We start from the raw sequence: 57,671 nt of genomic DNA on the forward strand, positions 1-57,671 counted from the left end.
CCAAACTTCAAATCCACTAACAGTAACGAATTTGTATTTAAGTGGTCAAGATGATTTGAGATACGGCTATCGTATAGTTTACACGGTCGAACTAAAAGAAGCATATCAAGATGGTTTGTTCTATCCAGCCAATGGACGGACAACACTGACCGCTACGAATATTGCGGATCCACTTGATTTTGCGATTCCTTCTGTTCGGTATAAGCAATCCATCAACCTTCCCGTTGAAAAAATCTGGATTGACGACAATAACAGTTGGCAGACGAGACAAGACATTACCTTGCAATTGCAAAAACAAACGGGTGGGACATGGGTAGATGTTACAGGTCAATCATTTGCTATTGCAAAAACAGCTACCGGTAATGATTTAAAACATACTTTTAGTAATTTACCAGCCTATCAAAATGGGACGCCGATTCAGTATCGAATAGTTGAAACGCCTACACGAGTCAATGGCTACAAAAAAGCCGTCTACACACCGGCTTCGATTCAGGCGAACGTGGCGAATCCATCCTTGAAAGTCACGAATGAGTTGGCTGTACTGAAATTAGGTAAATTCACGAAAATCAATGCAGCCGGTGATGGCTTACAAGGTGTGAAATTTAAGTTATTCCGTGCAGATGGAACAACTCAAATTGGAACAGAAAAAACCTCGACTGCAAGTGGTGAAGTTGATTTTAGTGATCTCTCCTTACCAGTAGGGACCTATATTCTAAAAGAAACGACTACGTTACCAGGATATCAACCAATGGCCGATCGAACCCTTACGATTACGGATTCAGAGACGACGGAAGTCAATCTCGTTCTTTCGGGGATGGATGATCGACCAAATCAAAATGGCAACCAAATCGTCAACCAGTTGAAACCATTTGATTTAAAAGTAACGAAAGAAGATAGTCATGGGAATGCGTTAGAAGGAGCTGAATTTAGCCTGACGCCAGTAACAGAAGGCATGACTGCAACAGTTGACGACAACCTGTTCACTTTTGCAGGACTAAAACCAGGAACATACACGCTCACTGAAACGAAAGTGCCAAATGGTTATTTAGGCATTGAACCATTAACCCTGGTGATTGACTCGCAAGGAAAGGTTACGATTGACAATGTCCTGCATGCCGTGGAAACAGATGGTACACATAACGTGATTCGCTTGACGGTTAAGAACCGTGGAAAAGGGACCTTGCCTTCAACGGGTGGTCACGGCACACAGCAATACCTAGTCGCGACGATTGTTTTAGGCAGCTTACTCGGTTTGGTAGGCGCTTATTATCTCTACCGCAATCGAAAGGAGGCGAAGTAAGATGAAATTAAGGAAGCTTTTCATTAGTCTAGCCGCTGTCGCTCTTTTGATACCTTTAGGAAATCTGGGTCAAAAAGAAGTTCAGGCTGCGGAACAATCAGAAGAAGTCACTTTTATCTTACATAAGCGCGTCTTTCTTGATGCGAATCAGACGCTTTCTTTGAAACCAAATAGTGGCTTGGAAATAACCACCGGCGATTTAGCCGATCCAACGAAAACCTATGGACAAAATGGTGTCGTCTTTGAGGTCTATGATGCGACAGCTTATGTTTCTGATTTACTGTTGACGTATCGTTTGGAAGAAGTCATGCAAGCCATTTTAGATGCGGATCCAGTCGAATTAAGAAAAAACATAACGGCAGAAAACTTATTGGCCGAAGTCACAACCGCGCGAGTAGAAGATGAGAATGGCATCGCAATGGTGACACTCGATTTTCGTGAAGTTGAAACGGAAAATTCTGCCATTCTCTTTTTACAAAAAGAGAATACACCACCAGGGACGGTGATTCGAGAAGTATCTGCGCCCATGTTGGTAAGTTTGCCGATTGAAGATCCTTTCAACGAGAATGCGTTTTTATCAACAATTCACTTATATCCAAAAGGCGTGTTACGAGGGCGATTACCACAAACAGGAGGCGAAACCCCTACTCCGACACCAACACCAACACCAACGCCGAAACCATTACCGCAAACAGGTGGACGCTTACCACAAACGGGTGAAGCGAAGACCATGATGGGGTTGCTAGGCATTGTCATTGTTGGATCGGTCCTCATTTTTTGGAAAAAACGAGGATGGAAAGACGAAGCAAAGTAAAGAAAAATAGAGAAAATGGGAGGAAATAAAAATGCGTACAGGAAGAAAGATTTGGAAAATCATTGTTGCCTCGTTACTAATCGTTCCATTGTTTGTCGGAGGATTGAGTGCTTTTGCAGTTGATGAAGCACCAACAACAGCGGCTGTTACTGTCCATAAACGTGTCTTTCAAGATAAGATCCCTGAAGGTTATCCAAAACAAAATACGGGGTCAGAAATGAATGATTTTGGCGGGGATCCTTTGGCAGGAGCAGAGTTTACAGTCTATGACGTAACAACTAAATACCATGCGGCACTTGCTGTTCCAGGCGCGACACAAACAAGTGCAATGGATGCGGTGATTGCACAATATCCAGGAGCGCCAGGAACATTCACTCCTCTACAAGCACATGAAACAGTAGCTGGAACAGGGACAGCGGTTTTTGCTGGCTTGCCACTTAAGTCTGGTGGAAAAGATGCAGCATACTTATTCGTTGAAACGAAAACACCAGATAGTCCAACAATTATTCAAACTGCAGCACCATTTATTTTAGCAATGCCAATTTACACAGCGGCTGGGGCAGATGGTCAATTAAACACTGATATCCATGTTTATCCTAAGAACGTCAAAGCAGACAATAAAAAAGAAATGACCAATGTGGATGCTTTTGACTCTGTAACGGTAAATGGCGTAGCACATCCAAATGTCCAAATTGGGGATACCTTAAGTTATCAACTGACGATTCATATTCCGGCAGATATTGATAAAAAAGCAACTTTTGAGATTCTTGACCGACCAGGTGCAGGCATGGCAGTTGCAAATCCAGTGAATGTGGTTGTCACTGGGCTGACACTCGATGATGATTATGAGCTAGACATTTCTTCAGATAGAGACGCGCTTGACATCTCTTTGGATACGAGTAGCGAAGCAGTGAAGGCGCTTGCGGGTAAAACGTTGATCATCACTTATGACATGGTTTTAACTGCAGAAGCGATTCCTGATACGGTCATTGATAACCATGCGAGTATCAAAGTGAATGGTGAAACAACAATTGATATGACGCCCCCTCCAGGAGTTGTAACGGGCGGAAAACAATTCATCAAACGCGATGCGCATACAGAAAAGGCATTAGAGGGAGCGAAATTTAAAGTTTCGCAAGGAAGTAATTGGGCGAAATTCACGTTAAATTCGAAAGGGGAATATGCATTTAACGGTTGGGGAACGGAAGCCGAAGCGACTGAAATTACTTCAGCTACAACTACTGGTAGCATTAAAGTCATTGGTTTAACCCAAGGGAACTATCAATTGAAAGAAACGGTTGCTCCAAATGGTTATGTGTTACTCGCTGAACCCGTAGACTTTGAAGTTGTGTATGAACAATACGCAGATGAAGAATACATCGACATTGTCGGAAACGTGCCAAAAGGCTTGCTTCCTTCAACCGGTGGAACTGGGATTTATAGCTTCCTAATCATTGGCGCGATGATGATGGCGGGCGCATATATTTGGTTCAAACGTTCAAAAGAACAAGCAGAAGTCTAAAAACAATTGAATCAACGGATTGAGGTACAGCCCCTTGTACCTCAATTGTTTAAAAATTAACGGTGGGATGGAAGGTACTCTGTCTCACCGTTAATTTTTAAACTAAGAGCAAGGAATGGAGTGAGAAGCGATGCCCAACAAGCAAAACCAAAGCGAAAAATTAAAAAAAGAACGATTGAATCTCATGTTAAAGTTATTGATGTCGCTTCTATTTCTTACCGGTGCCATTGTCTTTTCCTATCCATTTGTCTCCGATGCAATCAACAATTACTACGATCAAAAGAATTTAGAAAAACTACAAATCGAGACAGAAAAACAAAACATTGAGCAATTAAAAAAACAAAAAGCAGCTTTAGAAAAAGAAAATCAAGCACTTTTGGCACAAGGGAAGTTAAACAATATTCCTGGCATGGGTTTGGTGGAAGACCCGTTTGACGCGGCAGTCGGTCAAGCGGAAGATCCAGGTGTGGCATATTTTGAGAAGTATACAGTAGGGGCGGTCTATATCCCGACGATTAATGTGAGCTTACCACTTTTTAGAGAAACAAATAATCAATTGTTAGAAAAAGGGGCAACTATTTTACAAGGGACTTCTTTTCCAATTGGCGGAGTGGATACGCATTCTGTGATTACCGGACATAGCGGGCTTCCTGATAAGAAGTTGTTTACGGATTTAGAGAAATTAAAGATGGGAGATCTCTTCTTTATTGATATTGCTGGGGAGAAGCTCGCCTATCAGGTGATGGCATTTGCGACGGTTTTACCGAATGAACTTGATGCGGTGAAAATCAAAGATGGGGAAGATCTGGTGACTTTATTGACCTGCACACCTTATATGATTAATACGCATCGTTTACTAGTCACTGGTGAAAGAGTTCCCTATCCTGAAGAAACAATCAAAAAAGAAATAAAAGATACCCAAACCTATCATAAACGTCGCTTTCAGCGCTATATGCTGGCGATTCCTCTTTTTTTTCTTAGTGTTTTTTATTGGATGTGGCGAAAGTTTGTCTATTATCAAAGCATTAAATATCGTTACAATTTGGCTTTTTATGTGTTTGAAAATGGCCAACCCCAAAAAGAGGTACCTTTTCGATTGATGGACAAAAAGGGGAAGGAGGCGATCGAGGTGTCAGGTCACCCGTTGATTGTTCGAAGTGACGATCAGGGGTGGGTTTGTTTCTCTCCAATCCCAGGTGGTCGATATACGGTCGTTTGCCAAGGAGGAAGAAAACAAAAAATTAGAGCGAAAATCTACTTTTTAAAAGCGGAGTATTTTCAACTGAAGGTTGGTTATCGACAACTAAAAAAACGACCGTCTGATGGTCGTTATATAATAGACGAGGTGAAAAACAATGGCGAGGAAAAAAACTAAAAATCAGGCCTTTGTGAAAGTTATGATGATTCTTTTGTTTTTAGTTGGGAGTTTGATTATGCTTTATCCATTTTACATTGATGCCTTGAACGACTTGATCGATCAAAGGAGGATGGAACACTATCAAAAAAAAGAGAAGGCAGAGTATGAAGCGCAACAACGCCAATTAATCGAAGCAAACGAAAAACTGGCAGCGACGGGGCTCTCTTTTGGGGCAGACCCTTTCGGAGAAGTTGCGAACAGTCAAATTTCGCAAAAAGAATACGAGGAGCATCTGATTGGGCAAGTGAATATACCTAAACTAGCGTTGGATATTCCCTTGTTTGATACAACGACGCCCAGTTTTTTAGAAGCAGGCGCAACCGTCATCAACGGGACTTCTTATCCAGTTGGTGGTGCGGGCACGCATGCGGTCATTTCTGCTCATCGAGGCCTACCAGAACGGGAGTTGTTTACCAATTTACCCAAGTTAGAAGCCGGTGATTTGTTTTTGCTAAAAGTTTTAGGCGAAACGCTTGCTTATGAAGTTCAACGAATCGAAGTCGTGGAACCAGATGAAACTTCTTCCTTGAAGATCGTGCCTGACGCCGATTTAGTAACACTAGTGACTTGTACGCCCTATATGATTAATTCACATCGCTTACTAGTGACTGGTCACCGCGTCCCCTATACGCCGGCTGTGGCGAAAGTGGCCGCTAAAGGCGATCGTTTTCGGAAATTCAAACAAATGGCGATTTTATTGGGGATGCTTGGACTTATTTTTGGCGGCTGTTTTATTTTGTTCCGTGTAATTCAACGAGAAAGACTCAAAAAAGTTCGTTTTGATTTGTCTTTAAACGTCCCAGAATTACGAAATCAGACATTACAATTGTCTGACTCAAAAGGCAAAACACCACTCCTTAGAAAGGGAAATCCCTTCATTATTCAAGTGGATAACCACGGCGAGGCTTGTTTTTCAAATATTCCTGGTGGGGTGTATCGAATATTGATTTTAGAACAAAAAAAACAATTTAAAGCGGGAATTAAAAGAAGCGGACAGCAACCAAAAGTTTATTCGAAAATCAAAAAAACGCGGACGACGTTCAGAAAAGAAAAAGTAGTTTTCGAATCCTAAAAGTGTAAAAGATACGGGGGATGTCTTTTCAGTGTGAAAAGAGGAAGGGGCTAAGACAATTCGCTTAGCTCCTGCCTCTTTTATTTCTTTGTTTTTTTCTCTTTTTGAATCGTCATGATTGTTAAGGGGATCGTAAGGACGAGATAGCCGATGATGCTTACAACGAGGTAAGTAAAAAATCTATTTTGAATCTGTAACAGATTTGTGAGTGGCATTGCAATGAGGATAGATAGAAAATAGAGCACAAATAATTGAACAAAACGTTTCATTGACATTTGACAACCTTCTTTTCATAAATAGTAACCTCATTGTAGCGAAGATTTCGAAAAAAGCAAAAAAAGATGATTTTTTCGATGTTCTTTTTTGAAACTTGATAGGTATCAAGTAAAGATTCGAAAATCCTCGTTATACTGAGTTCAGTTAAAAGAATAAAGGAGCGAAAGAAGATGCAAAAAATAATCTTACAATTAGAAGAACTGGTTTGTCCAACTTGTTTACAAAAAATTGAAACAGCCGTAGGGAATCTCTCAGGAGTAACAAACTTGAAAGTATTGTTTAATGCGAGTAAAGTAAAGGCAGAGATTGATCCTCAACAAACTTCTGTGGATGAAGTGGCCAAGGTGATTGAATCGGTTGGCTTTGAGGTATTAAGTAAAAAAGTCCGATAAGCAAAGGAGTGTTTTAATGGTAGAAGAACATTTATGTGTGACTTTAGTCCCCTTGTTTAATCATTTAGCGATTGAGGAACAGCGACTCATTAATCAATTGGCCCGTCATCGCAATTTTGAAAAGGGCGAGCAAATTATGGCGCCTCATAGTACAGAATATCTAGCAATCGTTGCTCGAGGCTCAATGAAAGTCTACCAACTTTCATCAAATGGCAAAGAACAGCTTTTGCGTGTGGTGGAACCTGGAGGCTATGAAGGAGAGAATACCATATTTGGAGCGAAAAATGAAAACTTATTTGCAGAGGCGCTACAAAAAACACAAATCTGTTTAATTCAAAAAAACGATTTTCAACAGCTCTTGCAGCAATTTCCAGAATTGAGTTTAAAATTATTAAAACTAACCGCGCAAAAAGTGATTCATTTAGAACAGCAGTCGCAGTTTTTAATGATGGAAAAAATTGAAGAGCGTTTAGCAAATTATTTGGTCGATTTGGCCAAGGCACAAGAAAGTCAATCAGTTGTGTTACCAATGAAAAAGAAAGAATTAGCGACCTTTTTAGGTACGACGCCAGAGACTCTCTCTCGAAAACTACGCTTATTAGAAGACAGCGGCTATATAAAAATGAATCGCAAGAAAATGGAACTCTTAGACATGGAAAGTTTAGTCGAAATCTAAACTTTTCATGTTTTTCTATTTTTTTTGTGTAAGATTCGTTACAATAGGGAAGATGAAGAAGAAAGGAAGAATTTTGATGGAAGCAATGAATCAAATGACATTTAAAGAACTCAAAGAAATGGTTGCAAAATTAGAAGAACAAAAAGTCGCTGATGAGACGAAAGTATTTTTGGATACCGGTTGGGATAGTATTCAAGAAATGCTTTCAGGCAGCCTTTTGGTTGAAGAGGCACAAGTTTTTGAGATTGAAGATGAACTAAATGGCGAAGTTTTTCAAGGGTATTGTCTTTTAGAAAAGTCTGAAAAAATGCAGGCAAGTGGACCCGCTGAAAAGGTTATTGTGTTAAAAAACCTTTATTAAATCATTAAGAGGAGGCAAAAAAGTGTCAGAGCTCATTCCTTTTCCAGAAAAAGCTGAACAATTAAGTGTCAGCGGTACTCGAAAAATGTTAGCACATGATTATCTTGCAGCGAAAAAAGACTTTCTACTACTCTATGAAATGTCTCCAGATTTCACAAACGTGCAAAAACTTGTAGAAGCTTTGCGGCTGCTAGGAAACTTCGAAGAGGCCGTTTTTTTTGCGAAAGAATACGAAGCAAATTATTTGTCAGAAGAAGACACGTTGAAAGACTATTTGCGTCTTTTGTTGCTGGATGGTCAATATTTAAAGGTTCATCAGCTGTTACAAATAAAGCCCGATGAAAGACTTCAAAAAGAATTGTTGCAATTAGAAGCAGCCCAGAACTTAATTGGTACCAATGAATATGACGAAAAGAAACGACAATTGGCCGCTTGGGATCAAAAAGGGTTGCCTGTCTTAGGGACCGTCTGGAGTGCGTGGTTAAAAAGACTCACTTTGGCTCAATTGATTCATTTAGCGAAAATCTATTTAGTGGGTGCGCAAAATCCTTTTTTACCACCAAAACTAATTGAGGAGCTTTTGACTTGTGGGGTCAAAGAAAAAATCTTAATGGGCACCTTGCTTCATAAAAAAAAACAAGTGGATATTTCCTGCTTGTCGACGCTTGAAAAAAGTCGGGAACTTCAGTTGTTGTTGCAACTAATCGCTGAAACTTGGGAAAATCAAGATCCGCAAATGGCCGAAGGAATTGCGTTAGAAGCGCAAGCGCATTTTGCTTTATTGTACCCTTTTTTACCACCATTAAAAGAGATTCCAGCATGGGCGGAGAGCTACCGGTTAGAATATCTGGGAATGTTTGGTGACGAAAAAGCACTGGAAACCTTGCAAAGTTATACCGAAATTCAAAAACGAAAACAAAAATTACGAGAAATCTATCAAGACTTGTCGTAAAAGAGAATTTTAGAGGAATCATGTTTACTTTTAGCACGGCTTGGTGTACTATTTAAAGGTATGCATAGAGTTATTTAATATGTAAATCAATTAGTTATTCGGAGGGAAACACATGACTGCAAAATGGGAAACAACTGCCACTAATGAAGGCGTACTAACATTTTCTGTTGAACAAAAAGAAATCCAAAAAGGCTTAACTACAGCTTTTAATCGTGTAAAGAAAAATCTAAACGTACCTGGCTTCCGTAAAGGAAAAGTAAGCCGTACGGTTTTTGATCGCATGTACGGAGAAGAATCATTATATGAAGATGCGTTAAATGCGGTATTACCTGCAATCTATGAAGCAGCAATTGCAGAAGCGGGCATTGATCCAGTCTCTCAACCTGAAATTGGTGTAGAAAGCATGAATAAAGGGGAAGATTGGGTCGTAACAGCAAAAGTAACGGTGAAACCTGAAGTAAAATTAGGTGAATACAAAAACTTAACCGTTGAAAAACAAGACCGTGAAGTGACAGAAGCAGACGTAGACGCGCGTTTAGAAGGATTACAAGCACAACACGCAGAATTAGTTGTGAAAGAAGACGAAGCGGTAAACGGCGACACCACAGTGATTGATTTTGAAGGATTTGTTGGTGAAGAAGCTTTTGAAGGTGGAAAAGGCGAGAACTATTCATTAGAATTAGGTTCCGGTTCATTCATTCCAGGTTTTGAAGAACAATTAGTTGGGAAAAAAGCGGGCGAAAGCTTAGATGTTACTGTGACTTTCCCAGAAGACTATCAAGCAGAAGACTTAGCTGGTAAAGAAGCAGTCTTTAAAGTAACAATTCACGAAGTAAAAGGCAAAGAGTTACCAGAGCTAGACGACGAGTTTGCAAAAGATGTCGATGATTCTGTAGAAACACTTGCGGAATTACGTGAAAAATTCTTAGCTGAAATCAAAGAAAACAAAGAAGCAGCAGCGAAAGATGCCGTTGAAGAAGCTGCCATCCGTATGGCAGTAGAAAATGCTGAAATTGTTGAATTACCACATGTAATGGTACATGATGAAGTTCATCGCGCAATGGAAGAATTCTTAAACAATATGCAACGTCAAGGCATCGCGCCAGAAATGTACTACCAATTAACGGGTTCAACGGAAGCTGACCTTCATAAACAATTTGAAGGTGAAGCGGATAACCGTGTGAAAACAAACTTAGTGATTGAAGCAATTGCGAAGGCAGAAGGCTTTGAAGCAACAACGGAAGAAATTGAAGCTGAAATCAAAGACTTGGCTGAAAACTACAATATGCCTGAAGCACAAGTACGTCGTGTCTTATCAGAAGATATGCTAAAACATGACATTACAATGAAAAAAGCAGTTGAAGCAATTACGTCAACAGCTGTGGAAGCAGAGTAATTTAAACAAACATCAAAGGACTGTGACGCGTGTCATGGTCCTCTTTGATTTAATTAGAAGAAAAGTCGTATCGTTCTTTAGATTTATTTAAGGCAATTGATTGAAAGTCTTTTGCTTTTAATTGAACTATGATAGAATGTGCAAAGATTGTTAAATTAAGCTTTTCTTTTCGATTGTTGATTGATTGAAAGAAAAACAAGGAGTGAACACCGTGTACGAAAATACAAAAGGAAATGATCCAGTACGTTGCTCTTTTTGTGGAAAAGCACAAGAAGAAGTACGAAAAATCGTCGCTGGTCCAGGTGTCTACATCTGTGATGAATGTATCGAATTATGTAAAGACATTATAGACGAAGAATTCTATGAATCAGAAGCCGTTTTTGATTTTATGGAGGTTCCAAAACCGAAAGAATTACTCGAAACCTTAGATCAATATGTGATTGGTCAAGAGCGTGCCAAACGTGCCTTGGCAGTTGCTGTCTACAACCACTATAAACGCGTCAATTCTGAGATGGAAGAAGACGAAGTGGAATTGCAAAAGAGTAATATTTGCTTAATCGGTCCGACTGGCTCAGGAAAAACATTCTTGGCGCAAACATTAGCACGTAGTTTAAACGTTCCTTTTGCTATTGCAGATGCGACAAGTTTAACGGAAGCAGGCTATGTGGGTGAAGACGTTGAGAACATTTTATTAAAACTACTACAATCAGCAGATTATGATGTCGCTCGCGCAGAAAAAGGCATTATTTATATTGATGAAATTGATAAGATTGCTCGAAAAGGCGAGAATGTTTCGATTACACGGGATGTTTCTGGTGAAGGCGTGCAACAAGCCTTACTAAAAATATTAGAAGGAACGGTTGCAGCGGTTCCGCCACAAGGAGGACGAAAACACCCACAACAAGAAATGATTCAAATTGATACGACGAATATTTTGTTTATTGTCGGCGGTGCTTTTGACGGGATTGAGACCATTGTCAAAAATCGAATGGGCGAAAAAACAATTGGTTTTGGCGCAAACAATCAAGCCATTGGGGATGAAGAAAGTATTATGAAATATATTATCCCTGAAGACTTATTAAAGTTCGGTTTAATCCCAGAATTTATTGGACGTTTACCGGTCATGTCTGCCTTAGACAAACTGACAGAAGACGATTTGGTTCGTATTTTAACGGAACCGAAAAACGCGTTGGTAAAACAATACCAAAAATTACTCGAATTAGACGACACCGTGCTTGAATTTGATGAAAAAGCCTTGCATGCCATTGCAGCGAAAGCAATTGAAAGAAATACAGGTGCCCGCGGCTTACGTTCAATTATTGAAGACATTATGATGGATGTCATGTTTGAGATTCCATCTCAAGAAGAAGTTCAAAAAGTGGTCATTACCGAAGCAGCTGCGAAGGAAGAAGGCCAACCAGAAATTTTCTATCAAGAGAAAAAAGTTGGATAAATCAATGATCGCTAGCCAGATTGCGTGTTTCACAATCTGGCTAATCATTTTGTAAAAAAAGGAGTGAAAAAGATGAATGTCCATTCTGCAGAAATCATTATTAGTGCAGTTTCTCCCGCACAATATCCAGAGACTCAATTGCCAGAAGTTGCTTTGGCAGGTCGCTCGAATGTCGGGAAATCTTCATTTATTAATACATTAATTAATCGAAAAAATTTGGCTCGAACCTCTTCTAAGCCTGGAAAAACGCAAACATTGAATTTTTATTTAATTGAAAATGCCTTACATTTTGTTGATGTGCCAGGATATGGTTATGCCAAAGTTTCAAAAACAGAACGAGAAAAATGGGGAACGATGATTGAAACCTATCTTACACAACGCAAGCAATTGCGAGCCGTTGTTTCTTTAGTGGATCTACGGCATACCCCGACGGATGAAGATATTCAAATGTATCAATTCCTAAAATACTATGACATTCCTGTGATTGTCGTCGCGACGAAAGCGGACAAAATTCCTAGAGGGAAATGGAATAAGCATGAAAGTATTGTGAAGAAGGCTTTGGAATTTGAGCCAACGGATGATTTCATCCTTTTTTCATCCGAAACAAAGATGGGGAAAGATGCTGCTTGGGCGGCAATTGAAAAACGTTTAGTCTAAAAAAAGAGCGAGTCGCATGGACTCGCTCTTTTTTTATTGATTCTTTTCTTTTTTACTTTCTTTTGGCTTTGGATTTAAGAAACGTTCGATGTCTTGTTGGCGTTTGTCTTCTCGTTTTTCCTTTTCTTCTGGTAAAACTGCAAATGCTTCGAACATTTTATCTAAAGAATCCTCTCGCTGAAACTTCAAGCCCATGCTTTCTTCCTCCTAGCGCCTCGCACTTACTGTAATAAGAACGAACGACGTGTTTTCTTCTCGACTCCAGTTAGCTTCTCTAATCGCTTATCAATTCGACGAATGATCCCTTCAGACGCTTCAAAAGCTGTAATGTTTTTTCTGGCTTTTAAAAGGAGTTCGCGTTCTTTTGATATCCGTTTTTTTCTTCGATAAAGGTTCGCTAAACGTTCGACATACTCGTAATGGGTATAGTCTGTTTGGCTAATGAGAAAGAGTAGTAAATCTTCCGCCTTTTCAAAGTCATTATTTGTATAATAGTTAATCGATTCGCGATAAAGTTTAATTTCCAGCTCGTTCAAGAGTTGCGCTTTTTCTTTATTCGCTTTCCACTCATTAATTGAGATTTTCCCTTTGATTTCACCATAATGATCATAAATAAAAATGACAGGGACATCGTTTGGATGGCAGGGTGTTTCTGAAATTTTTTTCATCGCATTCAACCTCTTTATCGCTTACTTAAGTTAACTATACTATATTCATAATAAAATTACTAGACTCGGTCACTTGGAAAGACAGGAAAAAAGGCTTTCTTAATTCTTTCCTTACTTTAATTTTCGTAACTGAAAATAGCCAATCATTTCCGATAGTCCCATAAAGAGTAGAACGCTTCCGACTAAGGTCATGATGCTTGTAATGGCGTTAAACATTAGAATAAGCCCAATGATCACCAGAATTCCTCCATAAATAATCCAAGGAAGGAAGGGTTGGTTCATTTGCTTAAAGCGAAAAGATTGTGAAATCCGCATGACGCCATTGATTAGAATCATCACACCAAGGAGAATGGTTGTGAGTGTTAATAAGGGTTTTGCTAAAACAAGTACTGCGAGAGCTGCAATCACGAATAAGAGTCCAAAATAAAATTCAAACCCCATTTGCTGACTTTGCTGCTTGTGTCTGAAGCCTGATAAGAGATTTAGGATGCCGAAAAAGGCAAGGTAGCCGGCGATTAAATAAATCACCCATTTGGTAAATTGTTGTGGATAGACCAAAGCTAGCAATCCTGTAATAAAATAAATCAGAGCCCTTAAAAAAGTATAGCGTTGAAATTGCCGTAATAAACGATTCATGTGATTTTCTCCCTTCTAAAAACCGTATTTCTTCTATCCTTATTTTACCAAAGAAAGCGAGACTTAGAAATCATTTTTACTTGTTCTTTAAAAAGAATGAATGGATTGAAGCATCGGCAAAAAAACTATGGTAAACTAGGAGAGAAGGAGTGGTGTCTGTGAGTATTTTTACAGGAGTGTTAGGCTTATTTACGATTATTTTATATACGTATTTTATCTTGCTCCGCCGTGAATTAATTTTTGTCAGTAAAAGACGCTCGAAAGTGATGATTCTTTTACCAGTTTTTGCAGCACTCTTTCTCTTTTTATCTTCTTTGTCCGTGACGAATTGGGATGGATGGCTACAAGGCCTTTTTTCGAGCCTGATTGTCTTAACTTACCTCTTTCATCATCGAGGTTTAGCCGAGAATCGTTTAGTCTTACATTCTTTAGATAATAAAGGAATCAGATATGAAGAAATTGATCGTGTCGTTATTTTACACGATGCAAAAAAACAAGAAATAAAAATTAATTTCTTTCGAAGAGGGTTACGTCTCCCTCTCTTTCAACTGAATCACTCGTTAGAAGAATTACTGCCTTTTTTAACCAAACGTTTAAAAAAGGGGACTACGATAGATATTATCTTCGATTAGGCCGAGTCAATCAGACTTGCTTTTTCTAATACGAAAGAAACCCTTGAAATCACTTTTGATTTTAAGGTTTTTTTCTTTCTTTTCATTCTGTTAAGAAGTAAAAAATCGAAGGAAAGATATGGTACACTAATCGAAGAAAGGGAAAGGAGGTTTTTATGTTTGGAGTATTTATGAAAAAATGGCTGCCTTGGGTTGTGGGTCTGCTGTGCTTTTTTCTTTTCTTTCGTTTCACGCTTCCAATGGTCGTCAAAGGAGACTCGATGGTTCCTAATCTATTTGAAAATCAACGTCTCTTAGTCGTTAAAAATACGCGGATTGCACGTTTTGATTTCATTATTTTTAATGATCCACAGACAAAGAAACCTTTAGTGAAACGAGTAATTGGTCTACCAGGGGAAACGATTGCCTATACATCTGATCAATTATTTGTTGAAGGAGAAAAACTTGCAGAGCCTTTTTTAGTAGCGCTTATGGAAGCACTCGCACAAGAGACTCAACTAACAGGCGACATCAAGGAACAAAAGATACCAGAAAACGCGTATTTCGTTTTGGGAGATAATCGGAAAATCTCCCGCGATAGTCGGATGTTCGGTGTTATTCAACAAGAAGAAATCATCGGGGAAGCCAAACTCTCTTTTTGGCCTCTGAATCAAATAGAATGGTTACCATAATCAAAAAGGAGGGAATCTCTTGTCATTACAATTTATAATCGGTGATGGACAAACGAATCACCACGAGGCAATTATCAATCAGGCGCTCGAATGGTTAGCGGTACCTGACCAGGAAGTTTTTTTCTTGGTTCCAAACTATAATAAGTTTGAACGAGAAATGGAACTTTTAAGTAGCTTAAAGGCCAAAAATCTATCGAATCATTTTAGTACGATTCGTAGCCAAGTTTATAGTTTTCATCGCTTAGCGTGGTATTTTCTGCAAAGGACTGGCCAATTGGGAAAAGAACCGATTACAGATGCAGGGGCATTATTATTGATGCGAAAAGTCCTGGATCGACTAGAGGATCAGCTTGTTTTGTATCGAAGTGAAGTTCGTCAAACAGGCTTTATTCGTCAATTATTGGATTTATACCAAGAATTCCAACTGGGAAATATTGCTGCAGGCAGTTCGCTTTTACCGATGAGTAGTGAGGCAACCTCTCATCGGGAACAAAATTTTCAACTGAAATTAAAAGAATTAGAAGTGATTTTTGCTGCGTATCAAGAAGAGTTAATCCAGAGGGAACTTCAAGTGGAGCAGCCCTTGCCATTATTAACCAATTATTTACAAAACTTGGACCCCACTGCACCAGAAACAGGTGTGCGGCTTGAAAAGACCCTCTTTGTCGTCAGTGGTTTTTCAAACTTTTCCGCTCAAGAACAAGCCTTGTTGCAGGTGTTAATGGAAAAATCCCATCTTTGCGTCGATTTATTCATCGATACGCCAAATGAAACCGACCATCACTTTGATTTATTTTATGAAGGGAAACAAACGTATCATGCCTTAAAAAATACGGCACAAGTGGCACAAGTTCCTGTTTTTTTTGATAAAAAAGGCGAGGAATTGACAAACGTCGCACCTGGGTACTTTCAAATTGAAAAACTTTGGCGTGAACATATCCAAGGACCGTCTTCGTCTGATGAATCGCTGGGCGCCTTTGTTGAAATTTGGCAAGGACAAACTCCAGAAGAAGAATTAAGACAAATTGCGGTGGAAATCAAAAAAATGGTGCAGGAAACGAAACATATAACGCAACCGCTCGCTTATCGTGATATCCAATTATTGACGCTGAACCCCCAAGTTTATTATCCTTTGATTCCAGCCATCTTTAGGGAGCTGGACTTGCCCTATTATCTCGATGAAAATAAAAAGATGGATCAACATCCACTTGTTGAATTGATTCAAGGTTTTTTCGCTTTAGTAAACTATCATTATCGTTTGAAAGATATTTTCCGTTTTTTACGTAGTGAGCTGTATCTGCCAAAAGACTGGCTAGAAAACGAAGAAGATTGGGAAATGGCGCGCAATGCTTTTCGTCATTCGGTTGATTTAACAGAAAATGTTGCGCTTGCCCATCAATTTCAAGGAAATGCTTGGGTCAAAGAAAAAGATTGGATGCTGATTGCCTATGACTTTGAAGCCAATCAGCTTGAAGATACGCAGCAATTAACAAAAGAAACCAATCAAGTACGGCAAGCTTTTCGACAAGACATTGTTGCTTTCGGCTTGCAATTAAAGCAAGCCCAAACGATGACGGAAGCGGTGACTTTTTTTTATGAATGGTTAATCGCAATCGGTGTTGAAGAACAATTGATCCATTGGAGAAATCAGGAAGTCGCACGCGGTCATTTAGAAATGGCTAGAAATCATGAACAAACTTGGGATGCCTTAATGGAATTATTGGATCAATTTGTTGCGATTTATGGAGACGATACTTTTGAATTGACCTTATTTGAAGAAATGTTAACAAGTGGTCTCGCGAATTTACAATTTGGGAAAATCCCAACGGCCATTGATCAAATTAAAATTAATCCTTTGGACCTCGCTCGACCACTACAAAGTAAAGTGACCTTTGCAATTGGATTAGATGAAGCGAATTTTCCAAGAAAAGTCGAAAATACGACCTTACTTTCAAGTGATGAACGGCTGTTTTTAAATACCTACTTATCAGAAGGGCAGTTTATTCGCGATCATAGTCAAGCGATTATTCAAAATGAACCGTTTGTTGCTTACAGTGTGTTCTTATCGGCGAGTCAAAAATTGTATCTGACTTATGCTAAGAATCAGGATGAAAAACAAAACATTCAACCTTCGCCTTACCTCAAACGACTGTTGCAATGGGGGGGTGTAAAAGAACAAGAACGGACAAGTTTAGATTTAGCTAGCCAAGTGAGCAATCATGTTGGATCCTATCGTGGACTGGTTCGACAACTCAATAACCTTCACCGCCAAGCGCAAGATGAAAAACAAGCCTTACCAAAAAATTGGCGAATTTTACAAGAAGCCCTGTTACAATCGAACCAAGGAAGGCTCGCCAAAAAAGTCTTGGCCAGTCAAGAAAAGAAAAATATTCCGCAGCGTTTTTCAAGTGCAACAGCGAAATCACTTTACGGACAGGACATCTACACTTCGGTTTCGCGGATGGAAACATTTTATGAGTGTGAATACAAATATTTTGCTCGTTTTGGTTTGCGCTTAAAGGAACGAGAAATTTATGGGTTAAACCCAATGGTGACAGGCGAATTTTTCCATGACGCGCTTGATCGGTTTTTGCGTTTGATTTTACAAGAAGGACAAAGTTTAGTTGGTTTAACACAAGAAGCCAAGCAGCAATTCGTCGATACGATCCTTCAAGAAATTTTTGGAATGCGCCAATACCACTTGTTGGATGCTTCGCCGAGGATGCAATTTATTCGTTATCAATTAGGCAAAACAATCCAACGAGTGACTTGGGCGCTGCAAAAACAGAGTGAATCGACACGTTTAAGTCCTGAACGTACCGAAGTGTTATTTGGTCAAGTTGGAAAGGAAAAGGGCATTCCAGGCTTGACCCTTGCATTGAACCCAGAAAGTAAGCTTTATGTTCGTGGGAAAATCGATCGGATCGATGTGGCAGAAGTCAATCAACAACGCTGGCTTTCTGTAATCGATTATAAATCCAGTAATCGTCAGTTCGATGTGACCGAAGCTTACTTTGGCTTAGCGATGCAGTTGATTACGTATTTGGATGTGGCCTTGCGCGATGCAGAGCAAGTGAATGCGAATCAACCGGTGAAGGCAGCCGGAGCCTATTATTTTCATGTGCACAATCCTTTTGTTGCACCAGATAAAGCCAGTGAGGAAGAACGCTTAAAAGCTTTCAAATATGATGGTTTATTTGTTGACGATGAGGAGGCTTTTGAAATCTATGATTATGGGATGGACGCCTCTAGCAGTTCACTCGTTTTTCCACTAAAGAAAAATAAAGATTCTGTCATTTCTAAGACGACTAAAACCGATCCGCGTTTTTATACCGAGCAAGAAATTGAATGGTTACGAAAACACAATGAGAAAAAACTAGTTCAAGGCGGTCAACGGATTTTATCGGGGGAAGTAGCACTCAATCCTTTCTATAAAGTTAAAGATAAGAAACGTGCGTGTGAGTATTGTCCTTTTCGAAGTGTTTGTCACTTTGATGTCATGTTAAAGGAAAATCAATACCATCGCATTGAAAACTTGAAGAAAACGGACATTATGGACCGTATAGGAGGAGAAATGAATGAATAAGATTCCTTTAAAACCACAAAATGAAACATTTACAGATACCCAATGGCAATCGATTTTTGATGAAGGAGATCATCTGTTAATTTCTGCTTCGGCTGGTTCAGGGAAAACGACTGTTTTGGTTCGACGAGTGATTGAAAAATTAAAAAGTGGCACGAATATTGACGAACTTTTAATTGTGACATTCACTGATGCAGCCGCTCAGGAAATGAAGGAACGTTTGCAAGTCGCTTTACAAGTAGCAGTTAATGCAGAAAGTGATCCGAAACAACGACAACATTATTCGAAACAGCTGACGTTATTGCCGATGGCTCATATTTCAACCTTGCATTCGTTTTGTTTAGCGGTGATTAGGCGCTACTATTATTTAATTGGCATTGATCCGGTGTTTCGCTTGATGACGGATGAGACAGAGCGGTTGTTGCTTAAAGAAGAAATTTGGGAAGAATTACGCGATGAACAATACGCAGCCCAATCAGAAATCTTTTATCGTTTGACCGAGAACTTTTCCAGTGATCGTTCAGATGAAGGGTTGACGGATGTTATCTTTTCCCTCCATCGCTTTGCACAAGCGAATCCTAATCCCGAAGAATGGCTACAAACATTAGCAAAACAATACCAAAGTGAGGGCGATTTAAGCCAAAATCCCTTATATAAAGAACGAATGAAGCCAACTTTTATCCAACAATTACAGCATGCTCGAAATCAATTGCAACAAGGATTGGATCAAGTGGGCGACCAAAAGGCTTTTGAAAAGCTTGCGGTGTTGTTAACTGACGAACAAACTCAAGTTATCCAATTGCTGCAATGCATCGAATCCGATGACTTAGATGGATTTTATGAGGAGTTGTCCCAGCTGTCTTTTGCTCGTTTTCCAACTTATCGTAAGGAAGAATTAAAAGAAGTCTCAGCACCAATCAAAGGCCAGCGTGATGCTATAAAAGCGATGCTGGTCGAGATACAAGAAGGGTTTCCTTTTCCTCCTGCTCAAATCTTAGAGCTGATGGCTGCTTCTAGACCGATTGTTGAAGAGATGGCGCAAGTCACACGGACCTTTATGGCAAATTTACAGCAACGAAAAATCGAAAAAGCAGTCTTAGAGTTTAATGATTTAGAACATTATGCCTTACAAATTTTACGTGGGGAAGAGCAAAATGGAAGCGAAGCCTCGACGTACTATCGCCAACAATTCAAAGAAGTCTTAGTTGATGAATATCAAGATGTGAATCGACTTCAAGAAGCAATTTTATCGTGGGTTCGAAGGAACGAGGAGAAAAATGGCAATCAATTTATGGTCGGAGATGTAAAGCAATCAATCTATGCTTTTCGTTTGGCTGATCCAACGTTATTCATTGAAAAATATATGGCTTATGAAAAGGAGTTGGGGGGACGCCGGATTATTTTAGCAGAAAATTTCCGCTCTCGACCAGAAGTCCTACACTTTACGAATTATATTTTCCAACAATTGATGGATGAATCGTTAGGCCAAATTCCTTATGATGAAGCAGCGAAACTTATTCCTGGTTTTCCCAACTTTCCCGAACGCGAAACATTTGCCCCAGAATTATTAATTTATGAAAAAGAAGGAGAAGAAACTTCGGAAGTTGATCCGGTTCTGGTCGAGTTTGACTTAGAGGATAAGACCGAAGGCGAGCTACATGTCGTAGCCCTAAAAATTCGTGAATTAATTGATTCGAAATTCTTAATTTATGACAAAAAGTTACAAGAGGAACGGCCAGTATCGTATCGTGACATCGTACTCTTAACACCAACACGGAAAAATAATTTAACGATTTTGGACATCTTTCAAAAATTTCAAATTCCACTAGAAATGAGCGATGCCCAAAATTATTTCCAAGCAACCGAAATTCAAACGATGATTGCTTTATTACAAATCATCGATAATCCCTATCAAGATATTCCGTTAGCAGCTGTACTTCGCTCGCCGATTGTTGGACTAAACGAAAACGAGCTCGTTGCGATTCGATTGGCGGATAAGAATTGTAGTTATTATGAGGCGTTTTTACTTGCTTTAGAGGAACAAAGCCCGCTGGGTCGGAAGCTACGCGATTTTTCCGCACAGCTTAACCGTTGGCGTGAGATGGCTCGTCGTCAGTCGATTGCTGATTTATTATGGCAAATTTATGAAGAAACAGCCTATCTGGATTATGTTGTTGGGTTGCCGTCAGGCCGTCAACGTTACGCGAATCTGATTGCTCTTGTCAATCGTGGAGAAGCCTATGAATCTAGTAGTTTCCGTGGATTGTATCAATTTATTCGTTTTATTGAGAAAATTCAAGAAAAAGAAAAGGACCTCGCGCAACCCATGGTTCACTCGGTGGAAGATGCAGTCAAACTCATGACGATTCATGGAAGTAAAGGCTTAGAATTTCCAGTTGTTTTCTTACTAGATATGAATAAACGCTTCAACAATCAAGATTTGAGTGGTCGTTTCGTCTTAGAGGAGTCGCTTGGTGCGGGGATTCAATATGTCGATAATGATCGGATTCGTTATGATACACTCCCTTATCAGGTCCTTCGTCGATTGCGAATGGAAAAATCATTATCGGAAGAAATGCGAAAATTATATGTTGCGCTTACCCGAGCAGAGCAAAAACTCTATCTCGTGGGCTCTTACAAAAACCAAGCCGATGCCTATAAAAAATGGAGCGCCGCGCTAGAGGAACGTGCTTTGCTTTTAGGTCAACCCTTGCGCTATACCCCAAGTGGCGATTTAATGAAGTGGGTAGGTATGAGTTTGATGCGTCATCCGCACATGGCTGCGTTTTTTGACGAACCACTCGAGCCTTTAAAAAGCATTCATGATCAAGAGACGACTTTTTCTGTCGATTGGTGGAATGAAGAACGGATTCAGACGTTAACACAAGCCTTAGCAGACGTTCCAACAACATCGACGGCTCCGATTTTAAACGAAACGGATGATTTAGCCTCTATTTTTGACTTATTAGAGTTCAAATATCCCTTCGAAAAATCAACGATGACCACGAGTTATCAAAGTGTATCTGAAATGAAAAGACTCTATAATGACCCTGACGAAAAAGAAATTTCCAAACTGGTTTGGGAAAGTACGCTTGAACAAAGTCAACGTGAACAATACCGTTATGTGAGTGAACGCCTTTCACAACCACGTTTTATGCAAGAAAAAAAGGTGGACGGTGCGGCAATTGGTAGTGCGACGCATACCTTGTTACAGCTTTTGCCATTGACAAAAAAGCCAACCTTAAACGACTTGCAAGAACGAGTAAAGATGCTTGTGGCCAATCATCAACTACCAAAAGAGTTGGCAGAAAGTATACCCTTGGAAAATATTCTTTGGTTCTTTGAGACCGATTTAGGTAAAGAGATTTTAACAAATTCAGCCAAAGTCAAACGCGAACAGCCTTTTTCGATGATCAAAGATGCACGTGACGTTTATCTTGATTTTGAAGAAAAAGGCGCGGAACTTCTTGTCCATGGAATGATTGATGGTTATTTGGAATATGACGATGGCATTCTCTTATATGACTTTAAAACGGATACGATAAAAGAGGATATATCCGCCTTTAAAGCTCGGTATCAAGGACAGTTGCGTCTTTATAAAGAAGCGCTAGAAGAAGCTTTAAATAAGCCGGTCAAACAAACCTTCTTAATTGCTTTACAGGCAAGAAAAATTCTACCAATGTTTGAGAAGGAACTTCCCTATTGATTTCTTAGGTTAAGTCTAGTACACTAGCAGTAATTCAATAGAAAAAAAGCCTCGATGGAAAAGAGTAGTTTGGTTGATTCTTGTTAGGGAGCTCTGTCATAGACTGAAAACAGAGTAAGAATTCGAAAAATGAAGTTCACTTCCGGAGCTTGCTTAGTCATAAGCCGGTTATTTCTAGTAATCGTTAAGAAAGAAAGTGCATAGTTTATTTGAACTGTGAATTAGGATGGTAACACGAGAATTCGTTCCTTGATATAAGGAGGCGGATTCTCGTTTTTTTATTCTCTTTTTTAAGACTTATTTTTCTATGACCATTTATTAAGGAGGAATTCCATGTCTTTACAAGCAAAATTAGAAGCATTAAAAGAGGAAACTTTAGCGAAAATTGAAGCAGTTAGTGATTTAGCGGCATTAAATCAAATTCGCGTGGAAACATTAGGGAAAAAGGGGCCAATCACGGAAGTGTTACGTGGGATGAAAGACCTTTCTGCGGAAGAACGTCCAAAAGTGGGAAGCTTTGCGAACGAAATTCGCGATTTATTATCAGAAAGTCTAGAAGCAAGAAAAACAACCTTAGAAGCAGCCGCACTGGATGCTGCATTGGCAAAAGAACGCATAGACGTGACCTTATCAGGCAAACAAATGCCTGTTGGAACACGTCACATTCTAACCCAAATTATGGAAGAAATTGAAGATATTTTTGTTGGGATGGGTTACCAAGTCATTGAAGGCTATGAAGTGGAAAAAGACCACTACAATTTCGAACGGATGAATTTACCAAAAGATCATCCAGCTCGGGATATGCAAGACACTTTCTATATTTCAGAAGAGATCTTATTGCGTACCCATACCTCACCTGTTCAAGCACGTACCATGGAGCAACATGATTTTTCAAAAGGCCCATTACGCATGGTTTCACCAGGGAAAGTTTTCCGTCGTGATACAGATGATGCGACACATAGTCATCAGTTCCACCAAATCGAGGGCTTAGTGATTGATAAAAATGTGACCATGGGTGATCTGAAAGGTACCTTAGAAGTGTTAATGCAAGAAATGTTTGGTGCCGAACGTGAAATCCGTTTACGTCCGAGTTACTTCCCCTTCACCGAACCTTCTGTGGAAGTGGACGTCAGCTGTTTTAAATGTGGTGGCGAAGGTTGTAACGTTTGTAAACAAACCGGCTGGATTGAGATTTTAGGCGCAGGCATGGTTCATCCAAACGTCCTCGAAATGTCAGGCATTGATTCAAGTATTTATTCTGGCTTTGCCTTTGGTTTAGGTCCGGACCGTATCGCAATGTTACGCTATGGTGTGAATGACATTCGTAACTTTTATCACAATGATATCCGCTTCATTCATCAATTTAAGGGGGAATAATAAAACATGTTAGTTTCATATAAATGGTTAAATGAGTATTTAGATTTATCAAAAATTTCTCCAAAGGAATTGGGAGATACGATGTCGATTACTGGAATCGAAGTCGAGGGGATTGAAGTACCCGCAGAAGGCTTAAAGAAAATCATCGTTGGGGAAGTCGTGGACTGTGTGGACCATCCAGATTCCGACCACTTACACATTTGTCAAGTAAACATCGGTGAAGAGGAATTGTCGCAAGTTGTTTGTGGCGCGCCAAATGTGAAAGCAGGGATTAAAGTGATTGTTGCTTTACCAGGGGCTCGCATTGTTGGCAATACGAAAATCAAAAAAGGCAAAATCCGTGGTCAAGTTTCAAACGGGATGATTTGTTCTTTAGAAGAAATTGGCTACAGTGACTCTGTGATTCCAAAAGAGTACGCGGAAGGGATTCAATACTTGCCAGAAGAAGCGGTTCCAGGGGAAGAAGTTTTCCCATATCTAGAAATGGACGATTCCATTATTGAATTATCGATTACACCAAACCGGGCCGATGCTTTAAGTATGCGCGGGGTGGCTTATGAAGTCGGAGCAATTTATCGTCAAGAACCAAAATTCAATGATGAAGCACTAATTGAAGTGTCACGTTTGGCAAAAGATAAAATAAAAGTCACTGTGGAAGATAAAAAAGACACACCGGCTTATCAGATCCGTGTGATTGAAAATGTGAAAGTGGCACCAAGTCCACAATGGTTGCAAAACCGTTTAATGAACGCCGGTATCCGTCCAATTAACAACGTAGTCGACGTAACGAACTACATCTTAATCTTATTCGGACAACCCTTACACGCTTTTGATTATGACCGTTTAGGCAGTCAGGAAATTGTCGTGCGTCGCGGGAAAGACAAAGAAGAATTTGTGACTTTGGATGGGGAAACACGTAGCGTAACACCAGAAAACACGGTGATTACAAACGGTCAAGTACCAATTGCTTTAGCCGGTGTCATGGGTGGACTGGATTCAGAAGTTATCGAAACAACGACAACGATTGCTCTAGAAGCAGCGATGTTTGATGCACTTTCTATTCGTCGGACATCCAAACAATTCAACTTACGTAGTGAAGCTTCTGCACGATTTGAAAAAGGTATCAACAAAGCAACGATTGGTCAAGCTTGTGACGTTGCAGCAGCAATGATTGCCAAGCTAGCTGGAGGGGAAGTCCTAACAGGTGCAGTTGTGGGGGCGGAAGTCACTGCTGAAGCGGTTGACGTTCAAATTACCTTAGAGCGTATCAACAACTACTTAGGAACAGATTTAACCGAGGCGATTGTAGATGAAATTTTTGCGACACTAGGTTTCACAGCGTCAATGAACAATGGGTTATATACCGTAACGATTCCGCCAAGACGTTGGGACATTCGGATTGAAGCAGACATCATTGAAGAAGTCGCTCGTATTTATGGTTACAACAACTTACCATCAACCTTGCCAAGTGGCGAAACTGTGGCAGGTGCCTTAACAAAGAGCCAACAAATGACTCGTAAAATACGTAGTTTGTTAGAAGGAATCGGCTTAAACGAAGCCATCAGTTACGCTTTAACAACGGAAGCCAAAGCCGCTGAATTTATGTTAGGTGAAAGCTTACCTACTCGTTTAGACTGGCCAATGACCGAAGACCGCAGCGTATTACGTATGAACTTAGTCAGCGGACTACTGGATGATGTGGCTTATAACGTGGCTCGTAAAAACCAACAAATTGCTTTTTACGAAATTGGCAATGTTTTCCATCAAGCAAGCGAAGAAAGAAACCAATTACCAGTGGAAGAAAATCATTTAGCCATTGCTTTATCTGGTGAGTGGACAAGAAAAGATTGGCAAGGAAAAGCAGAACGTGTCGATTACTTCCACTTGAAAGGGGCAGTGGATCACTTATTTGAAAGCTTATCATTAACTGATCAAATTACGTATCAAGCAACGACTGAGATGAAGGAAATGCACCCAGGAAGAACGGCAACGATTCATTTAGGTGAAGAATGTATTGGCTTCCTTGGACAAGTCCATCCAACAACAGCCAAAGCTTATGACATTCCAGAAACCTATGTCGCAGAGCTTAATTTAGAGACGATTCTTAACCAAGAGCGTCACTTTGTTTATGAACAAGTCAGCCGCTTCCCAAGTGTTTCTCGTGACATTGCCTTACTAGTCAAAGAAACAGTCACACACCAAGCAATTGTTGAAACAATTGAAGCATCAGCAGGGAAATATCTAAGAGACGTGACCATCTTTGACGTCTATCAAGGAGATAGCATTGAAGCTGGCTATCAATCCCTTGCTTACAGCTTAACCTTTGCGAATCCAGAAGCAACACTAACAGATGAAGAAATTAATCTGGCGATGGAAAAAATAACGAAACGATTAGTGGAAGATCTAGGTGCAGTAATAAGATAAAAAAGCAGATAGGAATACCTTAATTTGGGGTATTCCTTTTTTAGAAGCGAAAAAAATTCCCGTTTTTTCTAGTAATGACAATGACTTTTTGAGAAGGAAAAACGAAGCATAACGGACATATTTAGAATTTGATTAAATAAAAAGTTGTATTTTCATAAAATTCTTATCATTTTTTTATGTAGGTAATGTTAAACTAAGAGGTGAAATGAAGAAATTTATTTGGAGGGTTATTTAATGATTGATGTTATCGACTTAAATAAAGTTTTCGATAATGGCTTTGAGGCTTTAAAGGCAGTTAACTTTACCATTGAAAAAGGGGACCTCGTTTGTTTGCTTGGTCCAAGCGGTTGTGGGAAATCGACGATTTTGAACTTAATTGCTGGGCTGCTTGCGCCTACGGGAGGTGACATTCAGTTTCAAGGGGATTCAGTTGTTAAAACAGAACCCAAAGACCGAAACATTGGTTTCGTCTTTCAAAACTATGCGTTATATCCACATATGACTGTTATCGAAAACATTATGTTTCCGTTAACGGTTGGAAAAAATAAGATGGCAAAAGAGGAAGCAAAAAAAATTGCAGAAGAATATATGCAACTTACAAATATTGCCGATTTAAGTCAAAAGAAGCCAGGAACGCTTTCAGGTGGTCAACAGCAACGAGTAGCGATTACACGAGCACTTGTTCAAAAACCAGAAGTTCTTTTACTAGATGAACCCTTGAGTAACCTAGATGCACGTTTACGCTTGAAAATTCGAGAAGAAATCCGAAAATTAGTCAAAGAGGTCGGAATCACGACGATTTTTGTTACGCATGATCAAGAGGAAGCCCTTTCGATTAGCGATAAGATTATTTTGCTCAATGAAGGCGTCATCCAACAAAATGATGAGCCACAAAATCTGTATTTGGAGCCAGAAAATTTGTTTGTCGCACAGTTTATAGGAAACCCGATTATAAATTTGTTGCCTGTTGAAGTGAAAGAAGGAGCCGTCTGCTATGATTCCTGGAAAATTCCATTAGATTCCTTCGAAAAAAGCCGATTCCAATCCCTTTTAACTGACGGCAACTATTTCTTAGGCGTCCGTCCCGAAGATGTCTTGCCGGTTGCTGAAGCTTCGAGCTTATTCTCAACAAACATCCAAACCGTGGAACTGATCGGTCGAGAGCGTATTTTAAATTTTGATTTAGGGCGTGTTTCCATGAAATCAATCGTCAGCGTGGAGGAAGTGATTGAAGAACAGGATCTCTGTCACTTTGACTTCGCTCATCACAAATTGTTTATCTTTAAAGAAAATGGAGAAAGAGTCTACTAATGATGAAGAAAAATTATAATCCAGAGAATGAACGCAAAGCCTGGCTATTTCTGTTCCCATCTTTAGCGATTATTCTTGTATTCAGTATCTATCCTTTATTCCGTTCCTTTTATATGAGTTTCCAAACGGGAACGTTGATTCGGCAAGAGTTCGGCGGCTTAACGAACTATCAAAAGGTACTCTCAGATCCTTTGTTTTTTCGAGCGCTCAAAAACACAGCTCTTTTCGCATTTGGAACCGTACCGATTTCCTTAATCCTTTCTCTAGGGATTGCTTGGATCATCTTTGAAAAAGTCAAACATAAATCTTTTTTTGAAACAATTTTCTTTATGCCTTATGTAACAAGTACCATCGCGATTGGGATTGTCTTTCGTTACTTTTTTAACGGATCTTACGGAATTGTCAATTATCTCTTGGGATTGGTTGGTATCCCGGCAGTTAATTGGTTAGATTCTGTCGATATGAGTATGATTACACTGATTTTATTTGGGATTTGGACGAGTTTGGCTTTTAATATAATTATTTTACTTGCAGGGTTACGTAATATAGATGATGAGCATTTTAAAATTGCGAAAATGTTTGGTGCTACCGATTGGGAGGTTTTCCATCGAATTATTTTTCCGCAATTAATCCCAACCATCACTTTTTTATTAACTGTTAATTTAATTAGCGCTTTTAAAGTTTACACACAAGTGTATGCCTTATTTGGTGGCCAAGCAGGGATTGCCAATAGTGCCACGACCGCCGTTTATTATATTTATGATAAGTTCCATATTTCAGGTCGGCCAGGTATCGCCATGGCTGCGACGGTTGTGCTCTTCTTACTAATTTTAGTCGTTACTTTCTTGCAAAATAAACTTTTAAAGAAAGTAGGGAATTAAGATGAAAAAAATAATGACAAGCTTTTCGTTTCTCTTTTTAATATTTATGGCGATCCTCACGCTTTTTCCTTTTATTTACATGATTTTATCAGGATTAATGACTTATAGCGAAGCGACGAGTATTCCTCCAACAATGGTGCCAGAAAAATTCCAGTGGGAAAACTTTTTAACTGTCTTTACGAAAGCACCGTTTATTCGTTATTTCTTTAACACTGTTTTTGTTTCAACGGTGACAACGATTGCGACCGTTGTGACAGCTATTTTGGCCGCCTTTGCACTGACAAGCTTAGAATTCAAGCATAAAAACCTGATTTTGTTAGTAATGATTTCTTTATTAATGGTCCCTTATGAATCCATTATTTTTACGAACTATCACACGATTTTGAGGTTAGGGTTATTGAATTCTTATTCCGCTTTAATTATTCCTTTTTTAACCAGTATCTTTTATATTTATTATTTGTTTGGCTACTTAAAAAGCATTCCAGCAACGTATTATAGGGCAGCGAAAATTGATGGAGCGACGGATTTGGAATACATATGGCGTATTCTAATCCCGATGTCAAAACCCGCTTTAGTAACAGTAGGCATTTTGACATTTATTTCAAGTTGGAACTCTTTCTTATGGCCATTACTCGTAACAAATGATAAAAAGTATCGACTTTTGAATAACGGACTTTCAGCCTTTACAACAGAAGCCGGAAGTGACGTCCATCTACAAATGGCTGCAGCAACATTGACGGTCATCCCGATTTTAATTATTTATTTAGTCTTTAGAAAAGAAATTATTCGAGGAGTGGCAAAAAATGGCATTAAAGGATAAAACAACGATCACTTTTCACAGTGGTATTTTAACAATCGGTGGCACGGTGATTGAAGTGGCATATAAAGATGCGCATCTTTTTTTCGATTTCGGTACAGAATTTAGACCAGAGCTGGATTTACCTGATGATGACTTAGATACTTTATTAGCCAACCGTTTAGTTCCTGAATTAAAGGGGCTTTATGATCCACGTTTAGGTTATACCTATCAAGGAGAAGAGACAAAAGAGTATTCACATACAGCAGTCTTTTTATCTCACGTTCATTTAGACCATTCTAGAATGATTAACTATTTAGATCCCAACATTCCCTTGTACACGATGAAAGAATCAAAAGCCATTTTGAATACTTTAAACCAAACAGGGGACTTTTTAATCCCTTCCCCTTTTGAAGCGAAAGACTTTACGCGGGAGATGATTGGTTTACATGCACATGATGTGATTCAAGTCGGAGAAATCTCTGTTGAAATTGTGCCAGTCGATCATGATGCTTATGGTGCTGCTGCCTTACTGATTCGGACACCAGACCAGTTGATTACTTATACGGGAGATTTGCGCTTACATGGGCACAATGTGGAAGACTCGCTCGCTTTTTGTGCCTTAGCAAAAGAAACCGACGTCTTGATGATTGAAGGGGTTAGCGTAAGTTTTCCAGAGCGTGAGGGTGAAGTAGAGCAATTAAAGGTACTTAGCGAAGCGGATTTGGTGCAATATTTTGTCAAACTCGTGTCTGAAAATCCAGAGCGCTCATTAACGTTTAACGGCTATCCAGCGAATGTGAAACGTTTTGAAAAAATAATTGAGGCCTCCCCACGAACCGTTGTTCTTGAGGCTCAGATGGCTGCTTTGATTTTAGAAATTTTAGGTCAAGCAGTGCCTTATTATTATCTTGATCCATCACAACAAATAGCGTCATTAGATCCGGCACTTGAAGTTTCTTATGAAACATTATTGGCCGACCGCACGACTTATATTTGGCAAGTTGTGGATAAATATGAAGAGTTACCACAGGGTGGTCTTTATATCCATAGCGACGCCCAACCTTTAGGTGACTTTGACCCTAAGTATGCAATCTTTTTACAAGCGCTAGCAGACAACGAAATCGAATTCGTTCGGCTAGCATGTTCAGGACATGCATTTCCAGATGATTTAAATCGAATCATTGCATTGATTGAACCGAAATTATTGGTTCCTATCCATACCCTTCGACCGGAAAAGTTGGAGAATCCGTATGGTGAAAGAATATTGCCTGAACGAGGCGAACAAATTGTTTTATAAAAAAGGATATAAGGAGAGGGAAAAATGAAGTTCAAACGTTTTGCAACAACATCATTCGTTTTAGCATCTGCGTTCGCGCTAGGTGCGTGTGCAGGAGGAGACAAAGGATCAGGAACTGGGGATCAAGGGGCAAGTAAAGAGATTGTTACGGAAATTACCGAAGAAACAAGTATTACTTTTTGGCACGCGATGAATGGTGCACAAGAAGAAGAGCTAACGCGTTTAACTAATCTTTTTATGGAAGAAAACCCAAAAATTAAAGTGGAATTGCAAAATCAGTCTTCTTACCCAGACTTACAAGCAAAAATCAATTCAACATTACCTTCACCAAAAGATTTGCCAACATTAACTCAAGCTTATCCAGGTTGGTTAAGAGATGCTTCACTTGATGGCATGTTAGTCGATTTAGATACTTATATTGACGATGAAACCATTGGTTGGGGGGACCAAGAAGCGATTATTCCGTCATTAATGGACGGGGCGAAAATTGAAGGAAAACAAGTCGGAATACCATTTAATAAATCAACAGAAATGTTATTTTACAATGTCGATATGTTTGAAGAATATGATGTTGAGGTACCGACAAACTTTGAAGAGCTAAAAGAAGTATCGAAAACAATTTATGAAAAATCGAATGGGAAAGTTGTTGGTGCCGGTTTTGACTCGTTAAACAACTACTATGCAATCGGGATGAAAAACCGTGGCGTAGAGATCAGCCCTGAGATGGATTTGGCAAGTGATGAATCAAAAGAGTTAATTAATTATTACTTTGAAGGGGTCAAAGAAGGATATTTCCGCATCGCAGGTTCTGATAAATACTTGTCTGGACCATTTGCAAATGAACAATTAGCAATTTATATCGGTTCAACGGCCGGTGAAGGATATACTTCGAATGATACTGCAGGCAAATTTGAATACAATGCAGTGAATCGTCCAGAAGCAATTAACTTACAACAAGGAACTGATTTATACGTATTTGATAGCGCGACCGCAGAGCAACGCACGGCAGCCTATTTATTAATGAAATTCTTAGCAACACCGGAATCACAACTGAACTGGGCGATTGCGACAGGTTATATGCCAATTGTTGAATCCGTGGTTGAGAGTGAGGAATACAAAAATTCTGGTATGCGCGTGCCCCTGTCACTTGCAGAAGCAACGAAAGAATTATTCTCCATTCCAGTCATTGAAAATGGCGATGCGGCTTACAGTGAAATCCGCGTCATTATGGAAAACATTTTAGCAAACCCAACAAAAGATTTAGATACACTAATTGAAGAATCTGCACCCGTCTTAGAAAGTGCATTTAACCAATAATTTTGATAAAAAGGAGTAGGTGGGGAATTTTTCAACACTTGCTCCTTTTTCGTTAGGAGGAAGAAATGGAAATTAGTATTTTAGCGACTAGCGACTTGCATGGTTATCTTTTACCAACGAATTTTACCGAGCGGAAGATGGATCTCCCCTTTGGTGTCGCACGGATTGCAACAAAAATGAAAGAAATTGAGGCTGAAAAAAAAGGACCTGTCATTAAAATCGAGAATGGGGACTTTATTCAAGGCTCGCCCTTAAGTTACTACGTTCGAAAAAAAGAAGAATATGGAGCGAAAACAATCATTGACGTATTAAATCGCTTGAAATATGATGTGAGTGTCCTTGGGAATCACGAATTTAATTATGGTCTTGATTATTTGGAATCAGCCATCGCCAGTTATCAACATCCAGTCTTAGCAGCGAATATCTTAAATAAAGCAGGAGAAGTCGCTTTTGGGCAACCCTATACAATTTTGGAGAAAGCGGGGATAAAGATTGCTGTTTTAGGTTTAGTTACTTGTTATATTCCTCACTGGGAACAACCTGAAACCATTCGTGATTTAACTTTTGAAAGTATTGTCGAAACAGCTAAGACCTATGTCCCGCTACTTCGTGAAAAGGCCGATGTTGTACTTGTGGCTTATCACGGTGGGTTTGAACGAGATTTAATGACCGGTGAACCAACCGAAGCATTAACCGGTGAAAACGAAGCCTATGCGCTCTTACAAGAAGTACCGGGAATCGATGCATTGATTACTGGGCATCAACATCGAGAAATTGCAACGAAAATTCACGGCGTGCCCGTCATCCAACCTGGCTTTCGAGGAGCCTTTTTAGGAGAAATCCGTTTAACTTTGGAGAAATCAGCAAAGCAAGTAAAAGTCATAAAAAGTGAGGCGCTGCTTCATTCAATGGCGGAAGTTCCACTCGATAGGGCAGTGCTGGAACAAATGATGCCACTTAGTGAAGAAGTTGAGGAGTGGTTGGACCAAACTTTAGGAGAAGTGATTGGAGAGATGACGATTACTGATCCCAATGCGGCTCGCTTAGCAGAACATCCTTATATTGAGTTTATTAATCACGTACAAATGGCAGCAAGTGGTGCCGACATTTCGCTGACTTCTTTGTTTAATAATGATGGGCAAGGTTTTGCTGCGACAATTACGATGCGAGATGTCTTAACCAATTATATTTATCCGAATACGCTTTGTGTGCTGGAAATATCTGGAGCCGATTTAAAAGCGGCTCTTGAGCAAACAGCCACTTACTTTCTCATCGACAAGGATACGATTGTGTTTAATCCACAATACATTGAACCAAAACCGCAATACTATAATTACGATATGTACGAAGGAATTGATTATGTCATCGACTTGACACGCCCCTTTGGTGAGCGTGTGACACGACTGGAGTATCAAGGAAAAAAAGTTGCTCCAAATGATCGTCTTCAAGTAGTAATGAATCAGTACCGTGGAGTTGGGGGCGGCAATTATGCGATGTTTTCAGCAGAGAAAATCATAAAAGAAATCCCAATAGACATGACAGAGTTGATTTCTGATTACTTAAGGCAGCATCCAAAAATTTATGCAAAAGTGAATCACAATTTCGTCGTAGAGCCAAAAATGAACCCTCATACATGAGAAAAAAGAAAAAACTATCAGACAAGCAAAAAAGTCTGATAGTTTTTTTCCTTTAGCAAATAAATGGCTACTCAAGAAGTTTTGCGATAAGCGAAAAAGGGAGGATGAATCATATAAAGACCGTTTAAGGTAATCGGACGGGTATCATTTTTTTCGCTGCAGGAATCTCTAGCAGTTGACAAACGAGTGGTGCAACCATTAATTGTGGGAGAGAAGTACTGGAATGATCCCCTTTTTTTTAGAGTGTCAGAGATGACAAACAAAGGGACGTCACGTACAGTAGAAGTGGTACCTCCGTGATGCCCAAATTCATCCATTCCATGATCGGAAGTCAAGATGATCTCGTAACCTTCTTCGATTAGAAGTGGAAGATAAGTTGCGAAAATACTGTCCAACATTCCAATTTTTTCTCGATACTCTGCAGAATCGCCTGTAAACTTATGACCATATTCATCAACAGTCATTGGCAAAAGAAACAAAAAATCAGGTTGGTACTTTTTTGCTAAGTGTAAGCCATCTGAAAACAGACAATGATCTGGATAGACATCATCATAGTAGATCCCATGTTGGATATTTTGCTCTGAATCCGATTGAAAGCGATCTTGAACTAAATTAAAGTTTGGGTCATTATATAGTTGGCTAATCCAGTAATAGGCTGCGGCAGCTGATGTACCACCCGCCTGCTTTACTAGTTCAAAAATACTTTCTTCTTTCGATCGTCGAACAATGGCATTGCTTGTGATACCATTTTCATATGCTGGAGTTCCAGTCATCAAAACTTCATAACAAACTCTCGACACACTCGGTAATTCGCCTTGCACTTTATAAAGAGTCGCCTGTTTTTTTTCAACAAGATGCATCAGATAACCGAGGTTTTCGATTCCTAAATCATATCGGCAACCATCGAGTAGAATCATTGCTACTTTTTTCATCATAAATCCCCTTTACTCACAATTATATAAAGCGTTTTCTTTTAATAGTATACGCTATCGGACACCCCAAAAAAAGAGGTAATTACGAAAAAAGCTAAGAATCAAAATAGAAAAAGATTCTTAGCTTACCGTTCAATTTTTTCTTAAAAATACTGGATGCCCATCGCGCGTTTCACTTCTGCCAGTGTTTCAGCCGCTACTTTTTCTGCTTTGAGGCTACCTTGGCGTAAAATTTCCATAACCGCTGCCGGGTCTTTCGCAAATTCTTCACGACGAGCGCGGATTGGAGCGAATTGTGCTTCTAAAACATCAATTAAATACCGTTTGATTTTGACATCGCCCAAGCCACCACGGCGGTAGTGCGCTTTTAATTCTTCGATATATGCTTTGTCTGTTCCGAAAACATCTAAGTAGGTGAACACCATATTCCCCTCAACTTGACCTGGGTCATCGACACGAATATGATTTGGATCAGTATACATACTCATGACTTTCTTTTGCAAAACATCTGCCGGGTCAGCGAGGTAAATGCCATTTCCTAAAGATTTGCTCATCTTGCCGTTTCCATCAATCCCAGGTAAACGCCCAAGCCCTTTAGGAGGTAAGACAGCTTTTGGATTGACTAAAACATCTGTTTGATAGACGGAGTTAAAACTATGAACAATTTCTTGTGCTTGTTCAAGCATTGGTTTTTGGTCTTCGCCAACTGGAACTAGATTTGCTTTAAATGCGGTAATATCCGCAGCTTGCGAGACAGGATAGATGAAGAAGCCTGCTGGGACGCCTTCACCAAAGTTTTTTTGTTCAATCTCAGTCTTCACGGTCGGATTTCGACGAACGCGAGCGACGCTGACAAGATTTAAATAATACATGGTTAATTCCGCAAGTTGAGGAATTTGGGATTGGATAAACATTGTTGTTTTAGACGGATCTAATCCAACCGCTAAATAATCCAAAGCCACTTCTAAAATATTTGCTGCCACTTTTTCTGGATTCTTGGCATTATCTGTCAAAGCTTGCATATCGGCCACCATGACAAAAAGTTCATTGTTTGGATCGGCCTGCATCTCCACTCGTGTTTTTAAAGAACCTACATAATGCCCGAAGTGTAGTTGGCCAGTAGGGCGATCGCCAGTTAAAATTGTATTCAAAGAATTCACCTTTTCTTTTGTATTCTATGTATCATCTTACCTTTTTTAAAGGAAATAAACAATTGGTGTCGGAAAATTTATTTAAAATTTCCAAAAAAACGAAGAATAAAATCTATTTAAAGAATAAGCACTACCTCTTGAAAAAAAGTCAAAAAAAGGGGACAATAACAAGGTAGTGTGATGAAAGATAAAGGAAGTTTTTTATGAAAAATACACAACCAATTGGTTTTATTGATTCTGGGGTAGGTGGTCTTACCGTCATCAAGGAAGCCATGAAACAACTCCCGAATGAACAGATGATTTACCTTGGGGATACAGCTCGGTGTCCTTACGGGCCAAGACCCGTCGAACAAGTCATTGAATATACATGGCAAATGACGCGTTTTTTGTTGGAAAAAAAAATAAAAATGCTGGTGATTGCTTGTAACACTGCGACTGCTGTGGCATTAGACGAAATTAGCCGAACGCTTGATATCCCAGTTGTCGGTGTGATTTTGCCAGGAACGAGAGGGGCAATCAAGGCTTCGAAAAATCAGCGAATTGGAGTCATTGGTACAGTTGGCACGGTTAATAGTCGTTCATATGAAGAGGCTTTGAAAAGCCGAGTTGCAAGCGTTGAAGTTTTTAGTTTGGCTTGTCCAAAATTTGTTCCCTTGGTCGAAAGCAATCAATCGCAGTCGCCGATTGCAAAAAAAGTGGTTGCTGAAACACTTGGAGTGTTACAAAATAAAAAAATCGACACATTAATTTTAGGTTGTACACATTATCCTCTTTTACGACCGATTATTCAAAATGTGATGGGGTCACAGGTTTACTTGATTGATTCTGGGGCAGAAACCATTACCGAAGTGAGTATGTTACTTGATTATTTTGGCATTAGTAATTTATATGCCAAAGAAGTCGGACAGTTAACTTGCTACACAACAGGGTCAACAAAATTATTTGATGAAATTGCCAATGAATGGTTGGCAGGCCCTAACATCCAATCCAAACAAATTCAATTAGGAGACGAATAGATGAGACATGATGGTAGAAGTTCGCAACAATTAAGAGAGATTACAATCAATACCCATGTATACAAACAGCCTGAAGGATCCGTTGTGATTTCTTTTGGAGATACCGAAGTGATTTGTTCCGCAACGGTCGAAGCTTCGGTCCCGCCATTTTTAAAAGGTAGCGGAACGGGCTGGGTCACTGCAGAATATAGCATGTTACCTCGTGCCACCAATACTCGTAATCGTCGGGAGTCCAGTAAAGGGAAACTAAGTGGGCGGACGATGGAAATTCAACGCCTCATTGGACGTGCCTTGCGTTCTGTCGTTGATCTTGAATTACTAGGCGAAAAAAGCATTATTGTGGACTGTGATGTTGTACAAGCCGACGGAGGGACGCGGACAGCAAGTATTACAGGTGCGTTTGTCGCTTTACGTTTAGCAGTCGACAAATTATTGCAAAGCAATGAGCTAGCAGAAGATCCAATGAAAGAACACCTTGCAGCCATCAGCGTAGGAATTTTGGCGGATGGGACTTGTGTGGTTGACTTGGATTATGAAGAAGACAGTCAAGCAAATGTGGACATGAACCTCGTGATGACAGAAGCGGGACGTTTTGTTGAAATTCAAGGAACTGGTGAGGAAGCCACTTTTGATGGAGAAGAACTAAACCAAATGCTGCTCTTAGGAAAAACAGCGATTCAAGCATTGATTGTGAAACAAAAAGAAGCCTTATATACTCAAAAAACAGAACTTTCCCAACAAGATAAGATGATTATGATTGCTACAGGAAATTTAGGGAAAGCCAGAGAGTTTGAAGCGATGTTTGCAGAAGCGGGCTATCATATTAAAACGCTCAGAGATTATCCTGATTTACCAGATGTCAAAGAAACTGGAAAAACTTTTGAAGAAAATGCCCGTTTAAAAGCAGAAACAATTGCCAATCTTTTACAATGTCCGGTCTTGGCCGACGATTCGGGTCTCAAGGTGGATGCCTTGGGGGGATTACCAGGGATTTATTCTGCTCGTTTTGCTGGTGAAAGTAAAAGCGATGCTTCAAATAATGCCAAACTACTTTATGAATTGACGGATGTCCCTGACGAAAAACGTGGGGCACAATTTCATTGTACTTTAGTTTTTGCAGCACCAAAGAAAAAAAGTCTCGTTGTCGAAGATGAGTGGCACGGTCGAATTGGTCGTATTCCTCGTGGTGAGGGTGGTTTTGGTTATGATCCCTTGTTTATAGTGGACGGGTTAGAAAAAACGGCGGCAGAATTATCTAGTGAGCAAAAAAACAAAATCAGTCACCGTGGAAAAGCACTTGAAAAACTAAAAAATGAATGGCAAAATTGGCTAGAAAGTGGCGAATAAGATGAAATATTTAGTAGTCAGTGACAATCATGGCAATCGTGAAGTCTTAGAGGAGTTGTTTGCTCGTTATCGGGGGAAGGTCGATGAGATGATTCATTGTGGTGATTCGGAACTCCCTTCGGACGACCCCTTATGGGAAGGCGTTCAAAAAGTAACAGGCAACTGCGATTATGATTCTGGTTATCCGAGAACATTAATGATCGAAACACCCTTCGATCGTATTTTTGTCACACATGGACATTTGTATGATGTCCGTTTTGGTCTACATACGCTCAGTTTAAAGGCTGCAGAAGAAGAGGCAAACCTCGTTCTTTTTGGGCATACGCATCAAATTGCTTGCGAGCAAGTCGATCATTGTTTGTTTTTGAATCCAGGAAGTATTGAACAGCCAAGAGGTCAGATTCAAGAAAAAAGTTATTGCTTGATTGAAAGTACGGAAAAAACCTTTCATGTACAGTACTATCGGAAAAATTTCCAACCTATTCCGACCTTAGCTTTTACCTTTTCCAAGTAATCTGAAAGATGAAATGAAATCGGAGTGAATCAATTGATAGGAAAATATACCGAAGAATTACTAAAAGAAAACCAAGAGAATTTTATTGTCCCAGCTGAAAATGTTGCGACCTTACTTTATAACCATCCATTAGAGCACGCACTATTGATTTTATCAAAAGTTGGCTATGCCAAAATTCCTGTATTGGATTCGGAAGATCACTTAGTTGGCTTAATTGGACTGGCAGATATTGTAAACAAAATGATGGGATTAACGGGTTTTGAATACCACTTATTAGAAGGATTAACCGTAGCTGACGTGATGGAAGTGAATGTCCCGACAGTTACCGAAGCAAGTGATTTGGAAGACATTCTTCATTTGCTAGTGGATGGTTCTTTTTTACCAGTCGTCGATGAAAACAACATTTTCGAGGGGATTATTACGCGAAAAGAAATTTTGAAATCTGTCAACCACTTAGTCCATGAGTTAGAGCGTCGCTTTGTAGTGGAACCTAAAAATGTAGTCAATAAATAAAAACAGGGAAAAACGCGAGTATTTAGTCGCTTTTTCCCTGTTTTCTTTAGATAACCGTAATGGGTGTGTTTGGAATCGTATAGCCAGCAGCTGTTAGCAGCGAGATTGAACGGGTAAGCAGTTTTTGTTGAATTAAAGCTTGTTTACCGTTTTGTACGTAGAGCGTTGTTCGAATCGCATAGTTTCCGTTCCCTAAATCGACCATTCCAAAAATTTCAGGTGCAATTTTAATGAAATTCTCTTCTTCAGCTGAGATTTCTTCATTGGCCTGTGCAATTAACTTTTTAATTTCTTCAAGGTTTTCGGTTGGCACGATTCGCACATCAACGACGACTCGTCGGTCGCCTCGTGACGCATTACTAATCGTTGTGATACTTCGATTTGGGATAAAGTGAATCGTACCGTCAATTGACTGCATCTCCAAAATTCTTAAGCCAACCGCCGTCACCGTTCCTTCAATCCCTAAGTCTTTTAAGGTAATGTAATCTCCAACATCAATTTGTTGCTCAAAGATAATAAAAAAACCAGTAATTAAATCGTTCATAAAGCCTTGTGCCCCAAGACCAATCGCAATCCCAGCAATCCCAGCTCCAGCAATTAATGAGCCGATCGGGACGCCTAAAATAGCTAATAAAGCATAAAGATAGAAGAAGGCGAGGGTGTAGTGTGTAATGTTAAGGACCAAGGTTCGTAAAGTAGTTAAACGTACTTCTGAAAATTTATTGCTGCGGTATTTTTTAAACATTTGTTGAATAATAAAATTTGCTAGTCGATTTAAGAGAAAAAACAAGAATGAAATCAAAACAATCGCTAGGGCCTTTTGAATTAAAATACCAAGAATCTCTTCCCAATTGATGGTATTCCACCAGCGTTGAAGGGCATTTAATTGTCGAGCAGCAGGTTCGATGATATTTGTATCAGTGCTGTCGGTGGTTAGTAAATAAAGCATGATTTTCTCCTTCTTTTTTGTATTTATGCTTCATTGTAGCAAGGAAATCCCTCGACAGGCAATACTTGATTCAATAAAAGCGCTATCTATTAAAAAATGCTTACAAAAAAGGTCCAAGCGAATGCCTGGACCTTTTTTGTTTCACTGTCGATTTCTTTTTATCGGATTTCTAAACATGAAAGCTTCGAAAAAAGCTTTGATTGACAAAACGCTGCAATAAGAGAAAGCATTCCTTGGTTGAAGCTTTCGTCAACGCTTATGAAAGGTGAACCCCTTTATCGACGAAAATAATTTCACCAATAATTCCACTTGAAAGTGGGCTAATTAAGAAAGCACAAGCATTTCCAACTTCTTCAATTGTGACCCCGATATGATCAGGCGTCCGGTCTTCTGAAAGTTGGATTAGTTTTTGATAATCGTTGACGCCAGTTACAGCGAGTGTTTTGATTGCTCCCGCTGAAATACCGTTCACACGGATTTTCTGTGGAGATAACTCTGCAGCTAAGTAACGTACGGTAGACTCTAAGGCTGCTTTTGCAATGCCCATCATATTGTAGTTTGGAACGGCACGTTCCGCACCTAAGTACGTTAATGTGACCACACCACTATTTTCAGCTAAAATTGGTTTTGCTGCTTTTGTGACAGCAATTAGTGAATAGGCACTGATATCTTGTGCTAAAGCATAACCGTCACGCGAGATTTCAGTGACATCGCCTTGTAAATCTTCTTTATTCGCATATGCAATCGCGTGAACGACACCATGGATCTCTCCTGCATAGTCTTTGATGGCTTCAAATGCCGTAGCAATACTTTCGTCACTTGCCACGTCGCACTCGACTAAAAATTCATTACCTTCCAGTAAACGCTCCAATGATTTTTTCATTCGTTCGCTTTGGTAGGTGTAAATAACTTCCGCACCTTGTTGGGTTAAAGCTTGCGCACAACCCCACGCGATACTTCTTTTATTGGCAACACCCATGACGACGATTTTTTTTCCAGCTAAAAAGCTCATATCTTCACTCCTCATTAAAATGAATAAATAATTCCGTATGAAATAATTTCCATGAATTCATATCATGATTTCTTATTATTAGATAAAATCGTTTGATTGTCAAACTAAATTTACTTTTTTTAATCTAAAGTTGCCAAACGAGTCAAAATATGATACTTTGATAATCAAAGTAATGTATTCTTTTAATTTTTGAAAAGAGGGAATTTTGATGAAAAAATTGTTAACGGAAACTGAAGTAATGGATTTAATTCCAAACCGCTTTCCCATTATTTATATTGATTATGTTGATGAAATTGAATCAGGAAAAAAAATTATTGCTACAAAAAATGTCACAATTAACGAAGACTTTTTCCAAGGTCATTTTCCAGGAAATCCAGTTATGCCCGGTGCTCTAATTTTAGAAACATTAGCTCAAGCAGGCTCTATTTTGATTCTGAAATCAGAAGAATTTGCAGGACGGACCGCCTATATCGGTGCAATTAATCGAGCGAAATTTCGTCAAAAAGTTGTTCCAGGAGATACAATGAAACTTTCTTTTGAAATTATTAAGGTCAAAGGACCAGTAGGAACAGCCGATGCGATTGCGACCGTTGATGGGAAAGTCGTTGCAGAGTGTGAGTTTACTTTTATTGTCGGTGAGCAGAAACAGGCGAAGTAATAAATAGAGGTTGAGAAGAAGGTTTTAAACGTTGGTACAACGACGTTTAAAGCCTTTTTGTGATTGGAACAACGATGGACGGGATTTGTCCTTGTGATGGGAATAAAAATTCTTTTTTCTTTAAGAATAAAAAGAGCTAGCGAAATAAAAAGTGCGAACTGAAGCGACCCCCAAAAGTTCGATTTTCGATCTAACTTTTGGGGGCACTACAAATCCTTTTAAAGGTTCGTATTTTTTATTTCGCTTCTTGTAATACTTTTGTACTTTCAATTAAAACAGGTTCGACAGGGTCCGAGTTTTGCGCACCAGTGACTTCGGCTTCTGCGATTTTGTCAACGACAGCCATTCCTTCGATAACTTGACCAAAGACTGTGTAATCGCCATCGAGTGGTTCTGCGCCACCATTTTTATATTCTTCAATGATTTTTTCTGGCGTAAATTGAATCGCCAAGTTTTTTGATTGATCTTCTTTTCCTTGAACGATATAAAACTGACTCCCTTGACTATCAAGCGCTTGGGCCCGGGCCATCGCTAGTGCTCCTCGGATATGGTAAAGTTGATTTGAAATTTCGACTTCAAAACCTTCCCCCCAAATGCTTTCGCCACCTGTTCCATTCCCTTCAGGGTCGCCTCCTTGGATCATGAAGCCTTCAATTACGCGGTGGAAAGGGGTACCGTCGTAATAGTTGTCCTTTGCATGCGTCACAAAGTTTTCAACGGCCTTAGGTGCCAAGTCAGGGAAAAGTTTCACTGTAATTGCGCCAGCAGTTGTTTGGATTTCTACGACACTTTCATTTTCTTTTACTTCGGAGTCTAATTGCGGCAATTCGAGTGTATTTAAGTCGATCGATTCACTCGTTTGTGTTTCTTCTGATTTTGAAGTCTTCGTTTCACCTGTTGTACAAGCCGCTAACGCAAATGTGGTTAAAATAGAAGTTGAAAAAAGTATGAATTTTTTATAGGTCATCATAAATGTAAGTCCTTTCTTAGTTTGAATCCTTTTAATCATATCAAAAATGAGCAATCTTTAAAAGAAGAATCCTATTTTTTGTTAAGAGAGGTATAATTTAGAAAGACAAACGAAAGGAGTGACGAAAATTCATGCAGAAAATCATCGCAATTATTGGCCCTAGTGGGAGCGGAAAAACACATTTAGCAAAAGAATTGATCGAAAAAGGAATTCCTAAGTGTGTGACGGTTACAACGCGTGCGCCTCGAAAAGAAGAAGGGGAAAAAGACGGCAGAGATTATTATTTTGTGACCAAAGAAGTATTTCATAAAATGAATTTTATCGAAACAACGACTTATCATGGCAATCAGTATGGGCTTTCTGTCGCAGAAATCAAACGAAAGTTAAGAGAATCAACGATTATCCAAGTTGTGGTTGACCAAAATGGTGGACAAGCTTTAAAAACACAATTTCCAAATGAAACAAAAATTGTTTATTTACCGATTACAGAAGAAGAAATGCGAAAACGTATGAAACGGCGTGGAGACCAGCCAGCAATGATCGAACAGCGCATTGCTCACGCAAAAGTAAAAGGAGAGTTCACTCCACCGAGTGCGGTCGATTTTACTTATTATCCGGGAAAATTAGAAGAATTATTAGCCTTTATTTATCATTAAAATAAGCGAGAATATCTTTTGTTTAAAGTATTTTGCAATTGTTTTTTTAAAAGCGGATAAGCGCAAAAAGCTTTTATTTATCCGCTTTTGGAATTCATGAAAACCTTTCACTTAAGGATAGACCTCCTATCAATGTTTTGTTATACTTAAAGAGGTTTAGGGTTTTATTATAACTACATAGGGGGAATTAAAAAGATGGGGAAATTAGGAATTTCGATCTATCCGGAACGTTCGACATTTGAAAAGGACAAAGCTTATTTAGATTTAGCACATAAGTATGGTTTTACGCGCGTATTCACTAGTTTATTACAAATTACAGAGGACAAAGACAAGGTTTTAGCGGATTTTAAAAAAATGGTCGACTATGCCAATTCTTTAGGCATGGAAGTCATGGTAGATATTAATCCTGCGCTCTTTACACAATTAGGTATCTCTTATGATGATTTATCTTTCTTTGATGAAATGGGGGCATACGGTGTTCGTCTAGACTTAGGATTTACTGGGTCAGAAGAGGCGAGAATGACACGTAATCCATACAATATCAAAATTGAAATCAATATGAGTCAAGGGACAAGTTATGTTGATAATATTATGGCGTATTCACCAAATAAGGAAAACCTATTAGGCTCACATAACTTCTATCCACACCGTTACACAGGTTTGGAGTACAATCACTTTGTTGCCTGTTCAGAGAAATTTAGAAAATACAACTTAAATACAATGGCTTTTGTGAATTCACATGATGCGACATTTGGTCCGTGGCCAACGCAAGATGGCTTGTGCTCGTTAGAAGACCATCGTGATTTAGAAATTGCAACGCAAGTGAAACACTTGATGCTAACAGGATTAATTGATGACATCTCCGTTGGAAACGCTTATGCTTCAGAAGAAGAATTAAAAGCGATGTCAGAAGCTTTCCATTCGCCATATCCAACCATTAAAGTCGTTCCAGAAGCAGAAATCACAGAAAATGAGCGTATTTGCCTCTTTGATAATACTCATAGCTACCGTGGGGACCGCTCTGCTTACATGCTTCGTTCCACGATGACACGTGTGTACTATAAAGATAAGGAGTTCCCACCACATACAACAAGAGACATTGTTCGTGGAGATGTATTGATTGATAATGAAGGATACGGCCAATACAAAGGAGAAACACAGATTGCTTTGAAAGAAATGAAAAATGACGGTCGCGTAAACGTCGTCGGTCAAATTTCACCGGATGAGCTATTTTTATTAGATTTCTTAAAACCTTGGTCAAGCTTTAAAATGGTTGAAGTGAAGTAACGAAAGAGTAAAAAGAACGAGGGTGACTTCGTTCTTTTTCTTTTTAAACGACTTGTTAACTATGATTACATTATGTAAACCACATGAAGGTTTTTAAGAAAAAGTCATGCTTTCGTTATGAAATGATAGACAAATAGGTGTTTGGTAGGTACAATATATAAGACTTTTATGCTGGATAGTTAGTAGTAAATAGATAGGAGGACAAAAAATGTCCATGTTTTTAGATCAGGTAACAATTGATGTCAAAGCTGGGAGTGGTGGCGATGGAATGGTTGCCTTTCGTAGAGAAAAATATGTTCCCAATGGTGGACCGGCTGGTGGTGACGGAGGAAAAGGGGGTTCCGTTGTTTTAGTCGTGGATGAAGGGTTACGGACGTTAATGGATTTTCGTTTCAATCGTCATTTCCGCGCCGACCCAGGTGAACATGGAATGAGTAAAAGTATGCATGGCCGAGGGGCAATGGATACCTTTATTAAAGTGCCACAAGGGACAACCGTTCGAGATGCAGAAACGGGAGCTTTTTTAGGTGATTTAGTGGAACATGGTGATCGCTTGGTTATTGCTCAAGGAGGTCGTGGAGGCCGTGGGAATATCCGTTTTGCTTCACCGGCAAATCCAGCACCAGAATTAGCTGAAAACGGGGAACCAGGACAAGAACGCAAAATCGAATTAGAATTAAAAGTATTAGCAGACGTGGGCTTAGTCGGTTTCCCATCTGTTGGAAAATCGACCTTATTATCGGTTATTTCTTCCGCGAGGCCAAAAATTGGCGCGTATCATTTTACAACGCTCGTACCAAATCTAGGAATGGTTCATATTCCGGATGGACGTAGTTTTGTTGTCGCTGATTTACCAGGACTGATTGAAGGCGCCTCTCAAGGAGTTGGACTAGGTACACAGTTTTTACGTCATATTGAACGAACACGAGTAATTTTACATATGATCGATATGAGTGGGATGGAAGGTCGCGACCCTTACGAGGATTATTTAGCGATTAATCATGAATTAAAAACGCATAATCTACGCTTGATGGAACGGCCACAATTAATTGTAGCGAATAAAATGGATATGCCTGATGCTGAAGAAAACTTAAAGAAATTTAAAGAACAGTTAGCGAAAGACCAAGAAGATGAGTTTGCTGAACCAATTCCAGTGTTTCCGATTTCTGGTGTTTCAAGAAAAGGAATCGATGCTTTATTAAGTGCGACTGCAGATTGGTTAGAAGTAACACCAGAATTCCCACTTTATGAAGATGAAATTGAAGCAGATGTAGTGGAATACAATTTTGTTGAAGAAGATCCGGGCTTCACAATTCAAAGACAGCCTGATACGTCATGGGTGCTATTTGGTGACAAGCTTGAGAAACTCTTTAAGATGACGAATTTTGATCATGATGAAACAACCATGCGTTTTGCTCGTCAATTACGCTCAATGGGTGTGGATGAGGCTTTACGAGCTCGTGGAGCAAAAGATGGTGACATCGTTCGAATTGGTGAGTTTGAATTTGAGTTTGTTGAATAAGGGTAAATAATGAAAGACTGGGATAAACTCTCAGTCTTTTTTAGTCTAAAAATGAAGTAACCATGTTCTTTTTTGTGAATTCTTGGTAAGATGAAGAGAAAGAAATAAGAGGAGTGAGCCAAATGACAAAACGAGTGATTGTTGTAAATTTCGCAGTGAATTCGGAAGCGTATCAAGCTTTTTCAATGGTAAAAAAAGGGCATCTGGAGAAGCAAATTAAAGGAGAACAAATGGCTGTCGTGACTCATTCTGATGAAGGTGCTCACCATTTCAAGGTGGAGGATTTTATTGATTTTACGGGAAAGAATAAAACTTCTCGAGGAGGCATGATTGGTATGCTTTTGGGAGTCATTGGTGGTCCTTTAGCAATTATGCTTGGTTGGTTTGGTGGGAGTATGATTGGTGCCTCCCAAGATGCTCAAGAAGTTAAGCGAGCAAAAAATATATTTGAATTACTTAGTCGAGAAATCGGCGTCGACTCAACCGGTCTGATTTTAATTGCGGAAGAAGAAGATAATCGCATCTTAAACCAGTTGATGATGTATGAGTTGAGCGGCAACATTCATCGTTTTGATTATACAGAAGTCGCAGAAGAATTAGAAAAAGCACAAGTAGTGGAAGAAACGGCAAAAGAAAATACAAAGAAAATTTGGGATGACAATCATTCGAAATAAGTCACAGACAAGAAATTTGATAGAAAGTTAGGGTTATTTATGGAATTAGAATTTTTAGGTACAGGAGCAGGAGTACCTGCGAAACATCGGAATGTTAGCGGTATTGCTTTAAAGTTATTAGATGAACGAAATGCCGTCTGGCTCTTTGACTGCGGGGAGGGTACGCAGTTACAAATTCTAAGGACCGCGATTCGTCCTAGAAAAATTGAAAAGATTTTTATCACCCATCTACACGGAGATCATATTTTTGGGTTGCCTGGTTTGATTAGTAGTCGTTCTTTCCAAGGAGGTTCAGAGCCTTTGGAAATCTATGGGCCAAAGGGAATTCAAGAATGGATAAAGACGACCTTGCGCCTTTCCAAAACCCATTTGAGTTATCCAGTGAAATATATTGAAATCCAAGAGGACGGCTTGATTTTTGATGATAAGCAATTTAAAGTCTATTGTCGGAAATTAGATCACGGCATTGAAAGTTATGGTTATCGCGTCGTTGAAGCGGACCATGTTGGCGAATTACAAGTCGAAGAATTAAAAACACTCGGGGTAAAACCTGGGCCAATCTTTGGGAAAATCAAACAAGGACAGACCGTTACTTTAGAAGATGGTCGAGTCATTGATGGGAAAAGGTTTATTGGTGAATCGAAGAAAGGCCGCATTGTGACGATTTTAGGCGATACACGTAAAACAAAACAGTCCGTCGAGCTGGCACGAGACGCAGATGTCCTCGTCCACGAAAGTACGTTTAATAAAGAAGAAGCGAAACTTGCACGGGCCTATTTCCACTCAACGACTCATGAAGCGGCAGCAGTCGCGAAAGAAGCCAATGTGGAGAAATTAATTCTCACTCACATTAGTGCACGCTATCTAGGGAAAGACGTGGAAGGCTTACGGAATGAGGCGAAAGAGATTTTTGAAAATGTCTGGGTAGCAAAAGATTTTTATAGTGTCGATATTCCTTTAAAGAAGAAGGAGGAAAACTAAGTGAAACTGAAAGGCAAAATCGTATTAGTCACAGGTGGTTCGACGGGCTTAGGAGAAGCGATTTGTTATGAAGCGGCTAAACAAGGAGCGATCGTCGTAACGAGTGCGCGTCGTGTGGCACTACTCGAGCGCGTTAAGGAAAATTGTCAACGTTTGAGTCAAAACAAAGCCTATGCCTTTGCAGTTGATCTGGAAGATGCGGAAAGTATTCAAAAATTGATTCAGCAAGTGAAAACCGAAGTAGGAGTGGTCGATGTCTTAGTCAATAACGCAGGCTTTGGTATTTTTGAAGACTTTGTCACTTTTGATTTAAGCAAGGCACGGAAGATGTTTGAAGTCAATCTTTTTGGCATGATGTATCTCACTCAAGCGATGGCGATTGAGATGTTGCCTCTCACCAAAGGGCACATTATTAATATTGCCTCCATGGCCGGTAAGATGGCAACGCCAAAGTCTACGATTTATTCAGCAACGAAATTTGCTGTCATTGGTTTTTCAAATGCCTTACGTCTAGAACTGAAACCATTTAATATCCACGTGACAACCGTCAATCCAGGTCCGATTGAAACAAACTTCTTCAATTTAGCGGACCCTTCTGGGGCTTATTTATCGAGCATCGACCATTTTGTTTTAGATCCGGAGAAACTCGCGAAAGAAATCGTGAAAAATATGAGCGCCCCTAAGCGAGAAATTAATCGACCTTTCGTGATGTCAGCGGCGGCTCAATTTTATCAATTGTTCCCGCGGATAGGGGATTATTTAGCAGGTGGGATTTTTAATAGAAAATAGGAGGTGAAGAGCGTATGAAAAATCAGTGGCGGTTATACTTAGGCTTATTTTTTACCTTTGTTATTATCATCTTTGCAATTATGAACAATCGAAGAGTTTCCATTAGTTTTGGGTTCTTTTCATTTGCTGCACCCTTGGTTTTAGTAATTTTTGGTTCGGCGCTTTTAGGTGCTTTGATTGTTTCCTTGATGGTGACGGGGAGTTATTGGCGCCAAAAAAAAGAAATTAAGGGACTCAATGAACAGCTCGCGCAAATCGAAACAAGAATCAAGGAAGAAGTGGAAAGTCGAATCGTTCAGCGGCGATTGGAAGAAAAGGTGGAAATCTCTGAACAGGAGACAAAGGATCCTTTTTCGTATTGAAGGTGAGTATTGAGAGTCAGGCTTTTTGCCGAGACTCTTCTTTTTTGTTCGCGGCTTTGTTATAATTGATAAGTTAGGAGTGATGGAGTGAAAGCAGCGAGATTTGATTGGCAAATGCCGAAAGTAGAAGAACTTCCACAAACATATCTAACGATGTGTGAACAGTATCAATTATCACCTGTTTTAGCACAATTGCTATGGAATCGTGGCGTTCAAACAGATGAGGCGATGCGAAAATTTATGCAACCAGAAATTCATGACTTACATGATCCTTATTTATTTCATGGAATGGAAACAGCAGTGGAGAGGCTACATGAGGCGATTGTTTCGGATGAACGAATTTTAATTTATGGGGATTATGATGCGGATGGGATTACGAGTACGACGGTCTTGAAAGAGACGCTTGAACTGCTAGGTGCTCAGGTCGAAACCTATTTACCGAATCGTTTTACGGATGGATACGGACCAAATATTCACCGCTATCAAACGTTCATTGAATCCGGTGTTCAACTAATTTTAACGGTTGATAATGGTGTTTCTGGTCATGAAGCGATTGACTATGCCAATCGTCAAGGAGTCGATGTTATCGTTACTGACCATCATGAACTACCAGAAACGCTTCCTGCAGCTTATGCCATCATTCACCCGCGACATCCTTTGGGGGATTACCCCTTTAAAGATTTAGCCGGTGTCGGTGTGGCTTTTAAATTGGCCTGTGCGCTATTAGATGAGATTCCAGTAGAACTATTTGATTTAGTTGCAATTGGAACCATTGCAGATATGGTATCTTTAACAGACGAAAACCGAGCGCTAGTCATTTGGGGATTACAACAAATGAAGCAAGGGGAACGCTTAGGCCTAAATGAACTGCTCTTAATTAGTGGGGAGAAACTAAGTACCCTTGATGAGTCAACAATAGGTTTTTCAATCGCGCCACGCTTAAACGCGATTGGTCGCTTAGGAGATCCGAATCCAGCAATTGATTTATTAACAACTTTTGACGAGGATCACGCGAAAGTATTGGCGGAAGAATTTCATCGGATAAATCAAGAAAGAAAAGATTTGGTTGAAATGGCTACGAAAGAAGCGTTGACTCAAGTTGATCCAAAGCATGCGATTCACCTTTTAGTTGGTCAGGACTGGCACGAAGGAATTCTAGGGATTGTTGCAGGTCGTGTCATGCAAGAAACAGGCAAGCCGACCATCGCTTTAACGCGAAAAGAAGAGGGGTTGGTTAAAGGTTCCGGTCGTAGTGTAGAGGCCTTGAATATGTTTGCGATGTTACAACAAAATGAACAGTTGTTAACGACTTTTGGTGGACACCACGCAGCAGTTGGGCTAAGTTTTGCTTATGAAGATTTATCGGCATTACAAAATCGAATGAATCAGTATGTAATAGATGAAGCCATTGATTTAACGCGTGGCATCCCCCTTCAAATTGATGCCGATTTAGCGATTGAAAGTGTTGACTTAGCCTTCATTCGTTCGCTAAAGCAACTGGCTCCTTTTGGGATGCACAATCAAGTGCCGCAATTTCTATTTTCGAAAGTGAAAGTCCCAGAAAGTCGAAGTATTGGAGCGGAACAGAAGCATTTGAAGTTTGTCCTAGCAGATGATAAGGGGCATCAAATCGATGGGATTGGTTTTGGTTTCGGTCATGAACAGAGTGAATTTCGAACAGATTGTTTGAATGTAGTCGGTCAATTGACTATTAATGAATGGAACGGCCAAGCGCTTCCCCAACTGCGTTTACAAGATTATCAAATTACTGCGCTCCAAATTTTTGACTTTAGAGGGAAAAAGTATCAACAACAGTTAGATTTTCAAGAAAAAACTCTTTTTATCTCATTTAGTCAAAAGTTTTATAAAGCTTTTGAACAAAAAGGGAAGCAAACTGTCTATATTGAACAAATAGAACAATTTCAGAAGTATTGCCAAGCGGGGTTGGCTTGTTCTCAGATCGTTTTTATAGATTCACCCAAAAAGTTAGAATTAATAAAAGAAATTGTAGGATACAGTCAAATTTCACGTATTTATTTCCTAGGTTTGACCGCAGATGATGCGTACTTAGATGGGATTGGTTCCAGAGAGCAGTACGGGAAGTTATTCAAGTTATTGAAGAATCATTCGAGTCTAGATGTGCGTTATAAAGTACAGGCGATTTCGGACTATACAAGAATACCAAGTAAATTGTTAATTTTTATGATTCAAGTATTTGTCGAATTAGGTTTTGTGACGGTAGAAGATGGGGTACTAAGAACGATTGAAAACCCGGAAAAACGAGCATTAACCGAGAGTCGATTGTATCAAGAGCGACAGCAAAAAATTAAAAGCGAAGAATTTTTATTGTTGAGTGATTTAGAAAAGATTAAGGAATGGCTGGGTCATTCTTAGGAGGAAGAACATGAATTTAAAAGATTATATTGCAAGTATTCCAAACTATCCATCAGAAGGGATTACTTTCAGAGATATCTCACCTTTAATGGCAGACGGAGAAGCTTATCGTTATGCGACAAAACAAATTGTTGATTATGCAAAGGATAAAAAGATTGATATGGTAGTCGGACCTGAAGCACGTGGCTTTATCGTGGGTTGCCCAGTCGCTTATGAAGCTCGTGTCGGTTTTGCTCCCGTGCGTAAACCGGGGAAATTACCACGTGAAACGATTGAAGTTTCTTATGATTTAGAATACGGATCAGATACATTGACGTTACATGCCGATGCCATAAAGCCCGGACAGCGTGTGTTGTTGTGTGATGACTTATTAGCGACAGGTGGTACGGTAAAAGCGAGTATTGAATTAATTGAACGATTGGGTGGGATTGTTGTGGGCTGTGCCTTCTTAATTGAACTTGTTGATTTAAAAGGGCGCGAAAAAATTGATGGCTATGAAATTTTCACCTTAATGAAATATTAAAATGTAGGTTTTCTTGCGTAAAATAAGAAATGCAAGAAGCAATGATTTCGAGAGAAATTGTGGCTTCCTGCATTTTTTATTTAATTAATGAAAATCATCTGAGTAAAAGTATTCTGTTTCCATTTGATAACATTCTTGTTGATATCTTCTTTGACGTAGTCGTTTATCATCCCATAAAATAAGCCATAAAGTAAATAAAGGTCCTAAAATTAAAAAGGCGATTAATGAGCCAAAATTTCCAATAATGATACCAATCAGTAATACCCCAATTAAAAAACCAAAACGACGGACTGCTTTCATGTCGATCCACTCCTTATCTTATAGAACGTTTGTTCGTGCCTTTATTATACGAATGTTTGTTCGGTTTGTAAAGAGGAAATCGAAAAAAAATTCTTTTTCTAGATAGAAGCATGATTTTCCACGAAAAATTAGCCCTTTTTTTCCTCAGATTTTTTTGAAAAGAAAGGTGCCTATGTGGCTAGCGGTCGTTCGTAACGTCAAATGTTCACAAAAAAAAGAGCCGTGACTTTTGTCAATGCTCTTTTCGTTTAAAATGAATGAAAGTTCTTTAAGTAAGTGTTTGGTCTATACTCAAAATAGCCGACAGGTATTGATTTTTGTCAGAGTCAAAAATGACGATAGAGTCCAACAACCAGGCCTAATATTTTGATGTCTGGCAAGATGATTGGATCCAAAAAATCATTTTCTGGTTGAAGGCGCACGTAGTCTTTTTCCCGATAGAACCTTTTACAAGTCGCTTCGTTGTCATCTGTCATTGCAATCACAATATCACCGTTTCGTGCAATGTCTTGCTTACGAACGATGACTTGATCACCATCTAAAATGCCAGCATTAATCATACTTTCACCAGAAATCGTTAACATGAAATGCTGGTTTTCGCTATTGGCAAGTTGAGGCGGGATGGGAAAAAAATCAGAGGCTTCTTCAACTGCTAAAATTGGTTCGCCAGCTGTGACAATACCTAGTAAGGGAATGTTTTTTTGTTCACCACCGACTGTTTCTAAGCCAAGTGCAGTCAATTCGATTGCCCGTGGTTTGGTTGCATCTCGTTGAATGTAGCCGTTTTTTTCTAATCGAGATAAATGTCCGTGAACAGTCGAAGTTGAAGAAAGGTTGACGGCTTCTCCGATTTCTCGCACGGTTGGTGGGTAGCCTTTTTCTAATACGCGTTTATGAATAAAGCGCAAGACTTCAATTTGTCGGCTTTCGGTTTTTTTTGCCAAGAGTTGCACCTTCTTTCCTAATAATTAGTTTTATTTTAACATATGAACGAAAACAAATCAAACAGATGTTCGCTCCTTGTGGCTTCTTATTGTGTTTTTTCTCAAATTTGTATAAGATAATGAGGATGAGAGGAGTGGGAATATGTTATCAGAAAAAAAATTAAATCGCATCAATGAATTAGCCCGCAAAAAAAAGAGTACAGGTTTGACACCTACGGAAGAAAAAGAGCAAAAAATCTTAAGAGAAGAGTATTTAAGTGCTTTTCGTGGCGGCATGAAACATCATATTGAAGGCATGAAAGTCGTCGATCCATTAGGCAACGATGTGACTCCGGATAAATTAAAAGCAATTCAAAAAGAAAAAGGATTGCATAATCGTAAATAGGAACAATCTTTCTTGAAAAGGTTGTAAAAGAAGCCAATATCTTTTATAATGGAAAATGAATAAAGGTAAAAAAAACCTAAACTAATAGGAGGCGCTTCATTTGTTTGATAAGATTGATGAATTAGGAGTTAACACGTTACGTACATTAAGTATTGATATGGTTCAAAAAGCCAATTCTGGTCACCCAGGATTACCAATGGGTGCTGCTCCAATGGCCTATGCATTATGGACAAAACATTTAAAAGTAAATCCAAAAACATCAAGAAATTGGGTTGATCGTGATCGTTTTGTTTTATCTGCTGGTCATGGTTCGGCATTGCTTTATAGTCTCTTACACTGTTCAGGCTACGATGTACAAACGGAAGATTTGAAGAATTTCCGTCAATGGGGCAGTCGTACGCCAGGACACCCAGAAGTCCACGATACCGATGGTGTAGAAGCGACAACAGGTCCGTTAGGTCAAGGAATTGCCATGGCTGTAGGAATGGCAATGTCTGAAGCACACTTAGCAGCAACTTACAATCAAGAGGGGTTCCCTGTGGTTGACCACTATACGTATGCACTTTGTGGTGATGGTGACTTAATGGAAGGCATCTCTCATGAAGCGTCATCGATGGCCGGTCATATGAAGTTAAATAAATTGATCGTTTTATATGATTCCAATGACATTTCATTGGACGGACCAACTTCGAAATCATTCACCGAAAATGTTGGAGAAAGATATGAGGCCTATGGTTGGCAACACCTTCTAGTGAAAGATGGTCGTGATTTAAATGAGATCTCGGCAGCAATTGAAGCAGCGAAAAAAGAAACAAACAAACCAACCTTAATCGAAATTAAAACTGTGATTGGTTTTGGCGCACCAAACGAAGGAACTTCGTCTGTTCATGGTGCACCATTAGGAATCGAAGGTATCCAAGCAGCGAAAAAAGTTTATGGTTGGGATTATCCAGAGTTTACGGTTCCAGAAGAAGTAGCGGCACGTTTTAAAGAAACAATGATTGACGAAGGACAAAAAGCAGAAGAGGCCTGGAATCAATTGTTCGCTGAATATGAAGGGGCACATCCAGAGTTAGCTGCTCAATTTAGACAAGCCTTTGCCGATGAGCTACCAGAAGATTGGGATGCAGATCTGCCAACGTATGAAGTAGGATCCAACCAAGCGAGTCGGGTTTCAAGCAAAGACATGATTCAAGCATTATCACAAGCCGTTCCTTCTTTATGGGGAGGTTCAGCCGACTTATCTGGTTCAAACAATACGATGGTAGCAGCTGAAAAAGATTTTGAGCCTGGGCAATATGAAGGGCGAAATATTTGGTTTGGCGTGCGTGAATTTGCGATGGCTGCAGCAATGAATGGTATTCAATTACATGGTGGTACCCGTGTGTATGGCGGAACGTTCTTTGTCTTTGTTGATTATTTACGCCCAGCTGTTCGTCTCGCAGCGATTCAAAAAACACCAGTCACTTATGTTTTAACACATGATTCTGTGGCGGTTGGTGAAGATGGTCCAACACATGAGCCGATTGAACAACTTTCAAGCTTACGAAGCATTCCGAATTTACATGTTATTCGTCCTGCTGATGGGAATGAAACACGTGCAGCTTGGAAAATTGCGATGACTTCAAAAGAAACACCGACAGTTTTAGTTTTAAGTCGTCAAAACTTACCTGTGATTGAAGGAACGCTCGAGTTAGCGGATGAATTTGTCGCAAAAGGTGCTTATGTTGTTTCTCCTCAAAAAGGAGAGACACCGGAAGGAATTTTATTAGCGACTGGTTCAGAAGTCTATTTAGCAACACAAGCGCAGCAAGCATTGGCTGCAGAAGGAATCGATGTTTCGGTTGTTTCTATGCCAAGTATGGATTTATTTGAAGCACAATCGGCTGAATATAAAGAGTCTGTCTTACCAAAAGCAGTGAAAAAACGTGTGGCAATTGAAGCCGGTGCATCTTTTGGTTGGGAACGCTATACGAAATGTCGAGGAACCATTTTAGCGATTGATCATTTTGGTGCATCTGCGCCTGGCGATCGCGTCTTAGCGGAATTTGGCTTCACAACTGAAAATGTAGTCAATACCTTTAAATCGTTATAGGCGACTAAGAAAGATGGATCAATTTCCGACTCTGGAAATTTATCCGTCTTTTTTGCTAGATAAATTCGTGGAGTCATAGTATGATAATGAGAGAGAATAAACAAAAGGAGGGAAAAGTAATGGCGACATTTGATGATGCTTTAACCTATTTAAAAGGGGAAAATATCCGCATTACCCCTCAAAGAATTGCCATCTTGGAATTCCTGACAGAAGCTCACAGTCATCCGACAGCAGAAGAAGTCTATCGTGCCATTGAAGAAAAGTTCCCTGGAATGAGTGTTGCGACAGTCTATAATAATTTAAAATTATTTACAGAAATTGGCTTTTTAAAAGAAATGAATTACGGTAGTTCATCCAGCCGTTACGATTTTGCCATTAACCCTCATTATCATGTGATTTGTCAAAAGTGTGGGAAAGTTGCGGACTTCTTTTATCCAAGATTAGACGATGTAGAAATGGCGGCTGACCGTTTAACTGATTATCAAATTCAAAGTCATCGACTTGAAATTTATGGACTCTGTCCAGAATGTAAAAATATAGAAGAGTAGGGAGTTTTTTTTATGTCAATTATTCAAACAAACCAAGCACCTAAAGCCATCGGACCTTATGTTCAAGGACGTGTTGCAAATGGATTTTTATTTGCGTCAGGTCAAGTACCTTTAGACCCTGTGTCCGGTGAAGTTGTCGGTACAACGATTGAAGAACAAACCGAACAAGTCGTTAAAAATATTGCAGCAGTGTTAGAAGCTGCTGGAATTACTTCAGATGAAATCGTAAAGACGACTTGTTTTTTAAAAAACATGGATGATTTTGTTGTATTTAATGGGGTGTATGGTACCTTGTTTAAGGAGTTATTACCTGCTCGCTCTGCAGTAGAGGTCGCTCGCTTACCAAAAGATGTCTTAGTTGAAATCGAAATTATTGCTGACGTTTCAAAAAAATAGGTAAAGAGTCAAAGGAGAGAGAAGCAACGCTCTCTTTTTTTCATTATTGTAATCGCTAGAGGGGAAGACAGATGCTTGCATTAGAAGAATTTTTAAAAAATGGTCAAACGACCATTTCAAACTTAATCTTGGAAAATTATCGTAAAATTGGTCTCTCAAATGAGGAGTTTTTGTTGTGGTTACAACTCCATCGCTATGCAGAAAAAAATATTTTTTTTCCTGATTTAACCGAGATTGCCAAGAACATGAATGTTAATCAACAGGAGATTTATTATTTATTAAACCAACTGGTTCAAAAACAGTTCATTCAAATCACCTCTAAGAAAGACGCACAAGGGATGGTACAAGATGCTTATGACCTCAGCCTAATCTATCAAAAACTCCACCTTTTACTTGCTCAAAAAGAAGAGGAAAATAAAGAAATGGTGCGAGAAGAAAAAGTTAGTCAATTGTATCAATCTTTTGAAGCAGAATTTGGACGCCCCTTATCTCCTATGGAGTATCAACGCATTGGTCAATGGTTAGAAGAGGATCAGTATCAAGTCGAGTTAATTCAACTGGCCTTGAGAGAAGCCGTCTTAAATCAAGCGTATAGTCTAAATTATATCGACCGTGTCTTGTTATCTTGGGAACGAAAAAACATCCGAACTTCAGAACAAGTTGCTGGAGAACAACAAAGAAGAAAACGACAAATGATGCAAAAAGAAGAAGGAACGTCCAAAGCGTTGCCTAAAGTATCTTTACATAATTGGTTAGAAGAGGAATAGAGAAAAATGATAAGTATTGAAAAAACCAGACTGGCCTTGGAAGAAATGTATCGCATGTTTCCTGACGCTGTAGGGGAATTAGATCATGAAACACCTTTTCAATTGCTAATCGCAGTGATTCTAAGTGCACAAGCGACGGATGTTTCGGTAAATAAGGTGACGCCCGGTCTATTTGCTGCCTACCCAACCCAAGAAGCTTTAGCCGAAGCGCCTGTCGAAGAAATTATGGAAACAATCAAGACAATTGGCCTGTATCGAACCAAGGCGAAGAATATTAAACGTTGTGCCCAGCAATTGCTTGAAGAACATGGCGGCGCAATCCCGAAAACAAGAGAGGAATTGATGCGCCTTGCTGGAGTTGGACGTAAGACAGCCAATGTCGTTTTAGGCGATGCCTTTGATATCCCAGCGATTGCGGTAGATACACATGTGGAGAGAGTTTCCAAGCGCTTAAGAATTTGCCGATTGAATGCGACTGTCTTAGAAGTGGAAGAAACGCTGATGCGAAAAGTACCGAAGGAAGATTGGGTTAAGATGCACCATACAATGATTTTATTTGGGCGTTATCACTGTACCGCTCGAGCACCGAAATGCGAAGTGTGTCCTTTACTGGAAATGTGTCAAGATGGTAAGGTCCGCATGCGTGAAAAGTTAAAAAAGAAAAAGTAATGGGAAAAGAAAAATCATAGAAAAAAAGAAGGAATGGGGACTTTTTTAGTCGATCTTCCTTCTTTTTTTGATTGATTGTTTTACGGTGTA

At 39.5% G+C, this 57,671-nt stretch carries 56 protein-coding genes (2 of these 56 running past the window's edge); 44 read left to right on the plus strand and 12 right to left on the minus strand.

The window, feature by feature from the left end; translation table 11 throughout:
* From ACYSNO_RS00765 to ACYSNO_RS00785, 5 genes are all read left to right on the plus strand, one after another.
* Window positions 1-1,300, plus strand: the final stretch of a protein-coding gene (locus ACYSNO_RS00765; protein ID WP_461729152.1) for a SpaA isopeptide-forming pilin-related protein. The gene continues 2,228 nt to the left of window position 1, outside the view; only the last 1,300 of its 3,528 coding nucleotides appear in the window; its start codon lies off the left edge, out of view; the stop codon is at window positions 1,298-1,300.
* Between the two features lies 1 nt (window position 1,301).
* Window positions 1,302-2,114, plus strand: a complete 813-nt coding sequence (locus ACYSNO_RS00770; protein ID WP_461729153.1) for a pilin N-terminal domain-containing protein — start codon at window positions 1,302-1,304, stop codon at window positions 2,112-2,114.
* Between the two features lie 31 nt (window positions 2,115-2,145).
* Window positions 2,146-3,636 carry a SpaH/EbpB family LPXTG-anchored major pilin gene (locus tag ACYSNO_RS00775; RefSeq protein WP_461729154.1) on the plus strand — a complete coding sequence of 497 codons (1,491 nt, stop codon included), beginning with the start codon at window positions 2,146-2,148 and terminating at the stop codon, window positions 3,634-3,636.
* Window positions 3,637-3,766: 130 nt separating this feature from the next.
* Window positions 3,767-5,011, plus strand: coding sequence for a class C sortase (locus ACYSNO_RS00780; protein ID WP_461729155.1), 1,245 nt, complete (start codon window positions 3,767-3,769; stop codon window positions 5,009-5,011).
* On the plus strand, window positions 4,992-6,125 hold the full coding sequence (locus ACYSNO_RS00785) for a class C sortase (protein ID WP_461729156.1): 1,134 nt from the start codon (window positions 4,992-4,994) through the stop codon (window positions 6,123-6,125). Before ACYSNO_RS00780 ends, ACYSNO_RS00785 begins: the two co-directional genes overlap by 20 nt.
* A gap of 80 nt (window positions 6,126-6,205) precedes the next feature.
* Here the strand turns inward: ACYSNO_RS00785 and ACYSNO_RS00790 are convergent, their stop codons facing one another.
* A complete protein-coding gene (locus ACYSNO_RS00790; protein WP_461729157.1) occupies window positions 6,206-6,400 on the minus strand; it encodes a hypothetical protein in 195 nt (64 codons plus the stop codon).
* A gap of 171 nt (window positions 6,401-6,571) precedes the next feature.
* On the opposite strand from ACYSNO_RS00790, the gene ACYSNO_RS00795 reads away from it, so the two are divergent.
* From ACYSNO_RS00795 to yihA, 7 genes are all read left to right on the plus strand, one after another.
* Window positions 6,572-6,793, plus strand: coding sequence for a heavy-metal-associated domain-containing protein (locus ACYSNO_RS00795; protein WP_461729158.1), 222 nt, complete (start codon window positions 6,572-6,574; stop codon window positions 6,791-6,793).
* 16 nt (window positions 6,794-6,809) lie between these two features.
* Window positions 6,810-7,469: a Crp/Fnr family transcriptional regulator gene (locus tag ACYSNO_RS00800; RefSeq protein WP_461729159.1), complete on the plus strand. Its 660-nt coding sequence runs from the start codon at window positions 6,810-6,812 to the stop codon at window positions 7,467-7,469.
* A gap of 76 nt (window positions 7,470-7,545) precedes the next feature.
* Window positions 7,546-7,830, plus strand: a complete 285-nt coding sequence (locus tag ACYSNO_RS00805) for a hypothetical protein (RefSeq protein WP_461729160.1) — start codon at window positions 7,546-7,548, stop codon at window positions 7,828-7,830.
* A 22-nt stretch (window positions 7,831-7,852) separates the two neighbouring features.
* Window positions 7,853-8,782, plus strand: coding sequence for a hypothetical protein (locus tag ACYSNO_RS00810; RefSeq protein WP_461729161.1), 930 nt, complete (start codon window positions 7,853-7,855; stop codon window positions 8,780-8,782).
* A 112-nt stretch (window positions 8,783-8,894) separates the two neighbouring features.
* Window positions 8,895-10,178: a trigger factor gene (tig, locus tag ACYSNO_RS00815; RefSeq protein WP_461729162.1), complete on the plus strand. Its 1,284-nt coding sequence runs from the start codon at window positions 8,895-8,897 to the stop codon at window positions 10,176-10,178.
* Window positions 10,179-10,389: 211 nt separating this feature from the next.
* Window positions 10,390-11,631, plus strand: coding sequence for an ATP-dependent Clp protease ATP-binding subunit ClpX (clpX, locus tag ACYSNO_RS00820; protein WP_461729163.1), 1,242 nt, complete (start codon window positions 10,390-10,392; stop codon window positions 11,629-11,631).
* A gap of 72 nt (window positions 11,632-11,703) precedes the next feature.
* Window positions 11,704-12,288: a ribosome biogenesis GTP-binding protein YihA/YsxC gene (gene yihA, locus ACYSNO_RS00825; protein WP_461729164.1), complete on the plus strand. Its 585-nt coding sequence runs from the start codon at window positions 11,704-11,706 to the stop codon at window positions 12,286-12,288.
* 33 nt (window positions 12,289-12,321) lie between these two features.
* On the opposite strand, the gene ACYSNO_RS00830 is transcribed toward yihA, so the two are convergent.
* From ACYSNO_RS00830 to ACYSNO_RS00840, 3 genes are all read right to left on the minus strand, one after another.
* Entirely contained in the window at window positions 12,322-12,483 is a 162-nt protein-coding gene (locus ACYSNO_RS00830) for an SPJ_0845 family protein (RefSeq protein ID WP_461729165.1), read from the minus strand.
* A 26-nt stretch (window positions 12,484-12,509) separates the two neighbouring features.
* Complete coding sequence (locus tag ACYSNO_RS00835) at window positions 12,510-12,956, minus strand: hypothetical protein (RefSeq protein WP_461729166.1); 447 nt, start codon at window positions 12,954-12,956, stop codon at window positions 12,510-12,512.
* 111 nt (window positions 12,957-13,067) lie between these two features.
* On the minus strand, window positions 13,068-13,592 hold the full coding sequence (locus tag ACYSNO_RS00840) for an HdeD family acid-resistance protein (RefSeq protein WP_461729167.1): 525 nt from the start codon (window positions 13,590-13,592) through the stop codon (window positions 13,068-13,070).
* Between the two features lie 158 nt (window positions 13,593-13,750).
* Between ACYSNO_RS00840 and ACYSNO_RS00845 the strand changes: the two genes are divergently transcribed.
* The 12 genes from ACYSNO_RS00845 to ACYSNO_RS00900 all read left to right on the plus strand — a co-directional run bounded on the left by ACYSNO_RS00845 (window position 13,751) and on the right by ACYSNO_RS00900 (window position 33,227).
* Entirely contained in the window at window positions 13,751-14,224 is a 474-nt protein-coding gene (locus ACYSNO_RS00845; protein WP_461729168.1) for a hypothetical protein, read from the plus strand.
* 155 nt (window positions 14,225-14,379) lie between these two features.
* Window positions 14,380-14,895: a signal peptidase I gene (gene lepB / locus ACYSNO_RS00850; protein WP_461729169.1), complete on the plus strand. Its 516-nt coding sequence runs from the start codon at window positions 14,380-14,382 to the stop codon at window positions 14,893-14,895.
* 19 nt (window positions 14,896-14,914) lie between these two features.
* Window positions 14,915-18,481, plus strand: coding sequence for a PD-(D/E)XK nuclease family protein (locus ACYSNO_RS00855; protein WP_461729170.1), 3,567 nt, complete (start codon window positions 14,915-14,917; stop codon window positions 18,479-18,481).
* Window positions 18,474-22,184, plus strand: a complete 3,711-nt coding sequence (gene addA / locus ACYSNO_RS00860; protein ID WP_461729171.1) for a helicase-exonuclease AddAB subunit AddA — start codon at window positions 18,474-18,476, stop codon at window positions 22,182-22,184. The genes ACYSNO_RS00855 and addA overlap by 8 nt, the downstream gene beginning before the upstream one ends.
* A 333-nt stretch (window positions 22,185-22,517) precedes the next feature.
* Window positions 22,518-23,561: a phenylalanine--tRNA ligase subunit alpha gene (pheS, locus tag ACYSNO_RS00865; protein WP_461729172.1), complete on the plus strand. Its 1,044-nt coding sequence runs from the start codon at window positions 22,518-22,520 to the stop codon at window positions 23,559-23,561.
* Window positions 23,562-23,567: 6 nt separating this feature from the next.
* The gene (gene pheT, locus ACYSNO_RS00870) at window positions 23,568-25,985 is read left to right on the plus strand and encodes a phenylalanine--tRNA ligase subunit beta (RefSeq protein ID WP_461729173.1); all 2,418 of its coding nucleotides are present in this window, start codon (window positions 23,568-23,570) and stop codon (window positions 25,983-25,985) included.
* A gap of 234 nt (window positions 25,986-26,219) precedes the next feature.
* Window positions 26,220-27,296, plus strand: coding sequence for an ABC transporter ATP-binding protein (locus ACYSNO_RS00875; RefSeq protein WP_461729174.1), 1,077 nt, complete (start codon window positions 26,220-26,222; stop codon window positions 27,294-27,296).
* Window positions 27,296-28,177: a carbohydrate ABC transporter permease gene (locus ACYSNO_RS00880; protein WP_461729175.1), complete on the plus strand. Its 882-nt coding sequence runs from the start codon at window positions 27,296-27,298 to the stop codon at window positions 28,175-28,177. The genes ACYSNO_RS00875 and ACYSNO_RS00880 overlap by 1 nt, the downstream gene beginning before the upstream one ends.
* Window position 28,178: 1 nt before the next feature.
* Entirely contained in the window at window positions 28,179-28,997 is an 819-nt protein-coding gene (locus tag ACYSNO_RS00885) for a carbohydrate ABC transporter permease (protein WP_461729176.1), read from the plus strand.
* Entirely contained in the window at window positions 28,981-30,273 is a 1,293-nt protein-coding gene (locus ACYSNO_RS00890) for an MBL fold metallo-hydrolase (protein WP_461729177.1), read from the plus strand. The genes ACYSNO_RS00885 and ACYSNO_RS00890 overlap by 17 nt, the downstream gene beginning before the upstream one ends.
* Before the next feature lie 24 nt (window positions 30,274-30,297).
* The gene (locus ACYSNO_RS00895) at window positions 30,298-31,590 is read left to right on the plus strand and encodes an extracellular solute-binding protein (RefSeq protein ID WP_461729178.1); all 1,293 of its coding nucleotides are present in this window, start codon (window positions 30,298-30,300) and stop codon (window positions 31,588-31,590) included.
* Window positions 31,591-31,655: 65 nt separating this feature from the next.
* Window positions 31,656-33,227 carry a bifunctional metallophosphatase/5'-nucleotidase gene (locus tag ACYSNO_RS00900; RefSeq protein WP_461729179.1) on the plus strand — a complete coding sequence of 524 codons (1,572 nt, stop codon included), beginning with the start codon at window positions 31,656-31,658 and terminating at the stop codon, window positions 33,225-33,227.
* Window positions 33,228-33,298: 71 nt separating this feature from the next.
* Here ACYSNO_RS00900 and ACYSNO_RS00905 read toward each other — a convergent pair whose 3' ends face one another.
* Window positions 33,299-34,159, minus strand: a complete 861-nt coding sequence (locus ACYSNO_RS00905) for an alkaline phosphatase family protein (RefSeq protein WP_461729180.1) — start codon at window positions 34,157-34,159, stop codon at window positions 33,299-33,301.
* Window positions 34,160-34,302: 143 nt separating this feature from the next.
* Window positions 34,303-35,310, minus strand: a complete 1,008-nt coding sequence (gene trpS / locus ACYSNO_RS00910) for a tryptophan--tRNA ligase (protein WP_461729181.1) — start codon at window positions 35,308-35,310, stop codon at window positions 34,303-34,305.
* Window positions 35,311-35,513: 203 nt separating this feature from the next.
* Here trpS and racE point away from each other — a divergent pair, with 203 nt between their 5' ends.
* The 4 genes from racE to cbpB are packed head-to-tail and all read left to right on the plus strand — an operon-like array spanning window position 35,514 to window position 38,700.
* A complete protein-coding gene (gene racE, locus ACYSNO_RS00915) occupies window positions 35,514-36,326 on the plus strand; it encodes a glutamate racemase (RefSeq protein WP_461729182.1) in 813 nt (270 codons plus the stop codon).
* The gene (rph, locus tag ACYSNO_RS00920) at window positions 36,327-37,673 is read left to right on the plus strand and encodes a ribonuclease PH (RefSeq protein WP_461729183.1); all 1,347 of its coding nucleotides are present in this window, start codon (window positions 36,327-36,329) and stop codon (window positions 37,671-37,673) included. It begins immediately after the preceding gene.
* 1 nt (window position 37,674) lies between these two features.
* Window positions 37,675-38,187, plus strand: a complete 513-nt coding sequence (locus tag ACYSNO_RS00925) for a metallophosphoesterase (RefSeq protein WP_461729184.1) — start codon at window positions 37,675-37,677, stop codon at window positions 38,185-38,187.
* Window positions 38,188-38,220: 33 nt separating this feature from the next.
* The gene (cbpB, locus tag ACYSNO_RS00930) at window positions 38,221-38,700 is read left to right on the plus strand and encodes a cyclic-di-AMP-binding protein CbpB (protein WP_461729185.1); all 480 of its coding nucleotides are present in this window, start codon (window positions 38,221-38,223) and stop codon (window positions 38,698-38,700) included.
* A gap of 46 nt (window positions 38,701-38,746) precedes the next feature.
* Here the strand turns inward: cbpB and ACYSNO_RS00935 are convergent, their stop codons facing one another.
* Window positions 38,747-39,649: a mechanosensitive ion channel family protein gene (locus tag ACYSNO_RS00935; protein WP_461729186.1), complete on the minus strand. Its 903-nt coding sequence runs from the start codon at window positions 39,647-39,649 to the stop codon at window positions 38,747-38,749.
* Between the two features lie 256 nt (window positions 39,650-39,905).
* Entirely contained in the window at window positions 39,906-40,661 is a 756-nt protein-coding gene (gene fabI, locus ACYSNO_RS00940) for an enoyl-ACP reductase FabI (protein ID WP_461729187.1), read from the minus strand.
* 208 nt (window positions 40,662-40,869) lie between these two features.
* Between fabI and fabZ the strand changes: the two genes are divergently transcribed.
* A complete protein-coding gene (fabZ, locus tag ACYSNO_RS00945; protein ID WP_461729188.1) occupies window positions 40,870-41,319 on the plus strand; it encodes a 3-hydroxyacyl-ACP dehydratase FabZ in 450 nt (149 codons plus the stop codon).
* Between the two features lie 235 nt (window positions 41,320-41,554).
* Here fabZ and ACYSNO_RS00950 read toward each other — a convergent pair whose 3' ends face one another.
* A complete protein-coding gene (locus tag ACYSNO_RS00950; RefSeq protein WP_461729696.1) occupies window positions 41,555-42,286 on the minus strand; it encodes a peptidylprolyl isomerase in 732 nt (243 codons plus the stop codon).
* A 134-nt stretch (window positions 42,287-42,420) separates the two neighbouring features.
* Between ACYSNO_RS00950 and ACYSNO_RS00955 the strand changes: the two genes are divergently transcribed.
* The 9 genes from ACYSNO_RS00955 to ACYSNO_RS00995 all read left to right on the plus strand — a co-directional run bounded on the left by ACYSNO_RS00955 (window position 42,421) and on the right by ACYSNO_RS00995 (window position 51,477).
* Entirely contained in the window at window positions 42,421-42,945 is a 525-nt protein-coding gene (locus ACYSNO_RS00955; protein ID WP_461729189.1) for a guanylate kinase, read from the plus strand.
* A 195-nt stretch (window positions 42,946-43,140) separates the two neighbouring features.
* The gene (locus tag ACYSNO_RS00960) at window positions 43,141-44,232 is read left to right on the plus strand and encodes a DUF871 domain-containing protein (RefSeq protein WP_461729190.1); all 1,092 of its coding nucleotides are present in this window, start codon (window positions 43,141-43,143) and stop codon (window positions 44,230-44,232) included.
* Window positions 44,233-44,440: 208 nt separating this feature from the next.
* Window positions 44,441-45,754 (plus strand): GTPase ObgE, encoded by a 1,314-nt coding sequence (obgE, locus tag ACYSNO_RS00965; RefSeq protein ID WP_461729191.1) that lies wholly within the window; start codon window positions 44,441-44,443, stop codon window positions 45,752-45,754.
* Between the two features lie 122 nt (window positions 45,755-45,876).
* Window positions 45,877-46,428, plus strand: a complete 552-nt coding sequence (locus ACYSNO_RS00970; protein WP_461729192.1) for a DUF1269 domain-containing protein — start codon at window positions 45,877-45,879, stop codon at window positions 46,426-46,428.
* 39 nt (window positions 46,429-46,467) lie between these two features.
* Window positions 46,468-47,409 carry a ribonuclease Z gene (gene rnz, locus ACYSNO_RS00975; RefSeq protein ID WP_461729193.1) on the plus strand — a complete coding sequence of 314 codons (942 nt, stop codon included), beginning with the start codon at window positions 46,468-46,470 and terminating at the stop codon, window positions 47,407-47,409.
* Complete coding sequence (locus ACYSNO_RS00980; RefSeq protein ID WP_461729194.1) at window positions 47,410-48,198, plus strand: SDR family NAD(P)-dependent oxidoreductase; 789 nt, start codon at window positions 47,410-47,412, stop codon at window positions 48,196-48,198.
* A gap of 14 nt (window positions 48,199-48,212) precedes the next feature.
* Window positions 48,213-48,560 (plus strand): LapA family protein, encoded by a 348-nt coding sequence (locus tag ACYSNO_RS00985; RefSeq protein WP_461729195.1) that lies wholly within the window; start codon window positions 48,213-48,215, stop codon window positions 48,558-48,560.
* Between the two features lie 87 nt (window positions 48,561-48,647).
* Window positions 48,648-50,954, plus strand: coding sequence for a single-stranded-DNA-specific exonuclease RecJ (gene recJ / locus ACYSNO_RS00990; protein WP_461729196.1), 2,307 nt, complete (start codon window positions 48,648-48,650; stop codon window positions 50,952-50,954).
* Between the two features lie 10 nt (window positions 50,955-50,964).
* Window positions 50,965-51,477 carry an adenine phosphoribosyltransferase gene (locus tag ACYSNO_RS00995; protein ID WP_461729197.1) on the plus strand — a complete coding sequence of 171 codons (513 nt, stop codon included), beginning with the start codon at window positions 50,965-50,967 and terminating at the stop codon, window positions 51,475-51,477.
* Between the two features lie 84 nt (window positions 51,478-51,561).
* On the opposite strand, the gene ACYSNO_RS01000 is transcribed toward ACYSNO_RS00995, so the two are convergent.
* Both ACYSNO_RS01000 and lexA read right to left on the minus strand, forming a co-directional pair.
* Window positions 51,562-51,777 (minus strand): hypothetical protein, encoded by a 216-nt coding sequence (locus ACYSNO_RS01000; protein WP_461729198.1) that lies wholly within the window; start codon window positions 51,775-51,777, stop codon window positions 51,562-51,564.
* Window positions 51,778-52,103: 326 nt separating this feature from the next.
* Window positions 52,104-52,721 (minus strand): transcriptional repressor LexA, encoded by a 618-nt coding sequence (gene lexA, locus ACYSNO_RS01005; protein WP_461729199.1) that lies wholly within the window; start codon window positions 52,719-52,721, stop codon window positions 52,104-52,106.
* A 142-nt stretch (window positions 52,722-52,863) separates the two neighbouring features.
* On the opposite strand from lexA, the gene ACYSNO_RS01010 reads away from it, so the two are divergent.
* From ACYSNO_RS01010 to nth, 6 genes are all read left to right on the plus strand, one after another.
* Window positions 52,864-53,106 (plus strand): DUF896 family protein, encoded by a 243-nt coding sequence (locus ACYSNO_RS01010; RefSeq protein ID WP_461729200.1) that lies wholly within the window; start codon window positions 52,864-52,866, stop codon window positions 53,104-53,106.
* A gap of 100 nt (window positions 53,107-53,206) precedes the next feature.
* On the plus strand, window positions 53,207-55,201 hold the full coding sequence (gene tkt / locus ACYSNO_RS01015) for a transketolase (RefSeq protein WP_461729201.1): 1,995 nt from the start codon (window positions 53,207-53,209) through the stop codon (window positions 55,199-55,201).
* 119 nt (window positions 55,202-55,320) lie between these two features.
* Window positions 55,321-55,749 carry a Fur family transcriptional regulator gene (locus tag ACYSNO_RS01020; protein WP_461729202.1) on the plus strand — a complete coding sequence of 143 codons (429 nt, stop codon included), beginning with the start codon at window positions 55,321-55,323 and terminating at the stop codon, window positions 55,747-55,749.
* A 12-nt stretch (window positions 55,750-55,761) separates the two neighbouring features.
* Window positions 55,762-56,145, plus strand: coding sequence for a RidA family protein (locus ACYSNO_RS01025; protein WP_461729203.1), 384 nt, complete (start codon window positions 55,762-55,764; stop codon window positions 56,143-56,145).
* A 71-nt stretch (window positions 56,146-56,216) separates the two neighbouring features.
* The gene (locus ACYSNO_RS01030) at window positions 56,217-56,912 is read left to right on the plus strand and encodes a DnaD domain protein (protein ID WP_461729204.1); all 696 of its coding nucleotides are present in this window, start codon (window positions 56,217-56,219) and stop codon (window positions 56,910-56,912) included.
* Between the two features lie 6 nt (window positions 56,913-56,918).
* Entirely contained in the window at window positions 56,919-57,581 is a 663-nt protein-coding gene (gene nth / locus ACYSNO_RS01035) for an endonuclease III (RefSeq protein WP_461729205.1), read from the plus strand.
* 80 nt (window positions 57,582-57,661) lie between these two features.
* Here the strand turns inward: nth and ACYSNO_RS01040 are convergent, their stop codons facing one another.
* Window positions 57,662-57,671 carry the final stretch of a PBP1A family penicillin-binding protein gene (locus tag ACYSNO_RS01040; protein WP_461729206.1) on the minus strand. Its footprint extends 2,273 nt past the window's final position, so 10 of the gene's 2,283 nt are visible here — the last part of the coding sequence; its start codon lies off the right edge, out of view; it ends in the stop codon at window positions 57,662-57,664.

The sequence above is a fragment of the Enterococcus sp. LJL98 genome, from assembly GCF_054871745.1.

What these genes read in the sequence shown, in the direction of transcription:
- ACYSNO_RS00995 (WP_461729197.1), top strand. Translation starts at nt 50,965, where the DNA reads ATGAATTTAAAAGATTATATTGCAAGTATTCCAAACTATCCATCAGAA.
- ACYSNO_RS00795 (WP_461729158.1), top strand. Translation starts at nt 6,572, where the DNA reads ATGCAAAAAATAATCTTACAATTAGAAGAACTGGTTTGTCCAACTTGT.
- rph (WP_461729183.1), top strand. Translation starts at nt 36,327, where the DNA reads ATGAGACATGATGGTAGAAGTTCGCAACAATTAAGAGAGATTACAATC.
- fabI (WP_461729187.1), bottom strand. Translation starts at nt 40,661, where the DNA reads ATGAGCTTTTTAGCTGGAAAAAAAATCGTCGTCATGGGTGTTGCCAAT.
- ACYSNO_RS00780 (WP_461729155.1), top strand. Translation starts at nt 3,767, where the DNA reads ATGCCCAACAAGCAAAACCAAAGCGAAAAATTAAAAAAAGAACGATTG.
- ACYSNO_RS00875 (WP_461729174.1), top strand. Translation starts at nt 26,220, where the DNA reads ATGATTGATGTTATCGACTTAAATAAAGTTTTCGATAATGGCTTTGAG.
- addA (WP_461729171.1), top strand. Translation starts at nt 18,474, where the DNA reads ATGAATAAGATTCCTTTAAAACCACAAAATGAAACATTTACAGATACC.
- ACYSNO_RS01025 (WP_461729203.1), top strand. Translation starts at nt 55,762, where the DNA reads ATGTCAATTATTCAAACAAACCAAGCACCTAAAGCCATCGGACCTTAT.
- ACYSNO_RS01020 (WP_461729202.1), top strand. Translation starts at nt 55,321, where the DNA reads ATGGCGACATTTGATGATGCTTTAACCTATTTAAAAGGGGAAAATATC.
- nth (WP_461729205.1), top strand. Translation starts at nt 56,919, where the DNA reads ATGATAAGTATTGAAAAAACCAGACTGGCCTTGGAAGAAATGTATCGC.
- ACYSNO_RS00935 (WP_461729186.1), bottom strand. Translation starts at nt 39,649, where the DNA reads ATGCTTTATTTACTAACCACCGACAGCACTGATACAAATATCATCGAA.
- ACYSNO_RS01000 (WP_461729198.1), bottom strand. Translation starts at nt 51,777, where the DNA reads ATGAAAGCAGTCCGTCGTTTTGGTTTTTTAATTGGGGTATTACTGATT.
- ACYSNO_RS00790 (WP_461729157.1), bottom strand. Translation starts at nt 6,400, where the DNA reads ATGTCAATGAAACGTTTTGTTCAATTATTTGTGCTCTATTTTCTATCT.
- ACYSNO_RS01010 (WP_461729200.1), top strand. Translation starts at nt 52,864, where the DNA reads ATGTTATCAGAAAAAAAATTAAATCGCATCAATGAATTAGCCCGCAAA.
- yihA (WP_461729164.1), top strand. Translation starts at nt 11,704, where the DNA reads ATGAATGTCCATTCTGCAGAAATCATTATTAGTGCAGTTTCTCCCGCA.
- obgE (WP_461729191.1), top strand. Translation starts at nt 44,441, where the DNA reads ATGTCCATGTTTTTAGATCAGGTAACAATTGATGTCAAAGCTGGGAGT.
- pheS (WP_461729172.1), top strand. Translation starts at nt 22,518, where the DNA reads ATGTCTTTACAAGCAAAATTAGAAGCATTAAAAGAGGAAACTTTAGCG.
- ACYSNO_RS00950 (WP_461729696.1), bottom strand. Translation starts at nt 42,286, where the DNA reads ATGACCTATAAAAAATTCATACTTTTTTCAACTTCTATTTTAACCACA.
- ACYSNO_RS00785 (WP_461729156.1), top strand. Translation starts at nt 4,992, where the DNA reads ATGGCGAGGAAAAAAACTAAAAATCAGGCCTTTGTGAAAGTTATGATG.
- ACYSNO_RS00775 (WP_461729154.1), top strand. Translation starts at nt 2,146, where the DNA reads ATGCGTACAGGAAGAAAGATTTGGAAAATCATTGTTGCCTCGTTACTA.
- ACYSNO_RS00905 (WP_461729180.1), bottom strand. Translation starts at nt 34,159, where the DNA reads ATGAAAAAAGTAGCAATGATTCTACTCGATGGTTGCCGATATGATTTA.
- ACYSNO_RS00830 (WP_461729165.1), bottom strand. Translation starts at nt 12,483, where the DNA reads ATGGGCTTGAAGTTTCAGCGAGAGGATTCTTTAGATAAAATGTTCGAA.
- pheT (WP_461729173.1), top strand. Translation starts at nt 23,568, where the DNA reads ATGTTAGTTTCATATAAATGGTTAAATGAGTATTTAGATTTATCAAAA.
- ACYSNO_RS00900 (WP_461729179.1), top strand. Translation starts at nt 31,656, where the DNA reads ATGGAAATTAGTATTTTAGCGACTAGCGACTTGCATGGTTATCTTTTA.
- ACYSNO_RS00800 (WP_461729159.1), top strand. Translation starts at nt 6,810, where the DNA reads ATGGTAGAAGAACATTTATGTGTGACTTTAGTCCCCTTGTTTAATCAT.
- ACYSNO_RS00880 (WP_461729175.1), top strand. Translation starts at nt 27,296, where the DNA reads ATGATGAAGAAAAATTATAATCCAGAGAATGAACGCAAAGCCTGGCTA.
- ACYSNO_RS01030 (WP_461729204.1), top strand. Translation starts at nt 56,217, where the DNA reads ATGCTTGCATTAGAAGAATTTTTAAAAAATGGTCAAACGACCATTTCA.
- ACYSNO_RS00985 (WP_461729195.1), top strand. Translation starts at nt 48,213, where the DNA reads ATGAAAAATCAGTGGCGGTTATACTTAGGCTTATTTTTTACCTTTGTT.
- rnz (WP_461729193.1), top strand. Translation starts at nt 46,468, where the DNA reads ATGGAATTAGAATTTTTAGGTACAGGAGCAGGAGTACCTGCGAAACAT.
- ACYSNO_RS00805 (WP_461729160.1), top strand. Translation starts at nt 7,546, where the DNA reads ATGGAAGCAATGAATCAAATGACATTTAAAGAACTCAAAGAAATGGTT.
- ACYSNO_RS00835 (WP_461729166.1), bottom strand. Translation starts at nt 12,956, where the DNA reads ATGAAAAAAATTTCAGAAACACCCTGCCATCCAAACGATGTCCCTGTC.
- ACYSNO_RS00925 (WP_461729184.1), top strand. Translation starts at nt 37,675, where the DNA reads ATGAAATATTTAGTAGTCAGTGACAATCATGGCAATCGTGAAGTCTTA.
- ACYSNO_RS00895 (WP_461729178.1), top strand. Translation starts at nt 30,298, where the DNA reads ATGAAGTTCAAACGTTTTGCAACAACATCATTCGTTTTAGCATCTGCG.
- ACYSNO_RS00960 (WP_461729190.1), top strand. Translation starts at nt 43,141, where the DNA reads ATGGGGAAATTAGGAATTTCGATCTATCCGGAACGTTCGACATTTGAA.
- ACYSNO_RS00885 (WP_461729176.1), top strand. Translation starts at nt 28,179, where the DNA reads ATGAAAAAAATAATGACAAGCTTTTCGTTTCTCTTTTTAATATTTATG.
- ACYSNO_RS00890 (WP_461729177.1), top strand. Translation starts at nt 28,981, where the DNA reads ATGGCATTAAAGGATAAAACAACGATCACTTTTCACAGTGGTATTTTA.
- fabZ (WP_461729188.1), top strand. Translation starts at nt 40,870, where the DNA reads ATGAAAAAATTGTTAACGGAAACTGAAGTAATGGATTTAATTCCAAAC.
- tig (WP_461729162.1), top strand. Translation starts at nt 8,895, where the DNA reads ATGACTGCAAAATGGGAAACAACTGCCACTAATGAAGGCGTACTAACA.
- ACYSNO_RS00955 (WP_461729189.1), top strand. Translation starts at nt 42,421, where the DNA reads ATGCAGAAAATCATCGCAATTATTGGCCCTAGTGGGAGCGGAAAAACA.
- racE (WP_461729182.1), top strand. Translation starts at nt 35,514, where the DNA reads ATGAAAAATACACAACCAATTGGTTTTATTGATTCTGGGGTAGGTGGT.
- ACYSNO_RS00770 (WP_461729153.1), top strand. Translation starts at nt 1,302, where the DNA reads ATGAAATTAAGGAAGCTTTTCATTAGTCTAGCCGCTGTCGCTCTTTTG.
- ACYSNO_RS00840 (WP_461729167.1), bottom strand. Translation starts at nt 13,592, where the DNA reads ATGAATCGTTTATTACGGCAATTTCAACGCTATACTTTTTTAAGGGCT.
- lepB (WP_461729169.1), top strand. Translation starts at nt 14,380, where the DNA reads ATGTTTGGAGTATTTATGAAAAAATGGCTGCCTTGGGTTGTGGGTCTG.
- ACYSNO_RS00970 (WP_461729192.1), top strand. Translation starts at nt 45,877, where the DNA reads ATGACAAAACGAGTGATTGTTGTAAATTTCGCAGTGAATTCGGAAGCG.